The organism is Embleya sp. L77 (genome assembly GCF_055557415.1).
This window is the reverse complement of sequence record NZ_CM145710.1, coordinates 2683077-2740747: the sequence shown is the minus strand read 5'-3', so window position 1 is coordinate 2740747 and position 57671 is coordinate 2683077. Positions and strand designations below refer to the sequence as shown.

Annotated in this window: 34 protein-coding genes (2 of these 34 cut by a window edge); 16 read left to right on the top strand and 18 right to left on the bottom strand. The window is 72.5% G+C overall.

Features of this window, described 5'->3' with window-relative positions:
• Positions 1–1301: the 3' portion of a hypothetical protein gene (locus ACZOOI_RS41545; protein ID WP_465282004.1), read on the top strand. It extends 103 nt beyond the left edge of the window; the window shows 1301 of its 1404 coding nt (coding positions 104–1404); the start codon falls outside the window, past its left edge; it ends in the stop codon at positions 1299–1301.
• A gap of 50 nt (positions 1302–1351) precedes the next feature.
• On the opposite strand, the gene ACZOOI_RS41540 is transcribed toward ACZOOI_RS41545, so the two are convergent.
• On the bottom strand, positions 1352–2563 hold the full coding sequence (locus tag ACZOOI_RS41540; protein WP_465282003.1) for a hypothetical protein: 1212 nt from the start codon (positions 2561–2563) through the stop codon (positions 1352–1354).
• Positions 2564–2837: 274 nt separating this feature from the next.
• Here ACZOOI_RS41540 and ACZOOI_RS41535 point away from each other — a divergent pair, with 274 nt between their 5' ends.
• The 3 genes from ACZOOI_RS41535 to ACZOOI_RS41525 all read left to right on the top strand — a co-directional run bounded on the left by ACZOOI_RS41535 (position 2838) and on the right by ACZOOI_RS41525 (position 10894).
• Complete coding sequence (locus tag ACZOOI_RS41535) at positions 2838–3842, top strand: DUF2278 family protein (RefSeq protein ID WP_465282002.1); 1005 nt, start codon at positions 2838–2840, stop codon at positions 3840–3842.
• Positions 3843–4076: 234 nt separating this feature from the next.
• A complete protein-coding gene (locus ACZOOI_RS41530; protein WP_465282001.1) occupies positions 4077–6896 on the top strand; it encodes a hypothetical protein in 2820 nt (939 codons plus the stop codon).
• Positions 6897–6979: 83 nt separating this feature from the next.
• On the top strand, positions 6980–10894 hold the full coding sequence (locus ACZOOI_RS41525) for a hypothetical protein (RefSeq protein WP_465282000.1): 3915 nt from the start codon (positions 6980–6982) through the stop codon (positions 10892–10894).
• 163 nt (positions 10895–11057) lie between these two features.
• Here the strand turns inward: ACZOOI_RS41525 and ACZOOI_RS41520 are convergent, their stop codons facing one another.
• The gene (locus ACZOOI_RS41520) at positions 11058–12227 is read right to left on the bottom strand and encodes an alkaline phosphatase PhoX (RefSeq protein WP_465281999.1); all 1170 of its coding nucleotides are present in this window, start codon (positions 12225–12227) and stop codon (positions 11058–11060) included.
• Positions 12228–12458: 231 nt separating this feature from the next.
• The gene (locus ACZOOI_RS41515; RefSeq protein ID WP_465281998.1) at positions 12459–13274 is read right to left on the bottom strand and encodes a class I SAM-dependent methyltransferase; all 816 of its coding nucleotides are present in this window, start codon (positions 13272–13274) and stop codon (positions 12459–12461) included.
• 400 nt (positions 13275–13674) lie between these two features.
• On the opposite strand from ACZOOI_RS41515, the gene ACZOOI_RS41510 reads away from it, so the two are divergent.
• The gene (locus ACZOOI_RS41510) at positions 13675–14865 is read left to right on the top strand and encodes a beta propeller repeat protein (protein ID WP_465281997.1); all 1191 of its coding nucleotides are present in this window, start codon (positions 13675–13677) and stop codon (positions 14863–14865) included.
• A 233-nt stretch (positions 14866–15098) separates the two neighbouring features.
• Here the strand turns inward: ACZOOI_RS41510 and ACZOOI_RS41505 are convergent, their stop codons facing one another.
• The 4 genes from ACZOOI_RS41505 to ACZOOI_RS41490 all read right to left on the bottom strand — a co-directional run bounded on the left by ACZOOI_RS41505 (position 15099) and on the right by ACZOOI_RS41490 (position 21403).
• On the bottom strand, positions 15099–16589 hold the full coding sequence (locus tag ACZOOI_RS41505; RefSeq protein WP_465281996.1) for an MFS transporter: 1491 nt from the start codon (positions 16587–16589) through the stop codon (positions 15099–15101).
• 273 nt (positions 16590–16862) lie between these two features.
• Positions 16863–17879: an RNA polymerase sigma factor SigJ gene (sigJ, locus tag ACZOOI_RS41500; RefSeq protein ID WP_465281995.1), complete on the bottom strand. Its 1017-nt coding sequence runs from the start codon at positions 17877–17879 to the stop codon at positions 16863–16865.
• 402 nt (positions 17880–18281) lie between these two features.
• Complete coding sequence (locus ACZOOI_RS41495) at positions 18282–19850, bottom strand: ABC transporter substrate-binding protein (RefSeq protein WP_465281994.1); 1569 nt, start codon at positions 19848–19850, stop codon at positions 18282–18284.
• A 572-nt stretch (positions 19851–20422) separates the two neighbouring features.
• The gene (locus tag ACZOOI_RS41490) at positions 20423–21403 is read right to left on the bottom strand and encodes a LysR family transcriptional regulator (RefSeq protein WP_465281993.1); all 981 of its coding nucleotides are present in this window, start codon (positions 21401–21403) and stop codon (positions 20423–20425) included.
• An 83-nt stretch (positions 21404–21486) separates the two neighbouring features.
• Here ACZOOI_RS41490 and ACZOOI_RS41485 point away from each other — a divergent pair, with 83 nt between their 5' ends.
• Positions 21487–22584 (top strand): EamA family transporter, encoded by a 1098-nt coding sequence (locus tag ACZOOI_RS41485; protein WP_465281992.1) that lies wholly within the window; start codon positions 21487–21489, stop codon positions 22582–22584.
• A 242-nt stretch (positions 22585–22826) separates the two neighbouring features.
• On the opposite strand, the gene ACZOOI_RS41480 is transcribed toward ACZOOI_RS41485, so the two are convergent.
• The 4 genes from ACZOOI_RS41480 to ACZOOI_RS41465 all read right to left on the bottom strand — a co-directional run bounded on the left by ACZOOI_RS41480 (position 22827) and on the right by ACZOOI_RS41465 (position 29096).
• Positions 22827–23771, bottom strand: coding sequence for a hypothetical protein (locus ACZOOI_RS41480; protein ID WP_465281991.1), 945 nt, complete (start codon positions 23769–23771; stop codon positions 22827–22829).
• A gap of 1008 nt (positions 23772–24779) precedes the next feature.
• Positions 24780–26129 (bottom strand): hypothetical protein, encoded by a 1350-nt coding sequence (locus tag ACZOOI_RS41475; RefSeq protein ID WP_465281990.1) that lies wholly within the window; start codon positions 26127–26129, stop codon positions 24780–24782.
• 179 nt (positions 26130–26308) lie between these two features.
• On the bottom strand, positions 26309–27826 hold the full coding sequence (locus tag ACZOOI_RS41470; protein WP_465281989.1) for an alpha/beta hydrolase: 1518 nt from the start codon (positions 27824–27826) through the stop codon (positions 26309–26311).
• Between the two features lie 826 nt (positions 27827–28652).
• Complete coding sequence (locus ACZOOI_RS41465; protein WP_465281988.1) at positions 28653–29096, bottom strand: TetR family transcriptional regulator; 444 nt, start codon at positions 29094–29096, stop codon at positions 28653–28655.
• Between the two features lie 27 nt (positions 29097–29123).
• Between ACZOOI_RS41465 and ACZOOI_RS41460 the strand changes: the two genes are divergently transcribed.
• Genes ACZOOI_RS41460 through ACZOOI_RS41450 form a run of 3 tightly spaced genes read left to right on the top strand, consistent with a single transcriptional unit; the run spans position 29124 to position 32448 of the window.
• Positions 29124–29507, top strand: a complete 384-nt coding sequence (locus ACZOOI_RS41460; protein WP_465281987.1) for a cytosine permease — start codon at positions 29124–29126, stop codon at positions 29505–29507.
• Positions 29504–31345: an amidohydrolase gene (locus tag ACZOOI_RS41455; RefSeq protein WP_465281986.1), complete on the top strand. Its 1842-nt coding sequence runs from the start codon at positions 29504–29506 to the stop codon at positions 31343–31345. Before ACZOOI_RS41460 ends, ACZOOI_RS41455 begins: the two co-directional genes overlap by 4 nt.
• Positions 31342–32448, top strand: coding sequence for a C45 family autoproteolytic acyltransferase/hydolase (locus ACZOOI_RS41450; protein ID WP_465281985.1), 1107 nt, complete (start codon positions 31342–31344; stop codon positions 32446–32448). The genes ACZOOI_RS41455 and ACZOOI_RS41450 overlap by 4 nt, the downstream gene beginning before the upstream one ends.
• 89 nt (positions 32449–32537) lie before the next feature.
• Here ACZOOI_RS41450 and ACZOOI_RS41445 read toward each other — a convergent pair whose 3' ends face one another.
• The gene (locus ACZOOI_RS41445) at positions 32538–33704 is read right to left on the bottom strand and encodes a glycosyltransferase family 4 protein (RefSeq protein WP_465281984.1); all 1167 of its coding nucleotides are present in this window, start codon (positions 33702–33704) and stop codon (positions 32538–32540) included.
• A gap of 514 nt (positions 33705–34218) precedes the next feature.
• Entirely contained in the window at positions 34219–35643 is a 1425-nt protein-coding gene (locus ACZOOI_RS41440) for a N,N-dimethylformamidase beta subunit family domain-containing protein (RefSeq protein ID WP_465281983.1), read from the bottom strand.
• 504 nt (positions 35644–36147) lie between these two features.
• Here ACZOOI_RS41440 and ACZOOI_RS41435 point away from each other — a divergent pair.
• The 3 genes from ACZOOI_RS41435 to ACZOOI_RS41425 are packed head-to-tail and all read left to right on the top strand — an operon-like array spanning position 36148 to position 39650.
• The gene (locus tag ACZOOI_RS41435; protein WP_465281982.1) at positions 36148–37374 is read left to right on the top strand and encodes an argininosuccinate synthase-related protein; all 1227 of its coding nucleotides are present in this window, start codon (positions 36148–36150) and stop codon (positions 37372–37374) included.
• 27 nt (positions 37375–37401) lie between these two features.
• On the top strand, positions 37402–38736 hold the full coding sequence (egtA, locus tag ACZOOI_RS41430; RefSeq protein ID WP_465281981.1) for an ergothioneine biosynthesis glutamate--cysteine ligase EgtA: 1335 nt from the start codon (positions 37402–37404) through the stop codon (positions 38734–38736).
• Positions 38724–39650 (top strand): nitrilase-related carbon-nitrogen hydrolase, encoded by a 927-nt coding sequence (locus ACZOOI_RS41425; protein WP_465281980.1) that lies wholly within the window; start codon positions 38724–38726, stop codon positions 39648–39650. Before egtA ends, ACZOOI_RS41425 begins: the two co-directional genes overlap by 13 nt.
• An 88-nt stretch (positions 39651–39738) precedes the next feature.
• Here ACZOOI_RS41425 and ACZOOI_RS41420 read toward each other — a convergent pair whose 3' ends face one another.
• The gene (locus tag ACZOOI_RS41420) at positions 39739–40662 is read right to left on the bottom strand and encodes an RNA polymerase sigma-70 factor (protein ID WP_465281979.1); all 924 of its coding nucleotides are present in this window, start codon (positions 40660–40662) and stop codon (positions 39739–39741) included.
• A 178-nt stretch (positions 40663–40840) separates the two neighbouring features.
• Entirely contained in the window at positions 40841–41314 is a 474-nt protein-coding gene (locus ACZOOI_RS41415; RefSeq protein WP_465281978.1) for a carboxymuconolactone decarboxylase family protein, read from the bottom strand.
• A gap of 489 nt (positions 41315–41803) precedes the next feature.
• On the opposite strand from ACZOOI_RS41415, the gene ACZOOI_RS41410 reads away from it, so the two are divergent.
• From ACZOOI_RS41410 to ACZOOI_RS41400, 3 genes are all read left to right on the top strand, one after another.
• Positions 41804–42775 (top strand): DUF1838 family protein, encoded by a 972-nt coding sequence (locus tag ACZOOI_RS41410; protein ID WP_465281977.1) that lies wholly within the window; start codon positions 41804–41806, stop codon positions 42773–42775.
• A gap of 232 nt (positions 42776–43007) precedes the next feature.
• A complete protein-coding gene (locus ACZOOI_RS41405) occupies positions 43008–43979 on the top strand; it encodes an ATP-binding cassette domain-containing protein (protein WP_465281976.1) in 972 nt (323 codons plus the stop codon).
• Between the two features lie 7 nt (positions 43980–43986).
• The gene (locus ACZOOI_RS41400) at positions 43987–44799 is read left to right on the top strand and encodes an ABC transporter permease (RefSeq protein ID WP_465281975.1); all 813 of its coding nucleotides are present in this window, start codon (positions 43987–43989) and stop codon (positions 44797–44799) included.
• Positions 44800–44924: 125 nt separating this feature from the next.
• Here ACZOOI_RS41400 and ACZOOI_RS41395 read toward each other — a convergent pair whose 3' ends face one another.
• Complete coding sequence (locus ACZOOI_RS41395; RefSeq protein WP_465281974.1) at positions 44925–46094, bottom strand: phosphatidylglycerol lysyltransferase domain-containing protein; 1170 nt, start codon at positions 46092–46094, stop codon at positions 44925–44927.
• Positions 46095–46306: 212 nt separating this feature from the next.
• Between ACZOOI_RS41395 and ACZOOI_RS41390 the strand changes: the two genes are divergently transcribed.
• Positions 46307–46969, top strand: a complete 663-nt coding sequence (locus ACZOOI_RS41390; protein WP_465281973.1) for a TetR/AcrR family transcriptional regulator — start codon at positions 46307–46309, stop codon at positions 46967–46969.
• A gap of 279 nt (positions 46970–47248) precedes the next feature.
• Here ACZOOI_RS41390 and ACZOOI_RS41385 read toward each other — a convergent pair whose 3' ends face one another.
• Together ACZOOI_RS41385 and ACZOOI_RS41380 are read right to left on the bottom strand one after the other, a co-directional pair.
• Positions 47249–51397, bottom strand: coding sequence for a hotdog fold thioesterase (locus ACZOOI_RS41385; RefSeq protein WP_465281972.1), 4149 nt, complete (start codon positions 51395–51397; stop codon positions 47249–47251).
• A 5-nt stretch (positions 51398–51402) separates the two neighbouring features.
• Positions 51403–57671: the 3' portion of an SDR family NAD(P)-dependent oxidoreductase gene (locus ACZOOI_RS41380; protein WP_465281971.1), read on the bottom strand. The gene runs 481 nt beyond the window's last position; only the last 6269 of its 6750 coding nucleotides appear in the window; the start codon falls outside the window, past its right edge; it ends in the stop codon at positions 51403–51405.

Here is a 57671-nt window from a genome sequence, read left to right as displayed (position 1 = left end):
GCATCCCACGCTCCCAGGCCGTGCTCCCCTTCGGGCCGCCGACCGATCCGCGCGATTGGCGCTCGGCCGACGTCGGCTACGGGATCCTGCTCCCGGACAGCGCCGATCCGAATCTGTCCGACGCCGCGAAGGCCGCCGGCGAGGACGCGGCCGCACCGATCCGCGAACTGTTGGCGGCGCGACCGGGCACCGTGGTGTTGCGCTGGAGCCCGGACCTGCCCGACCATCTCCTGCGCCGATACTTCCCGCAGGGCCGACCCCAGGAACCGGCCATCGGGTTGTCCGAGTTCGGGACCGACCGGGGTCGGCTCCCGAGATACGTGGTGATCGTCGGCGGCCCCGAGGTGATCCCCTGGTCCGTGCAATATGCCCTGGGCACCCGGCACCTGGTCGGGCGCATCCCCCTGTCCGGGGAGCCGCTGGCCCGCTACGTGCGTGCGCTGCTCGCGAACTGGAGCGACGCACCGGCCCGCACGGACCGGGCGCTGAGCTGGACGGTCGACCACGGTCCCACGGACATCACCGCGTTGATGCGCGCGGTGATCGCCGCACCGCTGGCCCAGTGCCTGACACCGCCCCCGCTCAGGCAGTTCCGCGACCTGGTGGCGGCCGAGGCCACCGGCGCCGCGCTGCTGAGTGCACTGACCGAGATCCGCCCGGGCCTGCTCGCCACCTCCAGCCACGGCCGCACCGGACCGCTGGGAAACCCGACCGAGATGCGCGCCGTACTCGGGCTCCCGGTCGACGGCACGCACACCACCCTGCCGTTGGACACGCTGTGCGGGGCCGTGCCCGGTGGCTGCGTGTGGTACTCCCAGGCGTGCTGCTCCGCCGGTGCCGCCGGCGAGAGCTTCTACGCCGGGCTGCTTCCGGTCGGCAGCTCCGCCTTCGGCACGGTCGAGGCCGTCGCGAGCCTGGGCACGATGGTGGCGCCCGCGGCGATCGAACTGCTCGGCCGGGAGAACCCGGTGCGGGCCGTGCTCGGACACGTCGAGCCCACTTTCAGCTGGACCCTACAGGTCGAAAACACCGGCCAGGGTCTGGGCGGGCGCTTGGTCTCCGCCCTGTCCACGCATTTGTACGCGGGCGAACCGCTGGGCCTGGCCCTGGCCGAATACCGGGCCGACGTGGGCGAGTTGCATACCCAGTGGGCCCGGCTGAGGGAGATGTTGGCGGCCGGGGACACGTCGGTTCGCGAGACGTTGACCAGGCTTCGTGTGTCGGCGCTCGACCGGCAGAGCCTGGTGCTGCTGGGCGACCCCACCGTGGCCCTGCCCGCGTTGGGCGGTGCGGGACCGTGACCGGCGTGCCCGCGTCGTCCTCGGCGGGCGCGGGCGCGGCCGTGGCCGGCTCAGCCCGGTTGGGCCGGTGAGTTGCGTGTCGTCTTGCCGGGGTTGGTCACCGGGCCGCCGACCGAATTGAGGACCAACTGGGCCTGGTTGTCCACGAAGCGGGTGAACAACTGTTGTGCGTAGCCGAAGATCACCGCCCAGGCGATGATCTGCGCGGACGAGTCGAGCGCACTCAGGCCGGGAATGAAGTCGCCGCGCATGAGCAACAGGCCCAGGAGGGCGGTGAGCGCGCCGGTGGGGAGCTTGAGCAGGGCCAGTGCCACGGGCACGTTGTACGGCGTCGAGGTGCCGTGGATCCGGCGCAGCGATGCCGCGGCGGCCACGGCGGCGGCCACCAGGCCGACCAGTTCGACCACCGGGTAGTCCCACTGGGAGGCGACGTCGGCGTACATCTGGTCCAGGCTGCGCCCGGCGAACCGGTCGTCGTTCCCCGCGGTGACGGCACCGGAGGTGGCGGTGGCGCAGACGATGCCGATCCCCGGGGGGTTGAAGCACAACGGAACCGTCCCGGGCGAGGCGGCACCGGCGAGGGCGATCAGGGCGGCGATGACGGCGAGCGCCGCGGTGACGCCGAAGACGATGTACGCGAAGCTGCGGACCCTGAGCTTCTCCTTCAGGTGCACCTGGTGTGCCACGGTCGAGGCGTCGACCAGGACTTCCCGCTGGTTCTCGGTCAGTGTGTCGCCCGCGCGTACGGACAGCGCGATTTCGTCCACGTGGGCGCGGCGTTCGTCGCCGAGCGGCAGGTGCTCCTTGACGAAGGCCACGATTCCGGGCAGGTGTGCGGTGACGTCCTTCAGCGTCAGGAGCCGGAGCAGGATGATGTAGGCGACGTCCAGTTTCGTCTGGGCGACCGCGATGTGTGCGGCCGGTCGGCCGTGTTCGTGCCCCAGGGCCCGTTTCGCCTCGTCGAGCGATTCGAAGGCCTGGTCCGCCAGGACCTGGTCGCACGGGGCGAGTGGGCCGGGCGCGGTCTTGCTCTTGAGGAGTGCCTCGAGTTCGATGACGCGCGAGCGCAGTCCTTCGCGCAGTTCCCACTGTCCGCGTTCGTGCCGTCGGAGGTTGCGCGCCTGCGCGCGCCCGTGTCGGCGGGAATCGGCGGGCGGCTGTGCCGACAGTGCCGAGTTCGAGGGCGTCGCGCCCGACGGTGGCGGGTTCGGGGGTGGCGAGTCCGAGGATGTCGAGTCCGAGGGTGTCGAGTTTGACTCCATGAATTCGACTATGAACGACGGCTTGGACGAATTCGTGCGCGATCAGCTTCTTCGGGTCCGGCATCACCCCGATGGACGCGCGGGGAGCGCCCGCCGTGCCTGGGACAGCGGTGCGGGCGGGGTCGCGTCGAATCGGGTCGAGCGTTTTCGGGCCGGGCCGGCGATCGGGTGCGGGTTGTCGGCCTCCGGTGTGTCGCGCCCGATTCCGGTGCGCCCGGCCGCCACGATGGTCGGGCCGCCCGGCGCGGGCCGGGCCCGGTGGGAAGGGATGCCCATGCCGCTGAGGGACTACGGAGTTCTGGCCGCGCGGGCGGTGGCGCGCGTACGGGAAGGCGCTGCCGGCACGCCGCACTACCAGATCCATCTGACCGACGACGCCGGCACCGCGTACCGTGCGGCGATCAACGTGCTCTCCAAGGAAGCGCCGTCCGAGTTGCTGTTCGTGGTGGTGGAGGACTTCCGCCATCCGTTGACCGACTCGCTGCCGGCCGCGGGCAGCGGGTGGACCGCGCTCGCGTCGCAGCCCGGTGGCGCCGCGCTCGACTACATCCGCGCCAACCTCTTCGACCCGGCGACCGCCCGGCCGCTGCCCCCGGACGTGCCCGGCGAGGACAACGACCTGGCGGATCTGCTCGACCACTACGTGCAGCGCGCGATCGGCGACCCGGCGGCCGCGGTCTACGTGTTCGGCCAGCGCTTCGGTCCGGAACCCGAGAAGCCGGACAAGGTGTTCGGCTTCCTGCCCGGCAACGGCGTGCACGATGTGCACATGAACCAGGGCAACAGCGAGGAGTTCCGCGAGGACGACGGGGTCTGGCAGGACGGCGGCCTGCTGATCCGTCTGCCGGACTGCCGCTGGGTGGCCGTCTTCCTGGCCTTCCAGTCCCAGGCGTGGCACACCGACGACACCACCGGCCACGCCCTCGACAGCGCGCCGCCCCTCCCGGGCTCGGGCGAGGAACCGCTGCGGATCGTCGCGGCACTGGTCAACCCGCCGGGACCGGCGCCCGAGGCGGAGACCGTCACCTTGCTCAACGCCTCCCCCGAACCGATCGCGCTCGACGGGTGGCGGCTCGTGGACCGCAACAAGACCGCACTCCCGCTCCCCGCGACGACGGTGGCACCCGGTGCCGTTCTGGTGGTGCCCGGTAACCCGGCGTTCCAACTCGGCAACCGCGGCGGCGCGATCACCCTGCTCGACCCGGCCGGGCTCAAGGTGCACGGTGTCACGTACACCGCGGACCGGGCGCGACGCGAGGGTTGGACGATCGTGTTCTGATCGGGGCATCCGCATCCGATCGGTACGTGTGGAACCGATCGGTACGGGCTGGAGGGGCGGCGCGGCGCGCGTCGCCCCTCCACGGCGCTCCCGGCGACCAGCGGTGGCACACCGGGCCCAAAAGGTGCGTGCGGGAGCGGCGTTTGTCACCCTGGAGACAGGTCGCGTGCCCCGCCGTGGCCCGACGGTCGGCGAGGTGCGTACCCCGGCCAGTCGATCGGAAGGCGGGCAGCCATGACTGCCGACCCGTTCCGCGTCCTGCGCATCGAGGACATGCTTCTCCTGCACGTGGAGGTCGTCAACCTCCGGCGCGAGGGGGCGCGCCTGGTCCGGGAGGACCCCACCGCGCCGGCGCTGGTGCTGCTCCACCTGCCCTCCCAACACGTCAACGAGAGCGTGCTGTCCGGCGGGCAGTTCCCGGAGACCGTGCCGGCCTTCGCAGCGGGGAAGAGCACGTTGGTGTTCCTGCTCCCGGACGGGCAGGACGGCATCGACCTGACCATCGAAGCGCTGCTGGCCTGGAACCAACTGACCCCGTCGATCGCCCCGGCCGGCCAGCCGCTGGACGACCCGAACGAACCGACCGTGATCGGCGGACTCCCGCGCACCGCCATCGAGTTCCCCACTCGCCTGCTGCTGGGCCATGACCACGACGGTTCGCCGTTCGCGTGGTCGGAGCCACTGGCCGAACCGGCCGTGCTCGGCGGGCGAGCCGAACTGTGGCACGTCGAACTGTCCGGCGACAACGGCGGGCCCGTGCACCTGAAGGCGTTCTCCGTGGTGTCCGGACGCCCCCACCGCACCGGGATGCCACTGGACGGGATCATGCTCAGCGAGCTGCTCGCTCGCTCCAGCCTCGACCAGTTCCTCGACGTGGACGGGACTTCGCTGCGCCGCCCTTTGCTGGCCGACCGGTTCATGCTCACGCCGCTGGGCGCGACGGTGCGTATCAACGGCTCCTGGCCCGAAGCGCCGGACTTCCTCGGGATGAGTCTGACCGGCTACGAGCACATCGCGTCGCTCGGGCGCGACGAGTTCGTGCACAGAGTGCGGCACGGCTTCCTCAGCAGCGGGCACCCGGCGTCCCACATCGAGATCACCAAGCGCGTCTACGACGACCCCGGCGACGGCTCCTCGGTCGCCTACCTGCACAAGGAAGCGCACATCGTGGTGGACCGTGCCGAGGTCACCTACGGTGCGGAGGCGGGCTACGACCGGCACCAGGGACGGCAGCTGCCGTTCCGGTCGATACGCCTCACCGACCCGGTCACTCCCGTGATCGATTCGGGGGCGGGCGCGTTCTGGGTGACCGTCGGCGGCGTGCCGTTGCCGTTCCACGCCATCGCGACCGATGCCGAGGGCCGGCACATCAGCATGGACATGCCGCTGGTGTTCGCCTCCGCCGATGCGCTCGGCGAAATGGCGGGGGTCTACAACGATCCGGCCACCGCCGACCGCGCGAACCTGGCGCTGGGCGGACAGACGGTCGCCATGGCCGAGAATCCGAGCGCCGACGGCAGCACGAGCATGCCCGTGACCTCGGCGCGCTTCACCCTGACCTCGGCCTCCGGGCACCCGGCGGGCGTACTTCCCGCCATGGTCGACGCGGTGGCGCGGGCACCCGCCGTCGAACAACTCACCGGCCTGGCCACCGACACCGCCGTGCGACTGCACGACGCCTACCTCCAACAGGGCCTGGACGGCCAGCCCACCGGCGCGTTCCTGCACCTGGTCGACGAACTGCCGATGAGCCTTTCCGCCGAGAAGGCGGGCGGACTGGCCAAACCCAGCACGGCCGTCCAGGTCGTCACCACCCAAGCCGGACTGCTCGCACCGAAGTTCCTCGGCGCGGCGGGCGAGGCGGTGGAAGTCGACTCCGCGACGTTGGCGCAGATCTTCGAGGGCACGAAACTGTTGGGCCCCGTCGACCTGGCCGACCTGCTCGCGGACGTCCCGGTGACATCCGTCGCGGAGTTGAAGGATCTCGGCGAGGACGAGATCCGCCGCCGGCTCGACGGTGTCTCGCAGGAACTGCTCCCGGTGCCGCTCATGCGCGTCGGCAACCTGCTCGACGGCTCCGGCTCCGAACTGCGGTACGTGTGGAAGCCCCGGCTGAGGAACGATTTTCCCCTGCTGGATCTGGGCGCCGCCGCGCTCGTCCTCGAAGCGACCACCGTGCGCTCGCCGGACGCCCTGAGCAAGTCCAGCGTGCGCGGCGAACTCAGGCGCTTCGCGTTCGTGTTCGCCGACATCGTGCGGGTCGACTTCGAACGCCTGACCTTCACCGCGCGCCCCGGCAGCAAACCGGACGTCACCGCCGCGGGCGTCGCGGTAACGTTCGAGAAGGACCTCGAGTTCGTCAACCAGCTGCGCGAGGCGCTGCCCGCGGACGGATTCGGCAGTGGCGCGTTCGTCGACGTGAGCACCTCCGGCATCACCGCCGGCTACTCGCTGACCCTGCCGACGCTGTCGCTGGGCATGTTCAACCTGAGCAACGTCGCCCTGTCCGCACGCCTGACCATCCCCTTCGACGACGCGCCGGCACGGTTCCGGTTCGCCGTCTCCGAACGGCAGAACCCGTTCAACATCAGCGTGTCGATGTTCGGCGGCGGCGGCTTCTTCGCTCTCGAAGTGAGCACCCGCGGCCGCGGCATCGAACAGATCGAGGGTTCGCTGGAGTTCGGCGGCAACGCGTCGCTCGACCTGGGCGTGGCCAGCGGCGGTGTGCACCTGATGGCGGGGATCGCGTTCCAGATGACCGGCGATTCGGTCACGCTCACCGGATACCTGCGCTGCGGCGGCTACCTGTCCGTGCTGGGCATCGTCAGCATCACCGTCGAGTTCTACCTCGCCCTCACGTACCACAAGGACAACGGCATCTGCGAGGTGGTGGGCCAGGGCAGCGTCACCGTCAGCGTCCGCGTCGCGTTCTTCAGCAAATCCGTGAGCCTCTCGCTGGAGCGCCGCTTCGCCGGTTCCGCGGGCGACCCGTCGTTCACCGACAGCATGGATCCCGACGACTGGCACGAGCTCTGCGCGGCCTACGCCGAGTGAACCCGCGCCGCGGCGACCCCGATCCGCCGTGCCCACCCGATCCGAGCCGCACCCCCGGGTGACCCCGCCAGGAAGGCAGGCCCATGACGACCGCACAGCACATCCAGTGGATCGCCCTGCCGGCCGGTCTGTCCCCCGACGGGACGCAGGCGCGCCTGTCCGTGTTCGTGGCCCCTCGACTGGAGAGCGACGGGCCCGGCACGCTCGCGGCGTTCCCGGACTTCCTGGACTGGCCGGCGCGGCTGGCCGACGCGGAGTTCGCCCTCTCCCTCGCGGACGCGTCCGGCATCCCCGACGGTGAGACTCCGCTCGTACCGCTCACGCGCACCGGACCGCCGCCCGATTCCGCGCTGTGGCAACTGTTCTTCCCCGCCGGCACCCCGGTGGACCGGTTCGAGTTCGACGACCACCGGCAGAACACCATGGTGACCTACCCGGCTCGCGAACTCGCGGACACCACACGGCAGTCGTTCGCGGACACCGCGGCCGAGTCGCCCGACAGCATGCCTCCGAGCCGGCAGATGAGCACCCTCGCCGGCTTCGCCGCCGCCGCCGACATGCCGAGCACCATGCAGAACATGCGCGAGAACATCGTCACCCAACTCGCCGCCGCCGACCAGCTCGTCGCCGAACAACCGGGTGAACTCGTACAGCCCGATCTGAGCCCCCAGGAGGCGTTCCTCGCCTTCCACGAGCCGCAACCGCAGGTTGCCGGCCTGGTCGCGGACGACGGCCCGCACATCGCGCCGCCCCCGGAGGTGCCGCACGTCGACTTCCACCAGTTGTTGTCCTCGCTCGGCGACCACCCCACGCTGCTGCGACGCCTGGGTCTGGTGCTGGACTTCGTCATGCCGGTCGCGCAACTACCGCCCACGAGCGGCGAACTGACCATCTGCCTCGTACCCGGCTGGGAACCGCTGCTCGGGCCGGACGCCTCGCACGACGACGCCGCCGCGACGCGCTACGCGCTGGCCCCGGGCCAGGGCTTCTGCGCCGCCGCGGAGGGCAGCGACGCGTTCGGGCCGCCGGCGCGCGGACTCCTGGCCCTGCCGGAGGACGAATACGCCATCGAGCAGGCCGACATCGACGGCGTCACCCTCAAACTGCTGGCCGCCGCCGTCGCGGCCGACACCGACGGGGACGCCGAGGCCGCGCCGCCGACGGTGCGTACCAAGGGGCTCTCGCTCGTGCTCGGCGACCGCACCCGGCACCTGCACGACAACTTCCGGCGGGCCGCCGAGCGGCAGGACACGCTCGTCGGGGAGACGACCGTGGTCCTCACCGCCGAGGACCTCGTCCGCGGACACCGCCTGGACGTCTTCGACGAGCGCCGGCAGAAGTGGTTTTCGCTGCACGAGCGCGAAGTCACCTACGACCGGGCGGGCAGTCCGGGCGACCACCTGGCCACCGCGTCCGACGAAGGATTCTTCCAGCTCAGCCTGGCCACGCCCACCGCCGCGCCGGGTGCCGGGCAGCGCGTTCACGTGCACGAACACCTGGTCACCTGGGACGGGTGGGCGTTGTCCGCACCCCTCCCGGGCAAGGCCCTGGCGAACGGGGAGGGGCCCGAGCGCATCCCCAACGCGGCCGCCACGACACTGCCGTTGGAGATCGAAACCCACGTCCGGCCCGGCTCGTTGCCGCGCCTGAGGTTCGGGAGTTCCTACCGGATCCGGATCCGCACCGTGGACCTGGCGGGCAACGGGCCGACCCTGGAGGAGGCCGACGGGCTCCTCGACCAGGACGTCCTGGTGTTGCCGGCCACGGGCGCCCCGGTCTTCCGCAGGTTCGAGGCGATCCCTCCGCCGCTGCTGCTGCCACGCGTCGAGTTCACCGAGGGAACCTCGGCACACCGGCTGGTGATCCGCAGCACCGCCGAACTGTCCCCGGCGCAGTACGCCGAGACGTTCAACGCCTCGCCGCCGGTCGCCGACGGCACACATCCGCCGTACCACGAGGTCGACGAGCGACACGTGGTCGCGCCCAAGACCTCGCTGGAATGCGTCGAGCGGCACGGCAGGCTCGACGAGGCCATCGGCTCGGGCGACGCCGACGCACACCGGCGGATGTACACGATCGCGTCGCGGGAGAGCGGGTCGCTCGACGACCCGTCGCTGCCCGGCATGGCGTCCGTGACGTATCCGTCGGCGACCCCGGACGGGACGGAGGGTCATTACGTGCTGTACACGGGCGAGACGGTCGAGCTGCCGTATCTGCCCGACCCGCTCGCCGAGGGGGTGGTCTTCCACGAACTCCCGGGCCTGCCGGAGCGTCAGGCGTTCGAGGTGCCGTGGAACGCGGCCGACTGGCATGCGCCGCAATCGCTCCGCCTGTGCATCCGGGAGGGTGACGGAGCGCCCGTCTTCGACCCGTCGACCCGGGTGCTGACCGTGTTGCTGCCGAAGGCCACCGTGGCGACCGTGCGGGTGTGCTCGCGCGTCAAGGTCAACGAGAAGACGATGGGCATGCTCAAGTGGTGCCGGGACGCGCTGGATCCCGATCAATTCGAGAACGTGATGGCCGCCGCCCGGGCCAACCGGCACTGGATGTTGACCCCGTGGTACGACGTGACGCTCGTTCATGCCGTGCAACGCCCCTTGACTGCACCGCTGTTGACGCTCAACGACGCACCCGACCGGATGCCCGGGGCGACCGGCGAACACCTCGTCGGCTCACTGGAGTTGAGCGCGGCGAGCACCGAGCGCGTCGACATGATCGCTTCGTGGAGCGAGAACGTGGACGACCTCACCATGCCCGGCCCGAGCGTCCTCGACGTCACCGTCCCGGTGTTCCGACTGCCGCTCGCCGCCGCCGTCCCACGCGACCCGGTCGCGAGCGAGGACTCACCCAGCACCCTCGACGGCGACACCCTGACGTTCAACACCTTCGTGGCCGAGGAACTCGCCTTCGCGGTGGAGCCGGACCAGCCGCCCGCGACGCCGGTGCCGGCCAAGTGCGAGTTCGGTGACAGCAAGCACCGCGACGTGACCTTCACCCCCGTGGCGACCACCCGGTTCGCCGACTACTTCCCGCCGGAGTTCGCCCGGGACACCGACCGGGAACTGCTCAGCGTGCACGGCGAACCCGTCGAGCACAGCGTGCTCAGCAGCGCCAAACCCGCCGCGCCGCACGTGTTGGGCACCTTCCTCACCCTGGGGTTCGAGACCTTCGGGAGCCTGCCGGACGGCCTGGAACGGCGGCGCCGCGGCGGGGGCTTCCGGGTCTATCTGTCGCGACCCTGGTATTCGTCCGGCAACGGCGAGCTGCTGGCCGTCGTGCTGGGCCTGGAGGGTGACGAACAGCCGCTCCAGGCACACCCGTTCATCACCCTGATGGGACGCGACCCGATCCGCAGCGCGGCACCGGTGTTCCTGCCCTCCGCGAGCAACTTCCCCGGCGCACAGACCACGCTGGACGTGGCGCTGCCCGAGGTCTTCGACGGATTCGCCGTCACCGCGGCCGGGTTCGAGCCCACCTTCGACGGGCCGTCCGGCCGGTGGTACGTGGACATCGACGTCGACAGCGGCGACGCCTACTTCCCGTTCCTGCGGCCCGCGCTCGCCCGCCTGCAACGGCGCTCCCTGGAGGGCTTCCAGCTGTCCCAGATCGTCCTCACCGACACCCTGCGGCTGCTGCCCGAACGCACCCTCACCGTCTCCGGCACCGACCCGCTGAGCGTGCAGCTCACCGGCCCCGCCTATCACGACGACAACAGTCCGCCCACGGTGTCGGCCGGCTTCCAGGTGCGCGACCCGGACGTCCCCGACCCCGTTCTCGGTTGGATCGATCTCGACGACACCAGCACCGAACTCTTCGCCGACGACGACACCAGCCTCTTCCCCACCTACTCCGCCGAAATCCCCCTCCCCTCCCCCCGCCCCGACCGACCCCTCCGCCTCCTGGTCAGCGAAATGGCGGCGATGCGCTCCGACTTCGCCGCCGACGAGTTCGGCCCGGCCACGGAAAGCCTGGTCTATGCGGACGCGGTGGAACTGTGACCGGCGCGGTCACGCCAGGCGACGCGGCGGGCGCAGACTTGCGGCGCTCTCGGCGTTCTCCGTCGTCCTCGCCCTCGTCGCCGGCGGCGCGGCCCGGCGGCGGGCGGGGTGTGCCGGGATCTCGCGGGCACGCCCCGCTCCGACGCCGGGCCGCGTCGTGGCGTCAGGTCGCGTCGCGGAAGGGGCCCGTCACCTCGAAGGTCACTCCGGCCGTGGGGGAGTTGGAGGTGCCGCGCTGGGAGGAGAAGTACAGGCGCCGCCCGTCGGGGGAGAATGCCGGGCCGGTGATCTCGGAGCCGTCGTGGCCGGTCACCTGAAGGAACGGCGCGACCGTGTCATTCGGCGTGATCAGGCAGATCTGCATGTCGCCGCCGTCCTCGGCGACGAACAGGTCGCCGTTGGGGCGCCCGGTGATGTTGTCCACGCCGGTCAGCGGCGCGGAGCCGGCAGGCACCAGGTCGTCGTCGTACGCGAGGTCCAGGGCACCCGCCGCCGCGTCGTACACCCACACGCGGTTGTCGCCCTTGGTGGTGAACCACACTCGCCCGTCCCGATAGTGCGCACCCTCGCCGCCCTTGAAGCGGCGCGCCTCCGCGACCTGGTTGCGCGTCCCGGTGAGCCAGTCACCGGGCCGGGGCACCGTCCGCCACGTGACCGGCCCGGTCACCGGCGTCGCCGGGGCGCACAGTACGTCGAGGCGTCCGCGCGAGAGATCGCCCCACGTATCGGGCGTGAATCGGTAGAAGCAGCCGTCGGATTCGTCCTCGGTCAGGTAGATCACCCGCCGGTCGGGGTCGGCCGCGGCGGCCTCGTGCTTGAACCGCCCCATGGCATCGCGCTTGACGGCGCCGGTGCGCCCGTACGGATCGGTCTCCCACACCCGCCCGAACGCGATCTCCTCGCAGGAGAGCCATGTGCCCCACGGCGTGGCCCCACCCGCACAGTTCAGGTTCGAGCCGCCAAGGATGGAATAGGCGCCGTCGATGCTCCCGTCCGCGGCGAAGCGCACTGCGGAGACCCCGCCCACCAGCGGGAGTTCGGAGTTGGAGACGTAGATCCACCCGGCTCCGTCGCGGAAGCAGGCACCACCGTCCGGCGCCCCGTGCCACAGGTGTGTGGTCCCCGTGACGAAGTGTCCGCTTTTCGCCACCACGCGCGAGGTGAACCCGGCGGGCAACCGCACCCCGTTGACGTCCGGCGCCGACAACACGCCATAGGGCCCTGTCCCCGGTTGCGCGGGCCCCGCATGCGCAGCGGACGCCCACAGTGAGCCGCCGAGCACCAGTCCGCCCGTGCCGACGGCGGTACCTCGCAGGAATGTACGCCGATCCATGTCGTACTCCCTTCTCGACGACGGCCGGAACCGCCGCACGCGACCCCCGTGTTACCAATGGGTACGTTAGGACCGAACCGCCGTCGGAGGAATGCCCGCACGAGTGAAATCCCGATGACGATCGGGCATGCAACCCGTTCGGGCCGGGGAACGCATCCCGGCAACCGTCACGTCGGGGCCCGGCCGGGGCGGACAGAGGCCGCCCCGGCGCGAACCGGCAAGCGTGGTCGATCAGATCGGCTTGCGACAGAGGATCTCGCCGTGCGGGACGGAGAACCACGCGTCCTCCTGCCGCCCCCACTCCCGCCATGCCTGCGACACCGCCCGTAGCTGCTCGATCGTCGCGTGGCCGCCCTCGGTGGCGCGCTCGGCGTACGACGAGGCGAGCGTACGGTCCGCCCACAGGCCGCTCCACCAGGCGCGTTCCTCCGCGTCGGCATAGCACCAGGTGCTCGACGAGCACGTGACGTCGGGGAAACCGGCTTGCAGGGCCCAGGACTTGAGCCGCCGCCCGGCGTCCGGCGCGCCGCCGTTGGCCCGGGCCACCCGCAGGTACAGGTCCAGCCAGTCGTCCATGCCGGGCGTCGCCGGGAACCAGGCCATCGTCGGGTAGTCCGCATCGCGGGCGGCGATGATCCCGCCCGGCTTGGTGACCCGGTACATCTCGCGCAGCGCCTGCACCGGGTCCCCCACGTGCTGGAGTACCTGATGCGCGTGGACGACACAGAAGGTGTCGTCCGGATAGTCCAGCGCGTGCACGTCCGCGGTCGTGAAGTCGACGTTCTGCACGCCCTGTTCGGCAGCCGTCGCGCGCGCCTGCTCCAGGACGTCCGGTGCGTGGTCGACGCCGGTGACGTGTCCGTCGGGGACCAGCGCCGCCAGGTCGGCGGTGATGGTGCCCGGACCACAGCCGATGTCCAGGATCTTCATGTGCGGCTTGAGCGAGTCGAGGAGATAGGCCGCCGAGTTGGCCGCGGTCCGCCAGGTGTGCGAACGCAGCACGGACTCGTGGTGCCCATGCGTATAGACGGCGGTTTCCTTCGACATGACGTCCCCTTCGCGTCTTCCGGTAGGCCGGATCGGCGGCATCGCACCGCGAACCGATACCCGACACCGTACGCCTGCATGTCGAATGATGAGATACGTATCTCAAGGAATGGACACGGCCCAGGCCGGGTCGGGGCTCGCGGGGTTTCACCGCGAAGACGGCACGGCCCGCCGCGTCCGTACGCCGACCAACGATGCCCCCGATCCGCGCGCACCCTGCGCGACCCGCACGCCTTCCTCGCCGCGTACGTGAAACCGGACCGTCGACCCGTCGCGTCACATGCGATGACGGGGCGTGCGCCCCGGGTCCGGAGGCGTCCTCATGACCATGAACTCCCTTGACTCGCAGGGCCGTCGCCCTGCCGCCGGCAACAGCACCCCGTCATTACCGCGCACCGGTATGCGCATCCGCGCTCGTCTGCTGCTCGCCGCGACCGCCGCCGCGACCGTGCTCGGCGCAGCGTTGCCCGTCTCCCCCGCCGCCGCGGCGAGCGCACCCGGCGGTTGGACCGCCGCGCAACTCCCGGCGGGTGGCGCCGGTGTGAGCCTGACCGGCATCACCAAGCCCGATGCGCACACCACCTGGGCGGCGGGCTTCCGCATCACGGACGGCGGCCCGTTCGCCCCCGTGTTGTACGCGCGCGACGACCGGCGCGGCGGCACCTGGGCCGAACTCCCCACCGCGCCCGAGGCCACCGGGCGCGTCAACGCCGTCGCCTCCACCTCACCACGCGACGCGTGGATGGTCGGCGACGCCTCCGAAAACACCGGAGACCCGATCACGACCCAGCACTGGAACGGGCGTTCGTGGACGGTCCGGTATGCGCCGATGCCGCCGAACTCGCAGGGCGGCGGGCTGCTGAGCGTCGCCGAGCGCACCCCGAACGACGTGTGGGCGGCCGGGTGGGTGCAGTTGATCGACAAGATCACGCCCGATCCGGACGGCGGCCCGCCGCAATACGAAACGCACGATGAAGGCATCGTGCAGCACTGGAACGGCCGCGCCTGGACGCGCGTCGCCCTTCCGCAGCCGACGGCCTCCTGGGCGCTCAACTCCATCTCCGTGAGCGGACCGAACGACATCTGGGCTGTGGGCAACGGCTTCGGCGACAACGACAAGCCGCTCGCGCTGCACTATGACGGACGTGCGTGGCGCGTCGTTCCGGTGCCGCAATTCGGCGGTGTGTGGGGCGAGTTCAACGCGGTCGTGGCATACGGCCCGAGCGACGTGTGGGCGGTCGGACGCCGACTCCTGGACGACGAGGACTCCGGGCACGCGCTCGTGATGCACTGGAACGGCCGCTCCTGGACCCCGAGCACGCCGCCGCCGGACGCCGGTCCGATGTACGGCGCGGCCCGCGCACCCGCCGGCATCGTGGCGGTGGGCGCGACCGTCGATCGCGAGAACGGGTACGGCCTGCGGGTCACCGCCTCCCGGGCGGCTTCGCTCGACATCCCGGCGCCGTCCGCCGACGGCAGGTCGTACCTGCCCTGGTCGGTACACGTCGACCGGGGCACGGTAACGGCCGTCGGCATCTCGACCGGTCCCGCCCAACCCCTCGCGGGCCTGGTCCTGACCGGCCGCCCGTAGCCTCGACGAGCGCGCGCAGGCCGTCCCGGGGCGCCGCGTCACGCCCCGGCACGGCCTGTCTGCCTGCGTGCCTGCCTGCGCACAACGAACATGGGCAACACCGTCTGCGGCAACCACACGCCGGGACAGTCGCCCGCACGGCAATCGCGCGGCCGGGGACCTCGCCTCTCGGGCGTCCTCCCCCGCCGCCCCTCCGGGCCGCGTCACCTCGTGTTCGGGGGTCCGGCGCCGGGTCAGGTCTCCTCGCCGCGGGTGTTGGCGACGAACAGGGCGATTACCGCCGCGCCGGCGAGCAGGAACGCGCCGACCAGGAGCGCCTTTTGGAAGCCCTCGGTGTAGGCATGGGCCGCCGCGTGGCCGGCGCCCAGGCGATGGCTCGTCTCCGAGGTCGCGACGGCGGAGAGGACGGCGAGGCCGAACGCGCCGCCGAGTTGTTGCGCCGTGTTCATCAGGGCCGCCGCCAGGCCCGCCTGCTCGGCCGGCACGCCCGCGTTGGCGGCGGTGGCGACGCCGACGAAGACGAACCCGAGCCCGAACGACATCACGACCAGGCCGGGCAGCAGGTCGGTGAGGTAGGAGCCGTCCACCGGGATGCGGGAGAGCATCCCGATCCCGGCGGACGCGATGAGCGCGCCGACCACGATCAGCGGCCGGGTACCGACCCGGCCGAGCAGCGGCTGGGCCAGTCCGGCGGCGATGCCCACGCCCACGGTGACCGGCAGGAACGCGGATCCGGCGCGGATCTCGGAGTAGCCCAGGACGTCCTGCATGTACAGGGTGAGGAAGAAGAACATCGCGATGAAGCCGGACATCGCCACCAGTTGCGTCACGTTCGCCGCGGCAAGGCCCTTGACGCGGAAGATGCTCAACGGCATCAGCGGGTTGCGACCGAGCGCCTCGTTGATCACGAAGGCGAACAACAGGCCACCGGCGACGGCCAGTTCGACGATGGTGCGGGTGGATCCCCAGCCCTGGTCGGGTGCCTTCACCAGGGCGTAGACCAGCAGGACCAGTCCGCCGGTGGCCAGCACCGTGCCGAGGAAGTCGAAGCCGCGCGTCGAGGCCCGGTGCCGGTCGTCGGGGAGGAGTCGGGGGATGGCCGGGAGGACGAGTGCGCAGACCGGCAGGTTGACGAACATGACCCAGCGCCAGCCGGGACCTTCGGTGAGTACGCCGCCCAGGAACACGCCGACGGCGGAGGCCAGTGCCCCGGTGCCGGCCCAGGCGCCGAGTGCCTTGTTGCGGTCGCTGCCGGTGCCGAACGAGGTGGTCAGGATCGACAGGGCCGCGGGCAACATCATCGACGCGCCCACTCCCTGGGCGAGCCGGGCCCCGATCAACACCGCGGAACTCTGGGCCAGTCCGCCGATCAGGGAGGCGATGGCGAAGACGACGGTGCCGGCGATCAGGACCCGACGGCGCCCGATCAGGTCGGCGGCGCGCCCGCCGAGGAGCATCAGGCCGCCATAGGTCAGCAGGTAGCCGGATGGCACCCATTGCAGGCCCTGGTTGGTGAGGCCGAGGTCGCGCTGGATGCTGGGCAGCGCGATGTTGACGATGGAGGCGTCGACGAAGTCGAGGAAGGCCACCGCGCACAGCAGGACGAGGGTGAGCTTGCCGCGTGTGGTGGTCAGAAACGAGGCCTCGGCGACGTCGGATCGCGCCGTCGCGGCGGAACTCGCCGGATCCGTCGAGTCGGTCGAGGGGAAGGTGCCGGTGGACATGGGTTGCTCCAAGAGGGATGCGATCGGCATCGGGGCGTGCGGGCATGGGGCGGCGCCGGTGGGCGCAGCCCGAGAAAGTCGGGTGGTGTCGGGTGTGGTCGTCCGGCATGTGGGCCACTCGGGCCGTCTCGGCGACGGCCCCGGAGGCCGGGGCGGTGAAGCGTCCTCCGTTCATCGCGCCCGGGCCGGCGCGTACGGCTCCCCGCGCGGCGCCCGATGCATCGGACTCCTCATCTCCGAGACCGTTGCGCCGGGTGGCCGGGGTTCGGCGGCTCAGCCGTCGGTGGCGTGCGGGCGTCTCCGGTCGTCGTCACCGGTCGGCATCGTGTGCGGGATCCGGGTGAAGTCGGGGTAGTCGATCGAATCACCGTCGTCCACCACGTCGAGCGTGACGCCCTGGAGCTTCTCCGGGTTGGCGATCACGTCGATCCGCACGATCCGGCCGCCCGCCACGGTGAAGCCCGCGATGCCGCTGGGCCGGTTGGGGTCGCCCACCAGGCGTCCCGGGCCGCCGTTGACCACGACCGGGCGGGAGTAGGGCAGGAAGAACGGGGCCGACTCGAGCATGTGCCGCGCGACCTGCTCGGCGCCGGCCAGGGCGGACGAGGCGGCGTGCCGGTTCGCACCCAGGTCGATCCGGAAGGAGACGTCCGGATCGAGGGTGACCATGAGCGCGTCGAAGTCACCCTCCTGCGCCGCGGCCAGGAACGCGTCGACGACGCGGCGCTGCTGCCTGAGGTCGCCCTCCGGCTGCGGCGCGGACTGCACCCGCCGGCGCGCCCGGCTGGCCAACTGCCGAGCCGCCGCCGGGCTGCGGTCCACGATGGGGCCGACCTCGTCGAACGGCATGCCGAACACGTCGTGCAGTACGAAGGCGAGCCGCTCGGCCGGGTTGAGGGTCTCCAGCACGATCAGCAGCGCGAGACCGATGGCCTCGGCCTCGATGCTCTTGTGCTCGGGGTCGTGCGCGTTCGCGTTCGCGTCGGCCGAGCGCACGATCGGCTCCGGCAACCATGTGCCGGGATAATCCTCGCGGCGCAGCCGTCGGGCGCGCAGCATGTCGAGGCAGATCCGCCCGACGATCGTGGTCAGCCAGGCCCGCAGGTCGCGGATGTCCTCGTGCTCGTTGCGCGACACCCGCAGCCAGGTCTCCTGGACCGCGTCCTCGGCGTCGCTGCGCGAACCGAGGATGCCGTACGCGACGGACCGCAGGTGCGGGCGCAGCACCTCGAACTGATCGGCCGGCCACATCGCGCGCCGCGTGGGCGCCGGCCCGGGTTCGTTGTTCATGCGATGTAGACGAACGTCGACCCGAAAGTGTGACGTGCGGGCGGGGCGGGCGGTGTCGTGCGCCATCGGGTCGGGTAGGGCGGGGGCGGTTCGCCGACCAGGGTGGTGGAGCGGCGGGCGAACACGGATCGGGACAGGTCGGCGCGGGCGCCCGGTCGCGGTGGCAGGCGCAGCAGGTCGGGGAGTTCGGAACGGATGGGGGCGCGGGTCGCCCGGTCGGTAGGTGTCGGCAGACAGCCGACGCCCCCTCCGCAGCCGGGTCGAACGGCTTCGGAGGGGGCGTCGTCACGGGTGTACAGCCGGCTTCACCCGCGCCCGGGTGGCCGATGGCGTCGGTCGCGCGTCACCTGCCGGTCACGTGCGGCGCCACTTGCAGCGCCACTCGCGGCGTCGTTTGCGACGTCACTTGCGGTTCAGCCGCAGGGACATCGGGTCGATGCCGATGCCGTCGATCACGAACGTGGCGTCGCGCGTGGCGAAGTAGGGCGACAGCATGTCCACGAACGTCACCACGTCGACTCGCTTGACCAACTCGGCTTCGGCTGCGGTCCATTCGTCACAACCGGTGACGTCGGGCTTGGCCATGGCGAGACCCGTCAGACGCTTGTACTCGGGGTTGTCGATGGAGCCGAAGTTGATGCCGTCGGGTCCCGCGGGCCCGCTGAAGAAGGGGATGAGCTGGTCGGGTTGGGTGAGCGTGAGCGGGGTCCACGAGATGTCCCACTGGCCGGAGGCCAGCACCTCGCCGGTCGTCCCGTTCGTGAGCGGCTTGCGGGTGACCTTCACTCCGAACGACTTCCACTGTTGCACCGCCAGTTCGACGGCCGACAGGAGTTGGGAACCTCCCGTGGTGGGGTGCGGCAGCACGATCGACAGTTGCCTGCCGTCCTTGGTCCAGTACCCGCCCGACTTCTTCCAGCCGGCGGCCCGCAGCGCCGCCGCGGCGCGGGCGGGGTCGTGCGGCGGGGTGTTGGCGCTGACCGCGTCGGCCTGACAGGGCGGCAGCATGGTGGTGGCGACCCTGGTCGGCGCCGCTCCCTTGCCCCCGCTGGCCACCGCTCCCAGCTGCTTGAGGTCGAGTGCGGCGATCAGCGCCCAGCGCACCTGCGGATCGGCGGTGACGTGCCCGGGGCCCTCGTTGATCAGGAGCATGCCGAGCGGATCGCGCTGGATCTGGGCCTTCAGCCCGGCCGCCGACAACCGGATGCGGTCCGCGCCGGTGACGGAGGCGATGTCGAGCTGTTTGCCCAGGAGCAGGTTGGCCCTGGTGGACTCGTTGGAGACGACCTTGAAGACCACCCGCTCGGGCAGTTCGGCGGATCCGGTGCCGTTCGGGCCCCAGGCGTAGTCGGGTCGTTTGGTGTAGGTGAAGTGGTCGCCCGTCGCCACCTCGGTGAGTCGGTAGGGCCCGGTGCCGTCGGTGGCGTGGGTGAGCGAATCGGGTGCCGCGAGCCCCGAGGGGCACACCAGCGGCAGTCCCGTGGTGCCTCGCAGCAGGAACGGCGTCGGCTCGGGGGTGCGCAGCGTCAGGGTGTTGGTGGCGTCGTCGGCGGTGGCGACGGTTCCGGGTGCCACGGCCAGGCCGTACAGCGGCGAGGTGTTCTTCGGATCGACGATGTAGTTGTACTGGGCCGCGATGGCGGACGCGGTGAGCGGTTTGCCGTCGGCGCAGGTCACGTCGCGCCTGAGGGTGAAGGTTGCGGAGAGGGTGTCGGACGTCCATTTCTCGGCCACACTCGGCACGATCTGTCCGTCCGCCCCGATGCCCACCAGGGTGTCGTAGGAGAACCGGCTCATCACGGACGTGATCGTGGACAGCGAGGTGAGCGGGGACACGTTGCCGGGGTCATCGGTGATACCGATGGTCAGCGTGTCGCTCCCGCCCGCGCCGGCGCCGTCGGTGGCGCCGCATCCGGTGGCGAGCAGACCCAGGGCAACCGCCGTCGCGGCACCGCGCGCCACGCCTCTCATCGCGCACCGCCGGCGGAAACGGCGCAGCGCATCGACCGCTCGCCCCTCGATGCGGCGGCGAGCAGCCTACGGGTGGCCCGGCCCACCGCCCGGACAGCGGACCCGACCGCATCGGATCGTCCCATGCTGGATACCTCCTCGGAGAACGGCGCAGGTGCCGCAGAGGACGCTCACGGTAGGCAGCGTCCGGACACCTCGTATCGTCCGCCCGAACGAAGAACGACCGTCGATTCCGTCCGGATCACCAACGGCAAGCCCGATCATGTCCGACACTCTGCTCGAGATCCGCTCCGGCGCACGTTCATACCGTCGACCAACCGCTTGGGAGTCGAACACGACGCGGCTCGATCTCCCTGCGCTGCCGCGCGAGATCCCCGCGGTGGACGGCCCGGCGCGGAAAGGCCCGAGGCATGCAGCGGCCGACGCACGGGCCCGATGGCGGGGACGACGCACGGGCCCGCCGTACGCGGCGACCGCGCGTGCCTACGCGCGCGCGATGGACCGCGACGTGTACGGCTCCGACCGGCGGGCCGGGGGGGGTGGCAGGCGGGCCGTCGTGGGCCGTGTCGGGTTCAGGGGCCGCCGTCGGATCCGTGCGGCGGCCGGGGGTCGGGCTCCTCGGGCCGGTTCGCGTCCCCGGCGTCCGCGGCGCGACCCAGGAGCAGGTCGGTCACCAGGGCGAGCGGGGGCCAGTTCAGCCGGCCGTGGCGGGCCACCGCGTACGCGCGCATATCGACGTGCGGAAGGGTGAGCGGGAGCAGCCGCACCCCGGGGGACGTCGCGATGCCCCGGGGCAGCAGGCCCACCCCGAGACCGGCGCTGATCATGCCCTGGACCAGGTCGAGGCTGTCGGCCTGGTGGGTGACGTGCGGGGTGAACCCGGCGAGCGAGGCGAGCGTACGGACCACGGTCTCGTCCGCGGTGTTCCGGGAGTTGACGATCCAGTCGTGGCCGGCGAACCGAGCGAAGACCTCCGCCGTCGTGCCCCCGCCGTCGGCGGCGTCGGCCGCCTCGTCGGCGACGGCGTGCGCCGGCACGCCCAGGTCCCATCGCGCGGTCCACAGCGGTATGGCCCGCACGGTCGGGTCCTCGGCCGCCGGCGCCAGGTTGTAGTCGTAGGTCAGTGCCAGGTCCGTGCCGTCCTCGGCCAAGAGGGCCAACGCCTCGGCGGGTTCGTGCTCGCGGATCAGCACCCGGATCCGCGGATGGTCGGCGGCGAGGTCGGTGACCACGGGCAGCAGGTGGCCGCGGATGGCGGTGGCGAATCCGGCGACGCGCACGGTGCCGCTGGGCTCCGCGCCGGGGGCGAGGTCGTGTTGCGCCTGCTCGACGGCGGCGAGGATGGTCACGGCGTGTTCGGCCAGTCGGCGCCCGGCCGGGGTGAGCCGGACCCGGCGGCCGTGCGGCTCGATCAGGTCGGCTCCCATGTCGCGGGCCAGCGCCGCGATCTGCTGGGAGACCGTCGAGGTGCTGGTGCCCGACACGTCCGCGACCGCGTGCATGGAGCCCAGTCGGGCCAGTTCCACCAGTACCTGTAGCCGTCGGGTCTCCATTCCCCGATTGTCCACGATTCGCGAACGATGTGTTCCGAATCGGCACGTGGACACGAACAATGCGAAGCATCTCTACTTGGGTCATGAACACGTCGCCCGAACGCACCCGCCTCGCGACCGCGCGCCCGCAGCTGCCGGACGCCGCGACGGGCGCCCTGATGGCCGTCGCCGCAATGTCCACCGTCCAGCTCGGGCTGGCGCTGTCGGTACCGCTGATCGACCGGCTCGGCGCGCTGGGCACGGCCGGGCTGCGACTCGCGTGGGCGGGCCTGGTCCTGCTGGTTCTCGTCCGGCCGCGCCGCCGCGACTTCACCGGCCGGGACCTGTGGGCGTGCACGATGCTGGGCGTGGTGAGCGGGGGCCTGATGCTCTTCTTCATGCTCGCCGTGGCGCGCCTGCCGCTGGGCACCGCCAGTGCACTGGAATTCCTCGGCCCGCTGGCGGTGTCCCTGTACGGCGCCGGCCGTGGTCGCAGGCGCTGGACGGCGCTGGCCGGCATCGGGGTCGTGCTGCTGACCGAGCCGTGGCATGCCGGGATCGACCCCCTCGGTCTCGGCTTCGCACTGGCCGCCGCGGCCTGCTGGGCGGCGTACATCCTGCTGACCCAACACGTCGGCGACCGGGTCACCGGCCTGAACGGGCTGGCCGTGTCCATGCCGGTGGCGGGCCTGGTCGCGATGCTCGTCGCCGCCCCCGCCGGGCTGGGTGAGGTGACCTGGCCGCTGTTGCTGATCATGCTGGGGCTGGCCGTGCTGAGCGCCGTGCTGCCGTTCAGCCTCGAATTCCTCGCGTTGCGCCGGCTGAGCACCTCCGCCTTCGGGACCCTGATGAGCCTGGAACCGGCCATCGCACTGCTGATGGGCCTGGTGGTGCTGGACCAGATCCCCGGTCCGATGCCCGCGGCCGGTGTCGTCCTCGTCGTACTCGCCGGCATCGCCGTCACCCGCGCCGACACCCGCACGACCCCGGCCCGCGAGCACGGGAACCTCGCCCCCGCCCCGCCTCCCGAACCCACCGTGCAAGAGGTACGCGCGGACGTCTCCGGCCAGACCACGCCCGAGCACGGGAACGTCCCTGTCCCCCGAGTCGCCCGCAGCTCGGCGACGTCCACGGGCCGGGGTCCGGGTCCGGGTCCGGGGGTCACCCACCCCGGAGAGCGCTGCGCCGACACCCTCGGCTGATCCGGATCGCGGATCGGGAGCAACCGCCCCTGTGGAAACCGGAGTTCGCCGCAGCGCCAGCCCCGGTGATGCGCCACACGTCGGCCCGGGCCCACCCGCTGCAACCGAACGGCGGGGCCCACCCGCGCTTCGCCCGCGACACCGGATCGGGTGAACCCGCGGACAGCGCGGGCGGTTCGCCCCGATGGCCGTGGACCCGTACCCGGGTCGGCCCCCGGTGTTGCCCGTTGCCGGCTGCTGATTCAGCGGCGTGGACGGCCGCGCGTCGCCTCGGCGTGTGCCCGTTCGAAGAAGCTTCGGCCGCCCGGGTAGGTCCAGGGCACGTGGAAGCCCTGGTGGTCGGTCGCCTCGAACCGCACCGCGAGTTCGGACCAGCGCTGGGACCTGGCCAACGCGTAGCCCAGCGCGCTGTGGTCGGACAGGGCGCTGGGGTGGCGCGGCGAGGCGTCCACGGGGTAGCGGTCGAGGGCGGTGTCGAGGTCCGTCTGTCGGGCGGCGGCCCGCCAGAAGTCGGTGTCGTCCGCGTTCCCGTCCCGGTGCATCCGCTGCGCGTACTCGATGTGCGCCTCGACGAGCAGGATCACCAGGGGCGAGCCGTCCGGCGCGTCGGCCGCGGCCTTGCGCGCGAACTCGTACATGTCGGTGTGCGATCCGTGCCACTTCTCGCACAGGTACTGCAACGCCGCGTCGTGACCGGCGCGATGCCGCGGGTCACGCTCGCACAGTGCCGCCCATCGGGCGTCGAACACGGCGCGCGAGACGCCGAGTCCGCGACACACGCGCAACCACGAGACCCACGGGGTGGGATCGTCGGCCGCGGCCTCGGTCGCGAGCAGGCACGCGCGGTCGGCCTCGACCAACAACTCGTGGAAATCGGCGAATTGGCGTCCGCTGGTGAGGCTCGCCTGCTTCGCGCCGCGCGCGTTCCAGGCCGCGCGCACCGCCGCCGCGGCCGCCACCACCAGCGGATCCGGCGACTCGGGCCGCTCGGTGCGCCATGTCCACAACCACTCCGGGTGCAGCGCCGCGACCTCGCCCAGCGCGGTCACGGCGACCACCCGGCGTGCCCAATCCCGTCCCACCCGATCCAACAGCGCGGCAGCCGGCGCGAAGTCGCCGTCGCGCGCGAGACCTTGCGCGATGGCGCGGATCTCGTCGTCGTCCAGCGCGGCGTCCCACACCAGCACGGGTGCCGGCGTAGCCGAACGCACCGACGTGAATCGTCCCCAGAGTGACATGAGCATGGATCCTATGCGCCTCCCTGACCCACCGTCAGGGGGAAAAGCGGAAGCCCCGGAGCGCACCCGCCGCCGGCCGCCCGGACAGCCGCGTGCCACCGGGACTCGGCCGTGGCGCCCCTCCTCGCCCGCCGCTCCACCGATCCGCCCGATTCCACCGATGCGTCTGATTCCTGCGGTAGACGATCACGGCCGAGCAGCCGGACGTGGTGCCGCCGGCCGCGCCCCGGTACGAGAAGCACGACCTGTCCTGCACCGACAGGCACCCGTCCGTGCACACGACGGTCACTCCCGCGATCGATCCACCGCGGCAGGCGCGTACCGACTTCGACGCGTTCCACGCGATCGCCGCACGCCGAGGCTAACCGGCGCGCGAGCATCCGGGCATCCGGCGCGATCCGGCGACCACCGCGCTCAAACACTGCACTCCGGGCGGGACCGCCCTGGACCGGCGGGACGCCCCTGGGCCGGCGACCGGGCAGTGCCCACCGGTGCGGGGCCGGACCATGCCGGAGCCGACCATGGTCGAAGGCGACCACCCGGCGGTGGCAGCCGGGATGGGCACGCCCGGGCCGCTCGCCGATTCGCGGGATCTGCCCGCCAAGGGCATCACCTTCGACGTTGCGCGAGAGGTCGGGGAGCCGGGTCGTCGTGCTCGCGATGCCGCTGGTTCGCGCCTCTCCCGTCCACCCGCCCCGGGCACGCCTTCGGCGGCCCGCCGGGCCACCTCTTCGGGCTTCCCGGTCACGGCCGCCGCCGACGTGGTGCACAGGTCCGGGACGAGCCGGCCGGCGCCGAGGCCGACCGCATCAAGGGTCGGCCGGACCGGCTTCCGACCGGCCGACCCTCCGGCCCGGAGGCGTCCCCCCCCGCAGCTCGACAACCGCCCGCCGGGCGCGACCCGGCGGCCCGACGCGGCCGGGGGTACGTCAACCCGTGGCACGGCAGGCGGCGGGGTCAGAACGAGCCGCCGCCGTCACCGCCCCAGCCGCCACCGCCGTCGCCGCCCCACCCGCCGAAGCCGCCGCCGCCGTCACCGCCGCCGAAGCCACCGAAGCCGCCGTCCCCCATCCCGTCCGCGCCCGCGGCATAGCCCATGTTCATGAACGCCCCGAGCGTGGTCCCGATCAGCAGGCCGGGCAGCAGCATGCCGCCGTACCAACCGGCCGCCCACGGCCCGTAGGCGGGACCCGCCTCCCAATAGGGCCGGCGTCCACCGGGGGCGTCCACCTCGCGGATCGCCGGGTCGAGGCCGTCGTCCAGGCGCGCCGCGTCGGCCGCGCAGACCGGTACGTCCCGCTCGGCGCCGTCCCCAGGCGCCCAGCGCATGTCCCGCACGGACGGGCCGTGCCGCGGGTCGAAGAAGCACGGCGGTCGGCGCTGCGGAAGCGGCGTGCCCCGGCGCCGGGCCTCCAGGGTCGCGAGGGCGAATCGCCCGTCGTCCAGGGCCTCGCTGACCGCGCGCACGTCCGCCGGTTCGCGGGCCGCCGCCATGGCCGACTTCGCCCGCTCGTAGGCGTCGAGGGCGTTCGTCCATTCCGCGCGCATGCCGTCGTCGGAGTCGGCCGCACCCGGGTCGAAGGCGGCCCGTTCGAGCGTCTCGCCGTACGCGGTGATGTCCTCGTCCACCACGGGCCGCACCTGCTCCAGTTCCTCCCGCGCCTGGGCCACCCGGCGGGTACGGCTGCGCCTGCGCGCCAGCAGGAGCACGCCGACCCCGGCGGCGATCACGACCGCGACCACGGTGAGGCCGACCCACGACGAGCCGCCGCGGTCGTCCGCGGGCGCCGATCCCTGGCGCGCGTCGGCCACGGCCCCGTCGACGAAGGCGGTGAGCAGACCCGGCCCGTCGCCCTGGTGCGCGGCGAGCACGTCGCTCTTGAGCGTGGCGAGCCGCGCCCGGGACATCACCGACGCATCGGCCGCGGCATCGAACCTACGGCCCACCGCGACCGCGTACACGCCCGGTCGGCCCACCTGCTCGCGCAGGCCCGACAGTACCGCCGCCGGCGAACCGGCCGTCGCGAGCGGCGAGTCGGCCGGCACGGCGACCACGAAGACCGGCTTGCCGGACGACCGGATCCTGGCCCGCAACGCATCGGCGGTATCACCGGGCAGCACGTTCGCGGCTGCCGGAACGGTGTACACCGGATCGTCCCGCAGCGAGGCCGCGATCGTCCCGATGCCGCCGCCGGAGGCCGAGTGCGCGGGCGCCGACGCGAAGGCCAGGATCGCCAACACGAGCGTCAACCCGAGCACGGCCGCCCTCGACGGCAAAGACTTGTAACGAAATGCACCTTTCGTCATGTATTCAGGCTACTGCCGCTCCCCCGGCCGCCCGGGTGGACGCCACGTACGGGCCGCCGGTCACCCGGGCAGGCGGCACGTACGGGCCGGCCGCCGCCCGGGCAGGCAAGCACGTACGGGCCACCGACCGCCCGAGCAGGCGGCACGTACGGCCACCGCCCGCCCGGGTTTGCCGGTGCTCAGCGCGGCTGCGCCAGGGACACCGAGGCCACCCGCCGGTCGTCGGGCCCGGCCTGACAGGTCACGTCGCGGGCCGGGAGCCGGCCGGTGACCAGGTAGGCGGTGGTCGCCTCGTCGGCACACCGATTGCCGGAGTAGGTGTACACGCCGTGACCTTCGCCCCCGTCGACGGTGATCATGCGCGACCCCTTGAGGGCGCGGTGCATCGACCGGGCCGCGACGAGCGGGGTCTGGGAGTCCCATTCGTTCTGCACGATGAGCGTGGGCACCCGGTTGTCCACGACGGTGAGCGGCTCGCGGGGTGCGTTCCAGAACGCGCAGGGCGAGATGCCCGACGCGTGGTCGCCGTAGAGCGGGTAGCGGATCGTGTCGAGTGCGGATTCCACCCGGTAGCGCCAGGGGTCGCTCGGCCACCGGGTGTCGCCGCAGACCACCGACCACGTCCCGGATATGTCGGGCCCGTCCACAAACGTCCCTGGCAGTTCGGGGGTCGGCTCACCGGCTGCGGCCTGCTTCAGGATCACCACCCACTTCGCCGCTTCGGCGACGGTGGCGAACATGTGCCGGTAGCTGTCCCGGATCCGTGCGCCGTCCAGGGAGGCGGTGCCGACGACGATCGGCTCACGGTCCGCGCGGGCGACCAGATCCCGGAAGGTCGCGGTGACCCGGGCCGGGGTGTCGCCGAGGTGATACGTGTCCGAGCGTTCGGCGGTCCACTGCGCCCATCGCCGGAAATTGGCCTCGCCTTCCGAGCCCCAGAGGCGGAACATCTCGCGCCACATCCGATCGGGATCGACCGCGCTGTCGAGCACGAAGCGGTCGGCGCGGGAGGGGAACAGTTGTGCGTAGACAGCGCCGAGCGCGGTGCCGTAGGACACGCCCAGGTAGGAGATCCTCCGCTCGCCCAGCACCGTCCGGATCACGTCCATGTCCCGGGCCGTGTTGCGGGTGGTGATGTGCGGGAGCAGATCACCCGCACTCGCACGGCACTTGTCCGCGACCGTGCGGGCCCACGCGACGTTGGAGTCGAACGTGCGGTAGGGGCGCAGGATGGTCCGTTCCTCGTCGGTGAGGCCGCACCGGACGGGAGTGCTGCGGCCGATGCCGCGCGGGTCGAAACCGATGCGGTCGTAGCGGTCCTTCACCGGTTGCGGCAGGGTGGCGTCCATTTCCCAGGGCATGCCGAGCCCGGGACCGCCCGGCCCACCGGGGTTGAGCAGCAGGACACCGTGCCGCTCGGTCGGATTCGCCGCCTTGATCCGGGAGATCGCCACGTCGATGGCACGACCGGTCGGATTGCGGTAGTCCAGCGGCACCCGGACGGTGGCGCACTCGAAGGAGGCGGGCGTATCCGCGCCGCAGCGCTGCCAGTTCGGGTGTTGTCGCGCGTAGGCACCGAGGTCGCCCGACTCGTCGGCCGGGACCGGAGCCGCGCCCGCGGTACCGGCGGCGAGGGTGGGCGTGAGGCCGGCGATGACGGCAACGGCGAGCAGCGGGGCGAGCCGACGCCCGCGCACCCTTCCGAATCTCGACCGAATACCCGGCGCGGCAGGGGAGTCCGTGGAATCACGTCGAACGCGAGATTGTTCCTGTGATCGCATGTCAGGGAGGCTACGAATCCGGAACGGGACCCACCTCATCCTCGGGCACGAGGGACTCGGGTACCGGGCCGCAGACCGAAACGCGCCGCACATCCCCCACTGGGAGCAGGACTTCGGTACCGGGCCGCAGACCGAAACGCGCCGCACATCCCCCACTGGGAGCAGAACTTCGGTACCGGGACGCGGCCGGCGACCGGCACCTGCGATCGAGGGCCACGGTCGACCGGAGGATCGACGCCCGCGCCGCCGAACCCCTGGCATCGTTACGCCCGACCCATGCCCGGCCGAGACCGGCGAGCCGTCCGTACGCCCCACGCAGCCGTACCGACACCGGCCGCCGCGCCGCATCCCAACTGCCGCGACCCACGAGCGATATCACCCGACGAACCGACCGAGGACGCAACCCGGGCGCGCCTCCGCCCCGTCGCCGCGCCGCCCCGCCGCACCGCTGCACCGCTCGCACCGCTCGCACCGCCGAACCCACGCACCCGGCCCGCACCGCTCGCGCACACCGCCGCACCACTCGCGCGCAGCACTCCACCTGAGCACCATCGCCCCGCACCAGCACCCGCACCGCCCGCGCGCACCGCCGCACCCACGCACCGCCGCGTCCGCCGCACCCCGGCGTACTCGTGCGCACCCCACCCGCACACCGACCACCCGCCGCCGCCCACGCGCTCCCGCCCCGCCCACCCCTCCCCCACGCGTCGCCCGCCCGCCCGCGCGTCGTCGGCGCGCGACCTCACGCCCGGGCGCGCAGCGTGCCGCCCGGCAGCCCCAGCAGCCGCTCGGCCGTTCCGATCGCCATGTCGTGCAGGGCCGGGTGGTCGAACGGGGTGTCGTCGTTGCTGTAGGCGCCGAGGCCGTCCACGTTGACCAGGATGTGCAGGGCGACCCCGAGCGGGTCGTCCGTGGTGAACTCACCCGCACGTACCCCCTCATGGACGAGCGCGGTGAGGGCGTCGCGGGTGAGTTCCTCCTGGCCTCGGACCGCCGCGCGCAGGCCGGGTTTGAACCGGCTGACGTGGCGGGCGTTGAGCCAGAGCCGGCCGAGGTCGACGTACTCGCCGTCGGTCAGGCGCGTCAGGAAGCGGGCGAGTCGATCGACGGGGGCGAGCCCGGCCTCCGCATCCGGGAGCAGCGACGCGCGTTCCTTGGTCGCGGCGTGCGTGAAGGCTTCGCTCACCAGGTCGTCGGCGGCCGGGGCACGACCATGACGCTCTTCGCGACCCTGGTCTTCGACTTCCTCACAAGCGTCAACACGATGCTCGAACTCGTGGTCGTCGTCACCGGTCCGGCCATGGCGGTGGCCGTGACCGACCTGCTCCTGCGCCGCAACCGCTACGACGGATCCGCCCTTCTCACGGCACGACGCGACGGCCCGTTCGGGTATCGCGGCGGCGTGCACGTGGCCGGCGTCCTCGCCATCACCGTCGGCGGCCTCATCGCCGCGATGTGCGTGACCACGAGCTTTTGGACCGGCCCCCTGGCCACGGTCACGGGCGACCTCGACCTGGCCATCCCGGGCGGGATGCTCACCGCCGCGGCGATCTATTGGGGCGTGGCCCGCGCCATGCGATCGATCCCGCGCGCATGACCCGCACCCCCGACGCACACGACGCCCGAGCCACCCGCGTCACCGCCGGGTCCGGGCCGGCCGCGAACGCCCCGATCACCACCCCCATACCGGCCCCGACCCCGAAAGAGAACCACCCCGTGCACGCCGACGTCATTGTGCTCGCCCGACACGTCGAACACCTCCACCCCGATCCCGGGCCGAATACGGGCACACACCCGGCCCCGGCCCCGGCGCCGGACCCGGACAGGGACACGCGGAGCGACACGACGGATCCGATCGCCGCGTCGTCCCCCTCGAACGCAGTGGCGATCCACGACGGCCGCATTCTCGCCGTCGGCGACGCCGCGACCATCGCCCCGCTTCGCGGCCCCGCCACGACCGTGTACGAGTTCCCGGAGGCCACCATCCTGCCGGGCCTGGTCGACGTACACGCCCACCCCGTCTGGGGGTCGATCTCGATCGGGAGCGGCGTCGACCTGTCCGGCGCCGCCACCCTCGACGAGGTATGCCGACTCCTCGCACCGGCCGTCGGCACACACCCCGAGGACGCGTGGATCACGGGATACGACCTCGACGTCAACGCGTTCCCCGGCGAGCCGACCGGCGCCGTGCTCGGGGAGCGTTTCCCCGGACGCGCCGTCTCGCTCATGACCCGCGACGCCCACGCGCTCGTCGTGAGCCCCCGCGTCGTGGAACTCGTCGGCCTCACCGGCCAGGAGACTTTCACCGACGCCTCCTCGATCGAGGTCGGCCCGGACGGCCGCCCCACCGGATATGTGGTCGAACTCCAGGCAATGGACCTGGTGTTCGCGCACTACCCCGACGTACCCGTGCCCACCGCCGCCGGGTACGTGCGGCGCGAACTCGAACGGCTGGCCCGCGGCGGCCTCACCGGCCTGCATGCCCTGGACTTCGCCGACCCCTCCGAGGCCGTCTACCGACACCTCGAACAACACGGCGAGTTGCCGGTGCGCATCCGCTGCTCGCCCCTGGTGGCGGCCGACTCGGGCCCGGAAGCGTGGCAGCACGTCGCCGATCTCCAGGGCCTGCGCGGCCGGCGCTGGCACGTCGAGGGGGTGAAGTTCATGCTCGACGGGACCGCCGACAACGGCACGGCCTGGTTCGAACGCCCGGACACGCACGGCGAGAACTGCGAACCGCTGTGGCGCGACGTGGACGCCTACCGCGCCGCGATGCGGTTCTTCGTCGAGCGCGGCATTCCCACCGCCACCCACGCGATCGGCGACCGGGCCGTGCGCTTCGCGCTCGATGTCATCGAGGAGATCGGACCGGTCCCCCGAGCCCCGCATCGCATCGAACACGTCGAGTCCATCCCCGACGACCTCCTCGGCCGCTTCGCCGAACTCGGCGTCGTGGCAAGCCTGCAACCCGCGCACGCCACCCGACATACCCGCGGCGACGGCACCGACAACTGGTCGCGGCGCATCGGGCCCGACCGCGCCGCGCACGGCTGGCGCACCCGCGACCTCGTGGACCACCACGCCGTCGTGGCACTGGGCTCCGACTGGCCCATCGGCCCGGGAGATCCGCGCGTGGGGCTCGCCGACTGCCAACTGCGCCGCCCCGTCGACGAACCGGGCACCATGCCGGTACAACCGAAGCAGGCGCTCACGGCACGCGAGGCGTACGCGGGCATGACGCTCGCCGCCGCCCACGCCGCCGGCGCTTCGCACCGACTCGGCCGCATCGCCCCGGGCTACCTCGCCGACCTCACCGTCCTGGCCGCGAACCCCCTCGACCTCACCCCCGAGGCCCAGGCCCGCAATCCCGTGTTCGCCACCGTCGTCGAGGGCAACGTCCTGCTGCACACCCACCTTCCCAAGGACCGCCCGTGACCGCCGCACCGAGCCCCCACCCCGAACCCCGAACCCGCCTGCACATCACGGCCGCCGGCGACCCTCGCACCCGCGGCATCGCCCGCGGACAGGCACTGCGCGCGGGCATCCAGGGGGCAATCGACACCTACGACCGGCTCTTCGCGCTCGGCGGCATCACCCCCGACCGGGTCCGCGACCACGCCGACCGCGCCCTGGCCACGATCGACGGCTTCCGCCCCGACGCCCGCGCCGAGATCGAGGGCGTCGCCGCCGGCGCACACGTGCAGACGTGGCGCATCGCGGCCCTGAACGCGCGCACCGAGATCCTCGCCCACAGCACGACCGTGCCTCCGGGCGAATGCACCACCGTGGTACGCCGGTTCGACCACGCCGTGGCGCCCGCCGCAGCCACGTTCGGCATCCAGACCTGGGACTGGCACGTCGAAATCGCCGACCACTGGCACACGTTCGATTCCCGCGGCGGCCGGCACGACGTGGTCGGGCTGACCGAGCACGGCATCCTCGGCAAGATCGGCATCAACAGTGCCGGCCTCGCCTTGCACTTCAACATCCTCGGCCACGTGCGCGACGGGGTCGGCGGCATCCCCATGCACGTACTGGCGGCGATCGTCCTCGAAGAGGCGGCCGACGTCACCGAGGCACTGGAGATCGTCCGCAGCGCCCCGGTCGCCTCCTCCGGATCGTTCGCGCTGTTCGATCCGTCACGCGCCGTCCTCCTGGACCTGAGCCCCTCGGGCGTCTTCGAGATCGAACCCGAGAACGGCGTCCTGCTGCGCACCAACCACTTCCTCACCCCGATACCTGCGGCGAACGAGAAGACCTGGCTCTACCAGCCCGACTCGACCGAGCGCCGCGACTTCGTCCAAGCCCGCCTCGCCCGCCGCGGCGCACCGAACACGCCCGACGAACTGGTGGACTTGCTGGTCACCGGGCCGGGCGAACCACCCGTGACCTGCGTTGCCGATCCGGACAAGCCGCTCGGCCAACGCTGGGCCACGCTCGCCACCGTCATCCTCGAACCCGCCACCCGCACCGCGACCATCCTCGACGGCACACCCGCCGACGCCGCCTCCGGAACCTGGCGCAGCCTCACGGCGTGACGCCTCGATGGCGGCCGAGCCGCCCGATGCACCACCGGGGCCGTGGCGCAGCGGTCGAGGACCTGCACGGACCGCAGGGGCGGGGTCGATCACGGTGTCGAAGGTCGGCGGACCGCCTCGCCCGCGCCCGCCGGGGGCACGTCCAGGTGTGCCAGCACCCGGTCGACCCGGTGGCGCCAGGTGTGCCGGTCGAGCACCTGGCGTCGGGCCTGCTCGCCGAGCGCGGTGCGCAGCGGTTCGTCGGCGAGGAGTTCGGTGATCGCCTGCGCCCAGGCGGCCGCGTCGGTGGGGGGACGCAGGAGGCAGTTGACCCGGTCGTCCAGGACCTCGCGCAGCACCGGCAGGTCGGAGGCGACGACGGCGCGCCCGTGCGCCATGTACTCGAACATCTTCATCGGCGAGGCCCAACGGCCCGTCTCGCAGTGCCCGTCGGCGGTGTACACCCTGGCCTGGTACGGCGCCAGGACCACGTCGAACAGCGGGTAGTAGGCGCCGACGGTCGCGGGCGGCCGGTGTCCGTGGAAGTGTGCGTTGGCCACGTGGTGCCGGGGCCGGGTCCAGTGCGCGAGGTCTTCGGGGGTGCCGCCGACCAGGTGGAAGTCGAGGTCGGGCAGCCGCCTCGCGAGGTCGAGGACGAGGTCGATGCCGCGCCCCTCGTACAGGTGTCCGACGTAGCCGATCCGCGGCGCGTCCGGCCGCCCCGGCAGTTCCGGCCGGCCACCCGCCCCGCCGCTGCCGTCGGGTGGGTCTGCTCCTTCGGGCGCGACCACGATCGGGAGCCGCGCCGATGCGCCGTACACACGCCGGTATTCGTGTTCGAGCGCCCCGGTGATCACCACGATCCGCGCGAGCACGTCCGCGTGCAGTAGGTCGTGTTCGATGCGCAGGGTGTTCGGGTCGTCCCGCATGCGGTGGGTCTCGTACACCAGGGGTGCGACGCCGACCCCGGCGGTGAGGGCGTACAGGTCGTGGCCGTAGATCAGGTCGGGGGCGTCCCGCACGAGCAGCCTGCGCACCCGTTCGGCGCGTACCCGGTAGCCGGCCGGGGTGTAGTCCGGACTCGACACCGTGCGGATGCGGAACCGGTGGCGGACACCGTAATAGGCATGCGGATTCTCGACGGCGAACGAGCCGGGCGCGGTGTACAGGCTCACCCGGTGGCCGGCCCGGGCGAAGGCGTCGCACATCCGCATGGCGTGCACGCTGTTGGCGTAGACGGAGGGCACGCTTCCCGGGTGCAGATAGGCGATGTGCACGGCCGGCTACGCCCGGACCGATGCGACGGCCGGGCCCCACGTCACGCCGCGTGTCGGGTGGTGCGTCCGGTTGGCGGCGATGCGCTCCTGCTCGGCCCGTCGGCCCACCCGGGCATGCGGACACCGCTCGGGTGCAATGTCGTCCCGCGGCATGTCGGGCTCCCTTCGGCCGGCCGACGTCGCCTCCAAGGGTCGACTTCGGCACCGTCGACGGGAAACGCCACAGCCGCCATGGTGTGGGAGGGAGCGCCCTGCGGACAAGACGGGAACTCCGTTGCCCCGGGCGGCGGGTGAGGTCGGCCGGGCCGAAATCGCCCTTGCGTCCGCACTCGACGTGGTCGGTACGCGGCCGGGCGGCGGGCAACCGGGCAGTCACGCGGTCACGCGGTCACGCGGTCACGCAGCCAGGGGTAGCCACGCAGGCGGCGCGACGCGGTCGCGGGCGTCTCCCCCGGTCGGCGGGGACCGCCCTCTCCCGGCCCCGCGCCCTCCGCGCGACGCCGAGCACCCTGTTTCAGGACAACATCCCGATCACGTTCTCGGTGATGACGCGCACCCGCCGATCCAGCGGAAGCACCCGCGGCCAGTCGACCGTGGCGGCGGTGAAGACCGTGCCGCCGCGGGTGTACAGGCCCACGGTCGCCGCCCGCACGCCACCGCTGCCGTCCTCGCGCACGGCGTGGTGCCAGCCGGCGGCCGGGTCCGTGGGGAGTTCGGCGACCCCCAGGATCGTGAAGTCGACCGGTGTGCCGTCCTCGCCGGTGGCCACGGCCGTTCCCCGCGCGTCGCGGCGCAGCGCGGCACCGTCGCATTCGTAGCCGACCAGGGCGTGTTCGACGCCGAGGAGGTCGCCGTCGCGCAGTCCGGTGCCGGCGAAGAGCGGGTGGTGGGCGTGTTGGACGGTGAAGCCCAGCGGTGTTCGCGGACCGAGCCAGTGGCCGCCGCCGTTGCGGTAGCTGACGCCGATCAGGCTGTTCTCCGGTTCGCTTTCCCACCAGTGGTCGGGGGCGCCGCGGAGCGCGTCGAGATCCGCGCCGAGCACGGCGCCCGGTGGGAACTTGGTGCACGCCAGGGCCGTACCGCCGTCGGTGACCGTGACGCGCCACCAGCAGGTGTTCGCGCCGAAGACGGCGATGTTGCCGCCGCGGTCGCGGAAGGCGGTGACGTGTCGGCGGGTGGGGGCGCTCCAGTACTCGTCGTGGCCGGCGGAGAGCAACAGCCGGTATCCGTCCAGGATTTCCGGCGTGGTGTGCAGGTCCAGGTCGGTGCAGTAGTCGATCGTGTGGCCGTTCGCCTCCAGCCACGCGATGAAGGGCGCGTCCCAGTGCGCGAACGTCTGGCGCGGGGTGCGCGGGTCGTGGGCGTCCGGCCGGCCCTTGACCGGGCCGCCGATGCCGCCGCCGGGACGGCGCAGGTCGACGATCCTGGTGCCACCGGGCGGCGGGGCCGCCCGATGGTGGATCGAGCGGTACAGGCTGCCGCCGCCGCTCTCGTTGTAGGCGTGGTAGGTGAAGATCGGCACCTTGTAGAGGATGCGTGCGGCGGGCACGTGGGGCGTGACCACGAACAACATCCGCCCCGCGCGTGCGTCCACCGCCTCGGCGCTCTGCGGGGCCGGTTCCGGCGGCCCGGCGGCGTCCGCGCGCAGGATGGCCAGGTACACCCCGGAGGGCCAGTCCGCGGGCACCGGGAAGTCGTGGCCGGGCCAGTCCCAGTCCTCGTCGTGGCGGCGGGCGGGCGCATGGCTGCCGTCCGCCTCCAGCGCGGCCATGTGACGCAGCGTGACACCGCATCGGTACACGTCCACCCGGAAGCGACGGGCGCGGGTGGACACGTGCAGGCGCAGGGTGTCGCCGGCGCGGACGCCGGGCCGGGCCGGATAGCCGTCGACGGCGGGCGAAGCCGTCCCGGAGGCGGTCTCGTGGTGCGGATCGGGCATGAGGCGGCTCCGCGGGGCGCTCGAACGACGACCGGCCTGGGCCGGCCGGGTGACCAGGGCTGCCTATCAGGATCCGCGTGGCCCACGCCATGCCAAGGGCGGAATCCGGCCACCGGGCGGAGCGTGGCGGCCGTCCCGACGGGAGTGCGGGGTGTGCCGACCGCACGCGCCCTGCCGTCACTCGTCGTCGCTTGTCGTCTCCGGAAACGAACCGGGTTGCGCCACCGGGGAGTTGCTGCGCGAGGCACGGACCGAGGCGCACCCGAACCCGCGTCCGCCGCCCCGCGCAGCCGGCCGCACGCACCGCCTCGACCCCGACCGTCCGCCGGCCGCGCACCCTCCGCCGGGAACGCCCCGCACACGATCATCATTTTCACAACCGATCGGATGGCCGATCCCATCGGGCGTTGCTACGCTTTCCAGGCGTCGTTCGACGTGTCCCCCAGCCCTTTGCCGCGCGCCTGCCGTGGTCGTGCCGAGGTGTGCGGACGAGGAGGGAATCCCATGCGCCCTGCACAGCTCATTCGCTCCTTCGAGCAGATCACCACCGACCGGCTCGGCTCGGACCGGCCCGTGGTCACCCTCTTCAGCGGCGGATTGGACAGCAGTTACCTGTTGTACCGGCTCCGCTACGGCGGCTTTCCCGAGATCCACGCCGTCAGCATCGACCTGGGCGAGGACGAGAGCAGCGCGGCGAAACAGGCCATCGCCGACCGGCTCGGGGTACGGCTGCACATTCTCGACGGACGGCAGGCATTCGCCGAGGAGTTCGTGCGTCCCGCGATCACCGCGCAGGCCGTGTACCTGGACACCCACCCGGTCAGTTCCACGCTCAGTCGCCCGCTGATCGCGCGGCTGGCCGTGCGGACGGCCCGCGAGTTGGGCGCCTGTGCGGTGCTGCACACGGCCAACCGCTCGCAGAACACGCTGCGCCGGCTCAACGGGGCGCTCGCCCTGCTCGGCTTCGACGGGTGGTACGGCAGCCCGTACGACCTGGAACCGGTCGATCGGGAGCGAAAGATCCGCGAACTCAAGGAAATCGGCCTGGATGAGTTGAGCGATCGTGTGGTCAGTGGCGACTCCAACCTGTGGTGTCGCGAGTTCGAGTCGGGAATCCTGGACGACCCCGAGGAGCACTGCGTACCCGAGCACATGTACCGGTGGAGCGCGATTCGCGACACGGGCGACAACGAGCGCATCGAGATCGGATTCGTGCACGGGGTGCCCCGGTCCGTCGACGGCGTCGAGATGCCGATGGTGGAGTTGGTCGCCGCGCTCAATCGTCGGGTCGGCGCCTTCGGCATCGGCCGCTATGCCGGTCTCGAACACCTCGACGACGGCGAGAAGGTCCTGGAGATCCGCGAAATGCCCGCCGCCTGCCTGCTGTTGCGCTCGTACCGGCAGGTGGAGTCGGCGACCCTGGCGGCGGAGACCATCCGCGAGAAGATGCACCTGGAGCAACTGTGGGTGCGGGAAGCGCTGGAGGGCCGCTGGTTCGGTGAACTACGGTGCGCGGTCCAGTCGTTCATGGACTCCTGCGCGGAGCACACGACCGGTTCCGTCGAGTGGGCGCTGCGCGTCGGTGCGGCCGACACCCGTGGCGTGCACGCGGGGCGACCCACCTACGTGCGCGATCGCGAAGCCTGGGAGAAGGAGTCGATCCGGGCCGAGAGCAGTGCGTACACGTGCGGCTACACGTGTACCCGAGGCGCCGCGTACAGCGGGGTTTGAGCCGCCGCCGATCGGAGGGACCCGCCCATGCTGCACACGACCGTTTCCCCCGCGCACGCCCCCGTCGACGTGTCCGCCTGCCTCCGTCACGTGCGCACCGCATGCCTGCGCAGCGGGCCACCGCGGCTGATCGGGGTCGAATTGGAATGGCTCGTCCAGGACCGCCGCGATCCCGCGCTGCCCGTCGACGAGGCCCGCTTGGCGGGGGCGCTCGACGCGTGTGCCCCCGGGCTGAGGCTGCCGCTGGGCACGGCCCTCAGCCGTGAGCCCGGCGGCCAGGTGGAGCTCAGCTCGCAGCCTGCCGACTCGCTCACCGCGTGCGTTCGGAGCGTGCGCGAGGACCTGCGCACCGTGCGCGCCGCACTGGCGTCGGTCGGATACCGCACGGCCGGGTACGGCGTCGATCCCTGGCGCGAGCCCGCCCGCACCCTGGTGCACCTGCCGCGCTACACCGCCATGGAGCGCCTGTTCGACCGTTGCCATCCCTGGGGCCGGTTCATGATGGGCGCCTCGGCCTCGGTGCAGGTGTGCGTGGATGCCGGTACCGAGGGCCCCGGCCCGTTCGGCCGGCGCCGGCGGTGGCGCCTGGCGCACCTGCTCGGACCGGTGCTGGTCGCCGCCTTCGCCAACTCCCCACTGTTCGAGGGACGACCCACGGGCTGGCGATCCACGCGCCAGGCCATCTGGGCCCGGCTGGACCCCGGCCGCACCCTCGCGCCGCTCCCGGGGCCCGGCACGGACCTGCGCGACGCATGGGCGAGCTACGCCCTCGACGCCAGCGTGATGTGCGTACGCGCCCACGACGAGGACCCGTGGGTCATGCCCGTGGACCTCACTTTCCGCCGTTGGATCGAGGACGCGGGCCGGAACGCGGTCGGCCGCCCGCCGACGCTGGAGGACTTCGAGTACCACCTCGGCACGCTGTTTCCTCCCGTACGTCCCCAGGGATACCTGGAACTGCGCATGATCGACGCCCAACCCGGCGACGACGGCTGGCTCGTGCCGCTCGCGGTGGTGGCCGCGCTCTTCGAGGACCCGGTGGCCGGCCGGGCCGCCGAGCACGCACTCGCCCTGCTCGACGCCCCTCCGGGACCCCCGCCGCGCAACGGATTGTGGCGGCGCGCCGCACGCCGGGGAATGGCCGACCGGCCCCTCCGACACGCCGCGCAGTCCTGCCTCACCGCCGCCTCGGCCGCGCTCGACCGCCGGGGGGCTCCGGAACTGCGCGACCTCGTCGACGAGTTCGTCGACCGCTACGTCGCCCGGGGCCGATGCCCGGCCGATGACCTGCTCGACGCGAGCGAACCGGCCCGCGCCCGGCACACGGCCCGTCCGGAAGGAGCACCGACATGGCCGGCGTGACCGCCGCCGTCGCCCAGATCGGCGCGTACCTGTTCGACACCCCCCGCACCCTGGCCAAGGCGCACGACGTCATCGCCGAGGCGGCCCAGCGCGGTGCGCGCGTCGTCGTGCTCCCGGAGGCATACCTCGGCGGCTACCCCAAGGGCCTGACGTTCGGCGTCACGGTCGGCGCCCGAACCACCCCCGGCCGCGAGGAGTTCCGCCGCTACTTCGAATCGGCCGTCACCGTCCCCGGCCCCGAGACCGACGCCCTGGCCGCGCTCGCCCAGGACCTGGGCATCCATCTCGTGGTCGGCGCGATCGAGCGCTGCGGCGGCACGCTCTACTGCGTCGCGTTGTTCCTCGGGCCCGGCGGATTCCTCGGCAAGCACCGGAAACTGATGCCGACCGCGGGGGAGCGGCTGATCTGGGGCATGGGCGACGGCTCGACGATGCCGGTGATCGACACCGGCAACGGACGGGTGGCGGCTGCCATCTGCTGGGAGAACTACATGCCGCTGTTCCGCACCGCGATGTACGCCAAGGGCGTCGACCTCTGGTGCGCGCCCTCCGTCGACGACCGCGAGAGCTGGCAGGTGACGATGCGTCATATCGCGGTGGAGGGACGCTGCTTCGTCCTGTGCGCCAACCAATACCTGGTCCGCGCCGACCTGCCGTCCGACGTCCACCCCGTGCAGGGCGAGGATCCGGACACGGTCCTCATCGACGGCGGCAGCGTGATCGTCTCGCCGCTCGGCGACGTGCTCGCCGGCCCCCTGCGCGGCGGCGAGGGCATCCTCACCGCCGAACTCGACCTGGCCGACCTCGCCCGCGCCCGCTTCGACCTGGACACGACCGGCCACTACGCCCGCCCGGACGTGTTCACCCTCGTCGTCGACGACCGCCCCAAGCCCGGCGTGGGCCCTCCCCCGTAGCCGGCCGCCGGGCACGCGCGGAAAGCAGCCACCGGGTCGGAACCGACGTGGAGCCACACCGGTCGAGCACGCGTGACAGTCCGGGAGGTCAGCGCATCCGTCGGCGGGTCTGCCTCAGTTCACGGTCGACGGCCCAGGCGTCCCCGACCGGCCCGAGGTGGCCGAGCTTGTCGGGGTTGCTCACCCCGTGGATGCTTTGGACCCGCCCGTCGAGCACTTCGAGAACCAGGGTCTGCAGGATTTTGCCGTCCCGATCGCGCAGGATCGCGCCGGGGCGGTCGTTGATCTCGTGCGGCTCCAGGGTCACATCGATCCGGAGCAGCCACGGGAAGACCTTGCCCAGCAGCCGGGCCACATTCTCCGCACCCAGGACCGCCCTGGCCAGTTGCGGGGCCCTGCCGCCGCCGTCCCCGACCAACTGCACGTCGGCGGCCAACAGGTTCCGGAGCCCGTCCACGTCGCCGTTCTTCAGCGCGTCGAAGAACCGGGTCGCCAGTTCCTGTCGCTCCCGACGGTCCGCTTCGAACCGCGGCCGTCCGGCCTGCATGTGCCGCCGTGCCCGCACCAGCAGTTGCCGGCATGCCGACTCCGAACGCCCCACCGCCGCGGCGACGTCCTCGAACCCGAAGGCGAACACCTCCCGCAGCACGAACACCGCCCGCTCCAGCGGGCTGAGCCGCTCCAGCAGCAGGAGCGCCGCCATCGACACCGAGTCGGCCAACTCCACCGACCGTGCCGGATCCTGATACGGATCGTTCAGCAGCGGCTCGGGAAACCACGGCCCGACGTACTCCTCGCGCCGGACGCGGGCCGAGCGCAACACGTCGATCGAGATCCGGGTCACCACGGCGGACAGGAACGCCTTGGTCGAGGTGGGCCGAGTCGCCGAGCCGTCGAAGCGCAGCCACGTCTCCTGCACCGCGTCCTCGGCCTCGCTCACGCTGCCCAGGATCCGGTAGGCGATCGAGAACAGCAGCGGCCGCAACCCCTCGAAGTCCTCGACCTTGCTCACGCCGAATTCCCTTCCCCGCAGCCCTCCCACCCGGTCGTACGCGCCGACGCGGGCGGGTTGTCGTTCTCGGCCGATCCGCCGGCAGGTCACCCTAATGCCCCCGAGCCCCGGGACCCGAGCCCCGGGACCCGGTGGACCCGCACCCGGTCCCGGGGCTCGTTGCCGGCGCCGGTGACGGTCAGTGGAACTGCCCGACCTCGTAGTTGCCGGCCGGCTGCCGGGTGATGACGTTCAGCCGGTTCACCGTGTTCATGAAGGAAACCAGGATCACCAGGGCGGTCAGCTGCTCCTCGTCGTAGTGCTTGGCGGCACCTGCCCACACCTCGTCGGTGACCCCGCCGGCCCCGTCCGCGATCCGAGTCCCCTGCTCCGCCAGTTCCAGTGCGGCCCGCTCGGCCTCGGTGAACACCGTCGCCTCCCGCCACGCCGCCACCAGGTTCAGCCGTACCGCACTCTCGCCGGCCGCGTCGGCCTCCTTGGTGTGCATGTCGATGCAGACGGCGCAGCCGTTGATCTGACTCACCCTCAGTGCCACCAGTTCCTGCGTCGCGGCCGGCAGCGGCGAGTCCTTGATGGCCTTGCCTGCCGACATGAGGTACTTGAAGACTTTGCTGTCGGTGGCGCCGCCGAAGAAGTTCAGTCGCGCGTCCATGATGTGCTCCCTCGTGGTCGTCGATGGCTACACCCCCTGAGACGAGGCAGCCGAACCCCCTGTGACACCAACCGATGTGACCCACATCTCCCACCTCACCCACCAGGCCCGGAGGGCTGTGCCGGGACGCGTACCTCCCGAATCACCCGGGCGACGAGGGCCCGGCGAGCCTGCTCCGGCTGTGCGAGCGCACCGAGGCGGAGCAACCCGTCGGACCCGGCGGCGGCCTCGGCGTCAGGCCAGGGTCAGGGCTCCGGCCCAGGGCGATCGGGGAGGGCCGGGAGTGGCGGAGGTGTGTAGGGCCGGCGCGATGCCGGCGGCGCCCTCCAGGAATCCCGGGCGGTCGATCGGGTGGTGGGACCGTCCCCGGTCCGGCACGGTCGCCCCCGGTTCGCTGCGGGTCGCCGGCGTAGGCTGCCGGGAGTGCGGCGGACCGGATCCCGGGGCGGTCAGGACCGGAGTTCGGCCGACGAACCGATGTGGGTGGACATGATCGAGACGAACGGACGGACACCGCGCATGGATTCCGGCAAGACATCGCCCGAGGCCCTGATCGCATCGCTCGACGACGCAAACGCCCGGCTCTTCGTACGGCTGCTCGGCCGCCCCGACGGCCACGACATGCTCTACCGCATCAGCGGAAAGGTGCACAACCACGTGCCCGGCGACGTGCACGGAAAGGTCTTCCCGCACGGTGGCGTGCTGTTCGGTGTCGAGGGCTACAACATCCGCCGGCTGATCAACCCGCCGGGCACCGAAGACCTGCACCTGGTCTCCCGCGAAATCGTCTTCTACACCGACCCGAAGGACGGCACCGTCCTGACCGAGTGGACGAACCCGCTGGACGGCCGCACCCGTCCCCTGCCGCCGATCGCCAACGACCGCGTGCAGCTGTCGTATCGCATCCGTGCCGGCGCCCTGTACGCGCTGTTCGGACCCGCCGAAGTGCCGTTGGCCGGCTCGGTGGCCCCGCAGCGAGTCCAGCGCAACCTGGTGTGGACCCTGGACGTGCCTCCCGTCTACCGCCTCGCCGACCGCTACGGCATCGACGACGACTTCGGCCTTGCCAACTCGACCTACACATCATGGGAGTTGTTCGACTTCCTCGTGCACGAGGACGACGCCCGCGCCCACTCCGGTGCCGACGCCGATGCCCCGAAGGGAGCGCTGCCCGTCACCAACTGCTGGAGCCGGATCTGCCCGTACGTGCCGGCGATGGGCATCGCGGAGAGCGAGACGCCGGGCAACCTCGTCTACCACGCACGCGCCTGGACGCTGGACGGCTTCGACGCGCTCGAACCGTGGCTGGCCGACCTCGTACGCACCCACTATCCGCTGTACACGAGCGCCCCCGAAGCACCGGGCACCGCACCCAACACCACCACCTGGACCGCGTTCCACGCCGGCGAACTGGCCCCGCGCGGCCTCACCTGGCGCGAATGGCGCGACACGACCCACTGAGCCGCTCAGCCGCGCCCGCACCGGCGTCCTCGGCGCGCGTGCCTGCCGGTCCCGCGCCGCATTCGTCGGTGTCGGGGCGCAGCTTCGTCCGCGCGCCTCGACACCGACGAGACGCCGGCCGGGCACGCACGGGTCCGACATCGACACGTTCACCCGTCTCCCCGGTACGGGTGCGGACTCCTTCGACCCGGGCCATCATGAAGACCGCCCGAGGAGAAGGCGGCATATGTCCATGATTGTTGCGGAAGGCCTCACCAAGAGGTACGGCGCGAAGACGGCTGTCGACGACATCAGCTTCGAGGTTCACCCCGGTCGGGTCACCGGGTTCCTCGGCCCCAACGGCGCGGGCAAGTCCACCACCATGCGAATGATCCTGGGCCTGGACCGGCCCAGCGCCGGCCGGGTGACGGTGGACGGTCGGGCCTACCGGGACCTGGCCGCACCGATGCTGGAGGTCGGGGCGCTCATCGACGCCAAGGCCCTGCACGGCGGTCGAACCGCCCGGGATCACCTGGTGGTGCTGGCCAAGTCGAACGGCATTCCCCTCTCGCGGGTGGACGAGGTCCTGGACACGGTCGGGCTCGCCTCGGTCGCCGGGAAGCGCTCGGGCGGTTTCTCCCTGGGCATGGGTCAGCGCCTGGGCATTGCCGGCGCACTGCTCGGCGACCCCCGGGTGTTGCTGTTCGACGAGCCCGTGAACGGGCTCGACCCCGAGGGGATCCTGTGGATCCGGAACCTGATGAAGCGACTCGCCGGCGAGGGCCGCACCGTCTTCGTCTCCTCGCACCTGATGAACGAGATGGCCGTCACCGCCGACCACCTTCTGGTCATCGGCCGCGGGAGGATCCTCGCCGACACGGGCGTGGCACAGTTCATCGCGGAGAACTCGATCAGCCACGTGAAAGTACGCTCGCCGCAGGCGGACCGGCTCGCCGAACTCGCGGCGGACGCGGGCTGGCGGGTGAACCGGGACCCGGCGGGCGCGCTGCTGATCCAGGGCGTGAGTACCGATCGGGTCGGCGACCTCGCCGGGCACAACGGGGTGTTCCTGCACGAGCTGGCGAAGGTCGAGGCCTCGCTCGAGGAGGCGTTCATGCGGCTCACCGCCGACAGCGTCGAATACCACACCGGCGGCACGCCCTCGGAGCCCGCCGTGGCGGTCCCGGGCTGGGGTCCGCCGACCACCGCCGACCGGATCGGATGAGGCCGCCATGACGACGACCGCGCCCACCACTTTCGCGCGCGCCCCGCGGCTGACCTTCGCCCGGATCCTGGACTCCGAGTGGGCCAAGATCAAAACCGTACGCTCGACCCTGTGGACCCTGCTCGCCCTGTTCGTGGTGAGCGTCCTGATCAGCTGGGGCATCGCCGCCCTGGCGGCGGGCGACGTGGCCAAGGACGTGGCCGAGGGGCAGAAGAGCGACGCTCCCGACCTGCTCACCGTGGGCGTCGCCTTCGGCCAGATCGCCGCCCTGGTGCTCGGGGTGATGTCGATGACGGCCGAGTACTCGACCGGCATGATCCGGACCAGTCTGACCGCGGTGCCCCGGCGCGCCTCGATGCTCGCCGCCAAGGTCCTGGTACTGGCCCTCGTCCTGTTCGTGGTCGGGGCGGTGACCGGGTTCTGTTGCTACTTCCTGGCCGATCCGATGCTCGACGCCAAGCACGTCGGTGTCGGCCTCGGCGAACCCGGCGTGCTCCGGTCGTTGTTCGGCACGGGTCTGTATCTGGCCGTCCTGGGCCTGTTCGGCATGGCGCTCGGCGTCCTGTTGCGGCACACCGCCGGCGCCATCACCCTGGGCATCGCGCTGATCTTCGTGGTCGGCGGCGTGGTGGGCCTGATCCCCGGCAGGACCGGCGACTGGATCGCCAAGCTGATGCCCGCCAACGCCGGCGGACAGATCATGGCGGTCCGAGCCGCGGACAAGATGCTGCAACCGTGGACGGGCTTCGCGGTCTTCGTCGCCGAGACCCTGGTCCTGCTGCTCCTGGGCGCGCTGCTGCTGGAGAAGCGCGACGCCTGACCCGCCGGCGACGCGGCGTACGGGCGGGCCGCACCCCGTCCCGCCCGCCGCGCCGGTGCGCGAGTGCCTCGTCGCCCGGGGCACGGGCCACCCCGATCGGGCGAATATGCCGCACGGCCGGCCGATCACAACACTCGGGTGGCCCGCAGGAGGCGCCATACCGCTGCCACGCGGACCCGATCCTGGAAGGCCACGTACTCCGGTTCGCACACGTGCGGAGCCCATTTGAGCTTGAACGCCTCCTGCGTCCGCGCCGGGTAGAGCCGGCGCCCGCGTGTGGCCCCTTGCCGGATCGCCCACCCGAGCAGGGCGGAGGCGCAGGGCTGTTCGTGCTCGTCCGCCAGCCCGACGAAGGGGGCGAGTCCGAGGTGGAGCCAGCCCGCGCCCTCCTCGGTGAACCGCTCCAACGCCGTGAGGGTGATCAGTTCGTGGGTGCCGACGGGGGCCTGTGGGCAGCGTCGCGACAGGTCGCACAACCACCCCGGGCGGCTTCCCCAGGCCGGCGCGTAGGTGATGTAGGCGACGATCTCCCCGCGGTGTCGGGCCAGGAACGTACGGCGCAGCGTCCGGCCGATTCCGCCGTGTTCGCCGACCATGAAGGACAGTTGCCGCACGAGGCGTCCCTTGTCGCGCAACCACTGCCGGTCGATGCGATCCAGGGTGTCTCGCTCCGGCAGGCCCTCGTCCGCCACCTCGGTGACGGTGACGCCTTCCCGCCGGGCCCGGGAGACGTTCTGGCGGACCTTGGCCAGGGGTTTTCCGCGCAGCGTGAAGCGGGACAGGTCGATGCCGTAGGCGACACCGAGCTGGTTGACCGCGAAACCGCGGTCGGCGTAGAGCGGGACGTCGTGCGACCGAAGCTGGACGGCGGTCAGTGCCTTCCGCCGGCCGGGACCGCGGTCCAGCGCGTGCAGGTACTCGTCGAGCAGGGGCCCTCGGTCCCCGGGCGCCGCGAAGGGACCGGCGAACTGGAGGTGGTGACGCTCCCCCGGCAAGAACGCGACGAGTCCGCGCACGCCGCTGCCGTAGTAGTGCCGGGTCCGGGCGTTGACCGCCAGGAAGGCGCTCGGGTGGTCGGCGTAGGCGCGCAACAACCCGATCGGATCCTGTTCGCCCGACATCGGGACGGCGGCCTGCGTCGCCGCCCCCGCGCGACCGGTGGTGGCGCTGGGGCGGCTCTCGCCGGCCGCGCCGCCCTGCGTCGGCAGCACGCCGTCGCGGCCGTCGCTGCCCGTACCCTTTCCGCGGCGCCCGTCGATCCGGACGGAAGACGGCTCTTCTGTGCCGAAGGTCATGGCTTCCCTAAGCTGAGACGGTCATGTCGCAAGGACAAACGAGCCGTCCGGACGTGCTGACACGCCTTCGCCCGGAAATCGCCGGGAGTTTCACTCGATCCATGCCGTGTGCGTCCCGCCCGGCGGGGGGCCGTGGTTCGACGGATGCGTCGACGGGTGGCCGGGCCGGTCGGCGTCGTGCCGGGTTCGTGCGGCGACGGTAGGGTTCGGGGGTGACCGAGACGTTCGCGAAGGACACCGGCCGTCCGCGTCGGGGGCGGCGCGAGTCGCGCCCCTCGGGCGACGATCGGGAGCAGGCGATCCTGGCCACCGCCGAGCGGTTGCTCGGCGAGCGGAGCCTGGGCGAGATCTCCGTCGACGACCTGGCCCGCGGCGCGGGCATCTCCCGGCCCACGTTCTACTTCTACTTCGCCTCCAAGGAGGCGGTCCTGCTGACCCTGATCGACCGGGTCGTCGCCGAGGCCGACGCCGCCTCCTCGGCTCCCCCCGCCGAACCGCCCGCGGACCGAACGGCCCACTGGCGCACGGTGATCGACGCGTTCCTCGCCACGTTCCAAGCGCACCGCGCGGTGACCCTGGCCGCGGCCCAGGCGCGCGGCGGCAATCCCGAGGTGCGCGAGTTGTGGGCCCGGGTGATGGAGACGTGGGTACGACAGGCGGCCCACGCGATCGACTCCGAACGCGACCGGGGCGCGGCGCCCGACGGGCTGCCCGCCCGCGACCTGGCGATCGCGCTCACCTCGATGACCGAGCGCGTGCTGCACGCGACGTTCGCCGCCGAACAACCCGCCCTGGCCGAGGATCGCGTCGTCGACACCCTGCTCGGGATCTGGCTCGCGAGCATCTACCAGGCCCCCACACCGCCGCCGGGGTGATGCGGACGGGACGACCGGGCACGCGGCGGCGTCCCGGCACGGGGCGTCGGATCCGAACTCCATTGCCCTCGCGTGGAGGACGGTCGATCGGCCGCCCGAGGCCGATGCGTTGCCGGTACCCCGACGCGGCGCCGTGCCGCCGTCGTCGGGATCCGAAGTGCCCGCGCCGGCACGCGAATCGCCCGGCCGACGCGAGGCCGGCCCGGGCGTACGCCGGTGGGCGGGACCCCCTGAGGAGTCCCGCCCACCGATATGACGTCGATCGCGTTCGCGGGCCGGCTACGGCCGATTCTCGACCGTGATCGCCTCGGCGTCCGAATGCACCAGGAGATGGTGCCTGGTGTCCGGCTGGTCGGACAACCAGGCGATCCGGTTCTCCACGTCCACCACGACCCGGGCGGGGTGTTCGCCGTGCGCGCGGGCCACGTGCTCACGCATCGCGACCTCCTCCGCGTGCAGTCGGGCCGGCGCCCCGGCCGGCAGACCGTAGACGTAGGCCAGCCCGCCGGTGGGCCAGTCGGCCTGTTCCAGGACCGCCCGGTCCAGCCGGCTGGCGCCCCCGACCACCTGGGACAGGCTCATCTTCGGCGCGGGTCGGCGCTCCAGGAGGAAGGCCCGCCGATCGGCGCCGGATTGCAGTTCCAGCACACTCGGCGGGGAGACCATGCTGACGTTGCGGAACGCGGCACACAGCCGGTCCCCCGCCAGGACCTGGAAGTCGACGAAGAGCAGGTCGCCCTCGGATCCGGCCGGACGGGCCTCCACCCGCAGTTGCCCCTCCGTGGGGAACGGGGCGAAGAGGTCCATCCGGACCAGGCCGTGCGGATAGGGGACCACGTTGGGCCCGACCTGCGGGTAGGGCAACCAGAACACCCGATCGGCGATGATGTGCGTCGCCGCGTCGAGCAGCCCGGGGTGGGTGAAGGTACCGGGTACCGAACCCCGTTGCGCGTCCAGGACGCCGACCGCGCCGGCGCTGCCGTAGCCGACCTCGGTGAGGTACCGGAAGGCCGGGCCGTGCGGCAGGCGGTTGGTGAGGTACGGCAGGTCGGCCCGCCGGGCATCGGTGAGCGGCGGCAGCGGAGCCGGTGTGTCGGGCCGCTCGAACGTGATCGTCGCCTCGGCGACGAGTTCGAACCGGGACAGTGCCTCGTTCCGGGCCGGTCGCCACATCAGCAGGCTGACGTGCACGTCCCGACCCCGATCGGGCAACGGCTCGACCCGGGTGAGCAGACGCGTGGGACTGACCACCGGGATCCAGCGCTGAAGCCGCAACTCCCGCAGGCCGGTTGCCCGGAGACCGGTGTACGTGCTCGCCGCCTGGAACAGGTGGTCCACCGTGCACATCATCGGCAGCACCGGCAACGTCCAGGTGGGGCAGTGGTCCAGCACCCACGGATCGCCATCGGGACTGACCACGAACTCGCGCTCGGCCGGGCCGGGTTGCGGAGCCGGAATCGGGGCGGCGGCGACCTCGGCGACCGGCTCGACCGGCGGGACGGGGGCGGGCGGGCCGACCGGGCCGCCCGGCGGGATCGGGGCGGCCGGTGCTCCCGGTGCCCCCGGTCCCGCCGAGTCCGCTACGAGTGCGTGCGCCTGCGGGTGATGCGGCTGCTGGAACACGCCGGCGACGTCGAGCAGTGCCCGAGTCGCCTGCCGCTGCACCTCCAGGAACAGCAGGTGGTTCTCGTGCCGGGTGTTCATGAACTGCACATGCGACCTGCCGACGGCCCGTTGGTGCGCACTGAGCGCGGTGGGCACCAGCGTCTCCTCGACCGAGCCCGAGGCGTGTACCGAAACCGACGCGTCGACCGGGACCGCCGCGACGACCGGGACCGGCGCCGGGAGCGGAGCCCGGGCCGTCGCCGGCGCGGGTACGCCGATCTCGACCGCCGGCACCGGGCGGGCCGCGGGCAGCGCCACGAGTTCCCGCGCCGGTCGCGCCTCCTGGAGCCGAAGCACGGTCCGGAGGTCGAAGAAGGCGATGCTGGACAACAGCCGGGCGGGCGCCTGTCCGGCGGCCCGGCGCCCCAGGGTCGCGTGGCCCGTCGCGGCCGGAGCCGTGTCCCCCGCGGTCAGGAACAGTTCGGCCGGCGGCGCCCCGAGCGGGGAGACGGTCACCTTCGCCTTGGCCAACTCCGGCTGTGCGAGCGCCGGGGCGCCCACGGTCGGCACGGTTCGGTGGTACAGGGCCACGGTCGCGCACGCGACGCCGAGCAGGCCGGCGGCGCAGTGCGGGCGACCGAACAGGCCGGAGGGATCCAGCCGGGCCGGCTGCTCCGCCGGTGCGGGCGACGGATCGAGGTCGCCGACCACCAGATCGACGGCGGCCCGCGTCGTGTCGACGGCCGGGTCGTCGGGCTGCGGGTCGATCACGGCGAGGACGGGGTCGCCGTCCCGGCGGGCGTGGTCGAGCCGCTTGAGCGCCAGCACCACGGCCGCGTTGCCCTCGGCTCCGGGGAGTCCGAGGTCGCGGACGACCGCTCGGTGCACCACCGTGGAGGCGAGGTCGACCGCGCCCACGAGCGCCGCGTCCGCGGCTCCGCTGCCGATCGCGTCGACCGCGAGGTCGAGCGCACGGATACCGGAAGCCTCCTCCGCACAGACCGCGACGCTGGCGTCGGTCAGCCGAAGCTGCGCGCTGATCCGGTTGGCGGCGATGTTGCCCAGGCCCCCGAGGGACCACGGCGGGCAGTTCAACGGGTCGGCGACGCGGTCCTCGGAGGACGCTTCGGCCGCCGCCGACCGGCGGGCCTCCAGGGTGGTGCGGTTGTGCCAGACGGAGAACTCGGCGTGCACGGTCGCGCTGCCGACGCCCACGAGCACCATGGTGCGCTCGTCCGGCAGGGTCACCGCGCGGGCGGCGTCGCGGGCGGCCTCCAGCACCAACAGGTGTTCGCCGGAGGTCTGGAGCATGTCGTTGGGCGGCATGCGCAGGCCGTCCACCCGCAGTTCTACCGTGCGCGGCGGCCGCAACCTGGGCTCGCCTTCCAGCAGGGCCTCGACGAAGTCGCCGGTGGTGTCGCCGTCGCCGACGCGCGCGCCGAGGCCGACGATCGCCACCTGGTGCCGGCGGCGCCCGGCGGGGCCGGGCACGGCCCCGCCGGGGAAGGAGGTGGAGGCCCGGTCGGCGGTGTTCCAGGCGTCCACGACCAGGTGCGCGTTGACCCCGCCGAAGCCGAATCCGCTGACCGCGGCGCGCCGGAGCCCCTGCCATTCCTCCGGCTGGGCCAGTGGCCGCAAGGGTGTGCCGCGCATGGCCTCGTTGGCCTCGTCGGCCCCCACGGTCGGCGGCAGTGTGCCGTGCTCCATCGCGCCCAGCACCTTGAGCAGGGCGGCGCCCGACGCGGCGGTGAGCGGATGGCCCAGGTTGCCCTTGACCGAACCGATCGGCAGGTCCTTGCGTTCGGCGAAGATCCGGGCCGCACAGCCCAGTTCCACGGTGTCCCCGACCGCGGTGCCGGTGGCGTGGCATTCCAGCAGGGACACCGTCCTGGGGTCGATGCCCGCGGCCTGGTAGGCCAGGCTCATCGCGCGTTGTTGTTGCCCCCCGTCCGGGACGAGCATGCCGCCCCGGCCGCCGTCGTTGGTGGCCCCGATGCCGCGGATCACCCCCAGCACGGGTACGTCCGCGGCCAGGGCATCCTCCAGCCGCATCAGGGCGACCATCGCGGTTCCCTCGGCGGGGACCAGGCCGTCGGCCTCCCGGTGGAAGGGCCGGGAGCGGGCACTGGGGCTCAATGCGCCCAGTCGGCCCATGCCGTGGCTGATGATCTCGGGCGCGCCGCCGTTGAGCGCGCCGGCGACCATCAGGTCCGCCTGCCGGAAGTGCAGCTTCCGGCAGGCGAGTTCGATCGCGTACAGCGCCGACGCGCAGGCCGCCTCCAGGACCACCGCGCCGGCGCGCAGTTCGAAGGCCTGGGCGACGAGTTGCGCCGGGAGCCCGAAGCAGAATCGGCTCATCGGGATCGGCTCGTGCCGGTCGTGCCGGGGCCATTCGGCCCGGACCTCGGCCGGCTGGGAGCGCAACCAGACGTCCTCGGCGTAGGCGACCATCGACGTGGTCGGGCACGAGATGTTGCCCAGCACCAGGCCGGTGCGTCGGTGCAGGCCGAGGCGGTCGACCTCGGCGAGCGCCTGCCGGGTCGCGTGCACGACCCAGCGCACGGTCGGGTCGAGGCCCTTGATCCGCTCGGCGTCGATGGCCAGGCCGTACGGGTCGAAGCGCTCCTCGAACCCGGTGACGTGGCCGAACACGGTGCTCGCGGGGTCGGCCCCGCTCCACCCGGGTCCCGCTGTCGGGCGCCCGATGGAGAACGGGGTCAGTCGTACCGCGCCGGAGACGACGGTGTCCCACAGCTCGGCGGGATTGTGCGCTCCGGGCAGGACGCAACCGCGTCCCACGATGGCGATGGCGGGGAAGTTCATGCCCCTCACGCGTCCGTCGAGATCAGCGCGGCGGCCCGGTTCGAGCTGGACAGGTCCGGGCGGTAGACCATCTCCACGCCGGCGAGCACGGCCAGGATCCGCTCCGCGCCGTTGTGTTCGGTGCTGAGCCAGATGTCGCAGACCGCGTTGTCCGGGCCCTGCATGACACTGCGCACGATGCACTTGACCGGCCCGTCCACCGCGCCGGTCGACAACACGCGTACCTCGCGAATGCCCATCGGCAACGACTGCACGCTGGCCGAGGACAGTACCCACAGGCAGGCCGACTGGAGCGCGCCGTCCATCACGAGCGGGTCGGTCTGCCAGGTGTCGTGCGCCCAACCGAGCTGCCGTAGCCCGACGAGGTCGCAGGTGGCCCCGGTGGAACTCAGCCCGTTGATCGTGTGGATGGAGTGGAACAGCGGCCCGTGGAAGAGCATGGCTCCGTCGTACACGGCGCTGCCGGGGTGCACCTCGAAGTTCTCGTCCACCGGCTCCGCCGCCGGGGCGGTCAACCCTTCGACCTCGCCCGGACCCGCGAGAGCCGCGTAGTGCAGGGCACCATCGGGGTTCTTGAGTTCCAGGCGCAGCGGGGCGTCGGCGTTGCCGGCGTCGGTGCGCACGTGCACCCGCAGCCGGGTCTCCTCCGTGCCGAACTTGTCCAGGGCGATGGTGCGCAGCACGCGCAGGTCGCGCACCAGCACGGAACCGCTGTCGGGCAGGGCGGTACGCGCGGCGCGCACGAACCATTCGAGGACCAGCGCCACGGGCACCACGGGGCGTCCCGCGATGCTGTGGTCGACCAGGTAGGGGTGGGTGTCGGCGCCGACGACGATGTCGGTGACGCTCGGGTGATCCGTCGCCTCGGCGGCGGGGGCGGCGGTGCCGGCGGCGAGCGATACGCAGGCCGGACCGGGCTGCTCGAGTTCGGTCATGAACGCCTTGACTCCGGCGGCCTCTTCGAGGAGCGGGACACCGAGTCGACGGAAGTGCTCGGCGTGCGCGGGGGACACCATGCCGGCGGCCCAGGGGCCCCAGGCCACGGCCTTGACCATGCTGCCCGGGCGGTGCGCCGCCTCGGTGGCGGTGATCTGCTCCATCGCCTGGTTGGCCGCGGCGTAGTCGCACTGCCCGGCGGTCCCCAGTCGCGCGCTGACCGAGGAGAAGGCGCACACCAGGCGCACCGGGTCGGCGGCGGTCAGGTCGAGCAGGGTGCGGAATCCGCGCACCTTGGTGTCGTAGACGGCGGTGAACTGGGCCTGGGTCTTGGCCGAGATGTTGCTGTCGGCGATGACGCCGGCGGCGTGGATGATTCCGGTGATCGGGCCCCAGTCCCGACGTACTTCGGCCAGCGCCTCGGCGACCCGCTCGCGGTCGGTCGCGTCGGCGGTGACGTATCGGGTCTCCGCTCCGGCGACGGCCAGCTGGTCCAGGGTGTCGCGGATCTCGCGGGAGGCGAGCACCCGGCCGGAGGCGAGGGCGAGTTCGGCCAGCGTCGGGGTGGCGCCGGTGCGCTCGTCGCGGCGGTTGCCCAGGATCTGCCGGATGGCGGCCTCGTCCGCGGCGCCGCGCAGTTCGTCGTCCTCGTCGACCGGACGGGTCCGGCCCAGGAGCAGGAACTTGGGCCGGTGGGCGCGGGCCAGGGCGAGCAGGCAGGACGCGGTGATGCCGCGGGCCCCGCCGGTGACCACGACCACGGGGTCCGGCCCGAGGTCGAGCGGCTGCGGTGCGCCGACCGGCTCGGTGCTGCCGCGCAGCAGGGCGCGCGAGCCGTCGGCCGCCAGTGCGACGTCGGTGACGTCGTCGCCGTGCAGGAGTTCGGTGGCGATGGCCTGGGCGATGTCCTGCGGGGCGCGCGCGGCCCGGTCGATGTCGATCGTCTTGATCGAGGCGTGCGCCCACTCGTTCGCGGCGGTGCGGGCGAGCGCGGCGATACCCGCGCAGCCCTCGCGTCCGCGAACGCCGGAGGTGCCGAAGCCGCCGCCGGTGTCCTGGACGACGACCAGGACGCCGCCTCGGCGGTCCATGGCCTCGGCGATGGTGTGCAGGATCGTGAAGACCTCGCGGGTGGGCGCGTCCGGGTCCTGCTCGGCGTCGATCTCACGCAGACCGGCGAGTGCGATCACGGCGGTGCAGTCCTCGGTCACCCGGTCCGTGACGGAGGCTTTGATGCCTTCGCGGCGCAGCGTCTCCGCCAGGCATTCGGCGACGCCGGTGCCGTCGTCGGTGATCAGCAGCGGTTGTTCGCGCAGGCCCTTGAGCGGGGCGCCGGCAGCGGCCTCGGCGGGTACCAGGGTGGTGCCGGTGCGCAGCACCGTGAACTGCGGCACTTCGTGCTTGGCCTGCGCGGGGATCTGCTCCTGTGCCCGGGCGGGCGGCGCGGCGGGAGCGACCGCGGGGGCCGGGGGCTGCGCGGGGGCGCTCTGCGGGCTGCGCAGCGAGGTGATCTTCTCGGCGATCGCGGCGATCGTGCGCAACCGGGCCAGGTCGGCCGGGTCCACGTTCGCCTCACCCGGGAAGTGGTCCCGCAACCGGGTCAGGATCTGCACCCGCTTGATCGAGTCGACCCCGAGGTCGACCTCCAGGTCCATGTCCGGAGTGAGCATCTCCACCGGGTAACCGGTCAGCTCGGCCACGATCGCCAACGCCACATCCGCGCCGCTCTCCTCGACCGGAGCCGGTACGAGGGCCTGCGTGCGGGGCTCGGGGCCGGTCTGCGGCGTGGCTCCGTCGGCGCCGCGCAGCGAGGTGATCTTCTCGGCGATCGCGGCGATCGTGCGCAACCGGGCCAGGTCGGCCGGGTCCACGTTCGCCTCACCCGGGAAGTGGTCCCGCAACCGGGTCAGGATCTGCACCCGCTTGATCGAGTCGACCCCGAGGTCGACCTCCAGGTCCATCTCCGGGGTGAGCATCTCCACCGGATAGCCGGTCAGCTCGGCCACGATCGCCAACGCCACATCCGCGCCGCTCTCCTGGACCGGAGCCGGAGCCGGCACGGGAGCGGGAACCGGGGCCGGAGCGGGGGCCGCGGCGAGGGCGGGTGCCGATGCCGGGGCCGGGATCTGCGCGATCGCCGGCGGCGCCTGGGCCACGCTCTGCTGCGCCACGGGCCGCACCGGGGCCGGGGCCACCTGTGCCGAAGGCACCGGCGGCCGGGCCTGGGTGACCGGGGTCGGCGGGTATTGCGTCACCGTGGGCGGCGCGGGGCTGATCTCCCGGGTGGTGCGCGGCGGGCTCTCCAACGCGCGCGGGCTCGGCGCGAGGGGGCTCGGCGCGAGCGGGGCGGCCATCTCGACGGGTGCGGCCGGCTGGACCGGGGCGGGCGTGGCTGCGGCGCGCGGCTCGGCTCCGGGCCGCCAGGCCATCAGCGCGTCGAGCGAGGTCTTGGCCAGGTCCAGGTAGGAGGCGTGGCTGGCCGAGGTGGTGCTCTGGTAGGCGCTGTGCGCGTCGCCCGCCTGGCGCTGGACTTCGAGGAAGGCGTGCAGCCAGGCGCCGGACGCGGTCACCGGCGTCCACGTGGATCCGGACGAGGTGACGTCGTGTGCCGTCGGTTCCGCGACCGGTGCGTCCTGGGTGCGCACCGGCACGGCGGGGGCCGCCTGCACGGGGTGGGCCGGCTGCACGTGGTGGTCCGCCTGCATGGGGTAGGTCGCCTGCACGGGATGGGCCGCCTGGACCGGAAGGGGCGCCTGGACGGGAACGGGCGCCGGTGCGGGTGCCGGTGCCGGGGCGGCGAACTGTGCCACCGCGGTGGCCGGAGCCGCCGCGGGCGGCGCGGCCTGGATCCGGGCGGGCGGTGCCGCCTGGGTGACGGCGAGCGGCGCCGGGGGCATCGGGCGCGCGGCGACCGACAGGGCCGCGGTCGTCACCGGCTCGGCCGGCCGGTAACCGGTGCTCGGCTCGGGTACGACGGGCGCGGCGGGGGTGCTCTCGCGGTGGCCCACTTCGGGGTTGGGACCGGAGATAGGGATGGTCATACCCGTCCTTGTCAGCGATGGCGAAGGAGTGCTCGAGGTGAACGAGGCCCACAGCGGGGCGAAGTCCAGGGGACGGCCGGCGACGGCCAGTGCGCCCAGGACGCGGTGCAGTGCGGCGAGTCCGGATCCCCGGGTCTGGTCCGCGCTCAGCGCGACGTGCGGCCGGTCCGCGAGGATCCTGCCGACCAGGCCGGTGAGTACCGTTCCCGGTCCGGCCTCGACGAACGTGCGCACGCCGTCCTCGTGCATGGCCAGGATCGTTTCGGCGAACCGCACGGGGGAGGTGACGTGGTCGTGCAGCACGGTGCGGATTTCGGCCGCCGTGCCGGGATACGGCTTGGCGTCGGCGTTGCCGTAGACGGGCAGGCGCGGCGCGGCGAACTCGTGCTGTTCCAGCGTGGGCCGCCACCCGGTGGTCGCGGACTGCAACAGCGGGCTGTGGAAGGCGCAGGAGACGGCGAGCCGTTGCGTCGCGAGCTGCTGCTCCCGGGCCCGCTTCTCCACCTTGACGATCGCCGATTCCGCGCCCGAGACGACGTGCTGCGTCGGGGAGTTGTAGTTCGCGACCCAGGCCCGGCGGATGCCGCGGACCAGGTCGTCCGCTTCCTTCGCGGAGGCGGTGACCGCGAGCATCGCGCCCGACACCTTGCTCGCGTCGCGCAGGAGTTCGCCGCGGGCACGGGCGAGCGCCATCAGGGTGTCGTCGCCGTAGACGCCGGCCGCGTGCAGGGCGGCGAGTTCGCCGAAGCTGTGGCCCGCCACGCAGTCGGGCTCGAAGCCGACCGCGCCCAGGATCTCCCGGATCATCAACGCGTGGGCGGCCAGCGCCGGTTGCGCGCATTCGGTGGCCTTGAGCCGCTCGGCCTGCTCGCGTTCGCCCGCCTTGTCCGTCGCCGGCGGCGGGAAGACGAGGCGGTGCAGGGGGCGTCCGTCGATCTCGAAGCCGGCCAGTCGGTCCCACACGGCGAGCGCGCGCGGCTGGTGCAGCACGATGTCCATCCCCATGTCGGGGTACTGGCTGCCCTGTCCCGGGAACAACAACGCGATCTTGTCGGTCGCAACGGGACCGCAGGCGTAGCGCACGCCGGCGGGCGTATGGAACGCGGTCTGCGGTTCGGCCGAGATCCGGTGGCGGACGTCGCTCGCCTGGGCCCGGAGGTCCTCCTCGTCGCGGACGACCAGGCACAGCCGGTGTGCCGCGGCGGCGTCGAAGGCGAGCTGGGTACGGCGTGCCAGGTCGGCCGGCGGCGCGGTGTCGGCGGTCAGCGCGTCCAGCGCCGTGACCAGCGCGGGGCCGGACTCGGCGCTCAGCAGGATCAGTTCGCTCGGCGCGCTGCGGGTGTACGACTCGCGCGCCGCGGCGGGTTCGGCGGTCCGGTGCTCTTCGAGCGTGACGTGGAAGTTGGTCCCGCCGAACCCGAAGCTGGAGACCGAGGCCCGGCGCGGGTGGTCGGCACCCCGGATCCAGGGCCGGGTCCGGGTGCTCAGGTAGAAGGGGCCCTTCTCCAGTTCCAGGGCGGGGTCGGTGCGGTCGGCCTTGAGCGTGGGCGGCAGGATCTTGTGGTGCAGTGCCAGGGCGGCCTTGGCCAGCCCGACCGCGCCCGCGGCCGTGCGGGTGTGGCCGATCTGCGACTTCACCGATCCGAGCGCGCAGCGCGCGATGTCGGCCGGGTCGCCGGTGCCGAACACCTCTTGCAGGGCCGTCACTTCGGCGGTGTCGCCGGCTTTGGTGCCGGTGCCGTGGGCCTCGATCAGTTCCACCGTCGCGGGGGTGTAGCCAGCGCTGGCGTAGGCCCGGCGCAGCGCGCGGACCTGACCGGCGACGGCGGGGGCGTAGATCGATGATCCGCGTCCGTCGGAGGAGGTGCCCACGCCGCGGATCACCGCGTAGATGCGGTCGCCGTCGCGCTCGGCGTCGGCCAGGCGCTTGAGCATGACCATGGCCACGGCCTCGCCCAGGAGGGTGCCGTCGGCGTCGGCGGAGAAGGGCCGGCACTCGCCCGACGGGGACAGCGCCGGGGTCTTGCTGAAGCAGGTGAACCCGAAGGCGTCACACAGCGGATCCACGCCGCCGGTGATCATCATGTCGGCGCGGCCGAGCGTGAGTTCGTCGATGGCGGCGCTTATCGCGGACAGTGAGCTGGCGCAGGCCGCGTCGGTGGTGTAGTTGCTGCCGTGCAGGTCGAAGTGGCGTGCGACGCGTCCGGCGATGACGTTGGTGAGCATGCCGGGGAAGGAGCTTTCCTTCCACACCGGATACGAGGCCGCGATGGCATCGCACAGCTCGTCGGCCTTGG

What these genes read in the sequence shown, in the direction of transcription:
- ACZOOI_RS41425 (WP_465281980.1), top strand. Translation starts at nt 38,724, where the DNA reads ATGGCCGGCGTGACCGCCGCCGTCGCCCAGATCGGCGCGTACCTGTTC.
- ACZOOI_RS41435 (WP_465281982.1), top strand. Translation starts at nt 36,148, where the DNA reads ATGCGCCCTGCACAGCTCATTCGCTCCTTCGAGCAGATCACCACCGAC.
- ACZOOI_RS41505 (WP_465281996.1), bottom strand. Translation starts at nt 16,589, where the DNA reads ATGTCCACCGGCACCTTCCCCTCGACCGACTCGACGGATCCGGCGAGT.
- ACZOOI_RS41515 (WP_465281998.1), bottom strand. Translation starts at nt 13,274, where the DNA reads ATGTCGAAGGAAACCGCCGTCTATACGCATGGGCACCACGAGTCCGTG.
- sigJ (WP_465281995.1), bottom strand. Translation starts at nt 17,879, where the DNA reads ATGAACAACGAACCCGGGCCGGCGCCCACGCGGCGCGCGATGTGGCCG.
- ACZOOI_RS41400 (WP_465281975.1), top strand. Translation starts at nt 43,987, where the DNA reads ATGACGACGACCGCGCCCACCACTTTCGCGCGCGCCCCGCGGCTGACC.
- ACZOOI_RS41520 (WP_465281999.1), bottom strand. Translation starts at nt 12,227, where the DNA reads ATGGATCGGCGTACATTCCTGCGAGGTACCGCCGTCGGCACGGGCGGA.
- ACZOOI_RS41405 (WP_465281976.1), top strand. Translation starts at nt 43,008, where the DNA reads ATGATTGTTGCGGAAGGCCTCACCAAGAGGTACGGCGCGAAGACGGCT.
- ACZOOI_RS41490 (WP_465281993.1), bottom strand. Translation starts at nt 21,403, where the DNA reads ATGGAGACCCGACGGCTACAGGTACTGGTGGAACTGGCCCGACTGGGC.
- ACZOOI_RS41510 (WP_465281997.1), top strand. Translation starts at nt 13,675, where the DNA reads ATGCGCATCCGCGCTCGTCTGCTGCTCGCCGCGACCGCCGCCGCGACC.
- ACZOOI_RS41475 (WP_465281990.1), bottom strand. Translation starts at nt 26,129, where the DNA reads ATGACGAAAGGTGCATTTCGTTACAAGTCTTTGCCGTCGAGGGCGGCC.
- ACZOOI_RS41460 (WP_465281987.1), top strand. Translation starts at nt 29,124, where the DNA reads ATGACGCTCTTCGCGACCCTGGTCTTCGACTTCCTCACAAGCGTCAAC.
- egtA (WP_465281981.1), top strand. Translation starts at nt 37,402, where the DNA reads ATGCTGCACACGACCGTTTCCCCCGCGCACGCCCCCGTCGACGTGTCC.
- ACZOOI_RS41395 (WP_465281974.1), bottom strand. Translation starts at nt 46,094, where the DNA reads ATGACCTTCGGCACAGAAGAGCCGTCTTCCGTCCGGATCGACGGGCGC.
- ACZOOI_RS41410 (WP_465281977.1), top strand. Translation starts at nt 41,804, where the DNA reads ATGATCGAGACGAACGGACGGACACCGCGCATGGATTCCGGCAAGACA.
- ACZOOI_RS41485 (WP_465281992.1), top strand. Translation starts at nt 21,487, where the DNA reads ATGAACACGTCGCCCGAACGCACCCGCCTCGCGACCGCGCGCCCGCAG.
- ACZOOI_RS41530 (WP_465282001.1), top strand. Translation starts at nt 4,077, where the DNA reads ATGACTGCCGACCCGTTCCGCGTCCTGCGCATCGAGGACATGCTTCTC.
- ACZOOI_RS41415 (WP_465281978.1), bottom strand. Translation starts at nt 41,314, where the DNA reads ATGGACGCGCGACTGAACTTCTTCGGCGGCGCCACCGACAGCAAAGTC.
- ACZOOI_RS41540 (WP_465282003.1), bottom strand. Translation starts at nt 2,563, where the DNA reads ATGGAGTCAAACTCGACACCCTCGGACTCGACATCCTCGGACTCGCCA.
- ACZOOI_RS41385 (WP_465281972.1), bottom strand. Translation starts at nt 51,397, where the DNA reads ATGAACTTCCCCGCCATCGCCATCGTGGGACGCGGTTGCGTCCTGCCC.
- ACZOOI_RS41495 (WP_465281994.1), bottom strand. Translation starts at nt 19,850, where the DNA reads ATGAGAGGCGTGGCGCGCGGTGCCGCGACGGCGGTTGCCCTGGGTCTG.
- ACZOOI_RS41440 (WP_465281983.1), bottom strand. Translation starts at nt 35,643, where the DNA reads ATGCCCGATCCGCACCACGAGACCGCCTCCGGGACGGCTTCGCCCGCC.
- ACZOOI_RS41455 (WP_465281986.1), top strand. Translation starts at nt 29,504, where the DNA reads ATGACCCGCACCCCCGACGCACACGACGCCCGAGCCACCCGCGTCACC.
- ACZOOI_RS41525 (WP_465282000.1), top strand. Translation starts at nt 6,980, where the DNA reads ATGACGACCGCACAGCACATCCAGTGGATCGCCCTGCCGGCCGGTCTG.
- ACZOOI_RS41535 (WP_465282002.1), top strand. Translation starts at nt 2,838, where the DNA reads ATGCCGCTGAGGGACTACGGAGTTCTGGCCGCGCGGGCGGTGGCGCGC.